Genomic DNA, 57057 nt, shown 5'->3' with positions numbered 1-57057 from the left:
TGACCACAGCGCTGCTGCTCGTCCTCGCCCTCGTCTTCGTCGCGCTGGCCGGCTTCCTCACAGCCGCCGAATCGGCCTTCTCCTTCCTCCCACGCCACGATGCCGAGGAGCGGATTGCGGAGGGCCGTTCGGCGTCCCTTGCCCGCATCCTGGAGGACCCCGTCCCGCACGCCCACGCACTGCGGTTCTGGCGGATCTGGTTCGAGACGGCCGCGGCAGTTGCCGTTGCGGTCCTCGTACACAGCTGGCTCGACAACGTGTGGCTCGCAGGCCTCGCGGCGACGGTCGTCATGGCGCTCATTGGATTCCTCCTCGTCGGTGTGTCTCCGCGCCAGCTGGGACGGCAGCACGCACTCGAGATTGCCGTGGTCGCGGCGCCTCTCGCCAACGGGCTGCGCATGGCCCTGGGGCCCGTTCCGAGCTGGCTCGTCCGGCTCGGCAGCGCCGCGACGGGCACCGATCCCAAGCACGAGGATGCGACGTACACATCCACAGAGCTTCGCGAGTTCGTCGAGCGTTCGAGTGACACCGAGGACCTCGAGGACGAACAGGCCGAGCTGCTCCAATCCGTCTTCGAGCTCGGAGAGACCCTCGTGCGGGCCGTCATGGTCCCGCGCACTGACATCATCGCCATCGAGTCGGGAGCTACGCTGCAGCAGTCGATGACGCTGTTCCTGCGTTCTGGTTGTTCCCGGGTACCGGTGTTCCGTGAGAGCCTCGATGACGTCACCGGCGTCCTGTACCTCAAGGATGTCGCCGCGCGAATCAACGAGGATCCGGAAGCCCGCAGCGAGGCCGTTGACGCGCTCGCCCGCGAGCCGAGGTTCGTTCCCGAGTCGAAGCCCGTAGACGATCTCCTCAAGGAACTCCAGCGGGAGTCGATCCATTTTGCGATCGTCGTCGACGAGTACGGCGGGACCGCTGGCCTCGTGACCCTCGAGGACCTCATCGAGGAGCTCGTGGGAGAGATTGCCGACGAGTATGACGACGACGAGGCCGAGTCGGTGGATCTGGGCGACGGCCGGTTCCGCGTCACCGCGCGCATGGGCCTCGACGACCTCGGCGAGCTGTTCGACATCGACCTCGAGGACGACGAAGTAGAGACGGTCGGAGGCCTGCTCTCGAAGGGGCTCGGGCGGGTCCCGATCGTGGGAAGCACGGCCGAGGTCCACGGTGTCAGGCTCACGGCCGAGCGCCGTGTGGGCCGCCGCAACAGGATCACCCACATCCTCGCAGAACGTGTCGAGGAGACCACCACCGATCAGAATGACCAGGCAGGGAGCACGCATGGCTGACACCTCGGCAGGGCAGGGGTCCTCGGACTACCGCGCCGGATTCGCCGTCCTCGTGGGACGCCCGAATGCGGGCAAGTCCACGCTGACCAACGCCCTCGTGGGCCAGAAGGTGGCCATCACGTCGGCGAAGCCCCAGACCACGCGCCACACGATCCGCGGGATCGTCCACCGCGACAACGGCCAGCTCATCCTCGTGGACACACCTGGTCTGCACCGCCCGCGCACGCTCCTCGGCCAGAGGCTCAACGACCTCGTGGCCGAGACCCTCTCCGAAGTCGACGCGATCGGGTTCTGCCTTCCGGCGAACGAGCGCATCGGCCCCGGCGATAAGTTCATCGCGAACCAGCTGGCAGGGGTTCCGCGGAAGCCGATTGTCGCCATCGTGACCAAGGCGGACCTCGTGGACCGCGCGCAGCTCACCGAGCAGCTCCTCGCGGTCGACGCTTTGGGCCGCGAGGCCCTCGGTGGAGAGGGCTTCACCGACATCGTTCCGGTCTCGGCCCAGGACGGCTACCAGGTCTCGACAGTCGAGGGCATCCTCATCAGCCACATGCCGCTGTCCCCACCGCTGTACCCGGACGGTGAGCTCACGGACGAGCCGGAAGCCGTCATGGTCGCGGAACTCATTCGCGAGGCAGCCCTCGAGGGCGTGCGGGACGAGCTGCCCCACTCGCTCGCAGTCGTCGTGGAGGAGATCCTGCCGCGGGAGGGCCGCAGCGAGGACAACCAGCTCCTGGACGTACGGGTCAACCTGTTCGTCGAGCGTCCGTCCCAGAAGGCCATCATCATCGGCAAGGGCGGCTCCCGCCTGCGCGAGGTCGGGTCGACGGCACGCCGCGGCATCGAGGCCCTTCTCGGCACCCGGATCTTCCTGGACCTGCACGTCAAGGTGGCAAAGGACTGGCAGCGCGATCCGAAGCAGCTGGGCCGGCTCGGATTCTGAGCCTAACGCGCCGGGATCGTGGTCTCGCACAGTGACCTCACAGACCGTGCGGTTACGATGTATTGACCCCAGTTCTTTTTCAGGAAGGCCCTCTCCTTGGCTCGACGTGCCGACGGCGCGCCCGCGGTAGCCCCTAGCACCGCCCGCGGCCCCGGCGTGCATCATGCGCGCCCCGATGGATCGACGCCCCTGCGGCACATCCGGAATGTGGGGACCAAGCACCTCGCGCTCAAGATCACCGGGGGCATCGTAGCGCTCTTGCTCGTCGGCGTCCTCGCGTTCGCCGGGTATTGGTTCATCCGCCTCGGCACGAACCTGCGCCAGGCGCCGCTGAGCGCAGGCAACGCGAAGGCGGACGCGAGCAACGATGCCACAGACGCCCTCCAGATCCTGATCATCGGCACCGATAGCCGCTCTGGTGCCAATGCGGCCTATGGCTCGCAGGCCGACAGTTCCGGATACGGCAACTCCGACGTCCTGATCCTCATGAACATCTCGGCGGATAACAAGGTCGTCTCGATGACCAGCTTCCCCCGCGATCTCATGGTTCCGATCCCGAAGTGCCACGATCCGCAGTCCAACAGGGACTTCCCAGCGCAGCCCGCGGGCCAGATCAATTCCGCCATGGCGGAGGCTGGCCCGGGCTGCGCCGTCGATACGGTCAATGCGCTCACGGGTCTGCAGATCGACCATTTCATGGTCGCCGACTTCAACGCCGTCAAGGACCTCTCGAACACGATCGGTGGGGTCCAGGTGTGCGTGAATGCGGCCATCGACGACCCGATGTCCGGCCTCAAGCTCCCCGCGGGCACGTCGACGGTTCAGGGCGAGATGGCGCTGTCGTTCCTCCGCAGCCGTCACGGTGTCGGCGACGGCAGCGACCTATCCCGCATCAAGTCCCAGCAGGAGTTCCTCGCCTCGCTGGCACGCAAGGTCAGGTCGGACGGCACCCTCACCGACGTCCCGAAGCTCCTCTCCATTGCTGACACCATCACCAAGAACCTGACCGTAGACCAAGGTCTGGCGAGCCCCCAGACCATGCTGACGATCGCCGGGCGCCTCAAGGCGGTCGATCTCGGGAAGGTCGCTTTCGTGACGGTCCCCTGGGAGCCGTACACGGGCGATCCCAACCGTGTCCAGGTCAAGCAGCCGGACGCCGGAGCGCTCTTCGAGGCGCTCCGTGACAACCGAGACCTCACGGCACCGGCACCGGCGCCCACGTCCACGGCAAGTGCCGCGGCGCCCTCGGGCGCACCATCCTCTACCGCCGCGCCGGCGTACGACAAGGCGCTCCAGCCCGTCGCGGTGGCGAACGGCTCGGGAGTCACGGGGCGGGCGGCCGAACTCGTGCAGTTCCTCGCCGGCGAGGGATTCACCAAGACAAGCCAGTTCTCAGCCGCGGCGGCCGCGTCGACGAAGGTCTACTACGGCGCGAACTTCGCCGACGTCGCCGCGGACGTCGCGTCAAGCCTCGGGATCCCGTCGTCTCAGGTGCAGCAGGTAGCCGGCGTCTACGGCGTCCAGGTCTACGTGGGGCAGGACTTCACCACCGGCACGCACTACACGCCGAAGGTGCCAGACAACATCGTCGCTCAGACAGCTGCCGAGAACACCTGCCAGTCGGCCTTCGGTCAGTAGGGGACAGCAACCGGAAGCGGTCCAGCTAGAAGTGGACAGAAGGGCCCGGGCGATCGCCCGGGCCCTTCTGCTTCGGTGCAGCGAATCTGGCCGCTACCAGATCGTGACCCGCTCCTCGGGGGCGAGCCACATCCCGTCTCCCTCAGTCACGTCGAAGGCCGAGTGGAAGGCGTCGACGTTCTTCACGATGGCATTGGTCCGGAACTCGTTGGGCGAGTGCGGGTCGATCGAGAGGCGCCGGAGCGTCTCCTCTGGGCGGCACACCTGCCGCCACACTGTGGCCCACGAGATGAAGAACCGCTGGGCGCCCGTGAGCCCGTCGATGGCCGGTGCCTCCTCGCCGTCCAAGCTGAGCTGGTACGCCTTGTAGGCGATGCCGATGCCCCCCAGATCGCCGATGTTCTCGCCGAGCGTGAGTCGGCCGTTCACTGTGTGTCCCGGTGTCTCAGCGGGAGAGAGGGCGTCGAACTGATCCACCAGGCGGCTGGTCAAGGCGACGAAGGCTGTGCGGTCCTCATCGGTCCACCAGTTCCGCAGGGCGCCGGTGCCGTCGAACTGCGACCCCTGATCATCGAAGCCGTGGCCGATCTCGTGACCGATGACGGCGGCGATGCCTCCATAGTTCACGGCGGGGTCGGCGTCCGGGTGGAAGAAGGGCTGCTGGAGGATGGCCGCCGGGAACACGATCTCGTTCATGAGGGGGTGGTAGTACGCGTTGACGGTCTGCGGAGTCATGAGCCACTTGACGCGGTCCACGGGCTTGCCGATCTCGTCGAGCAGCCTGTCGAGCTCCGCGGCGCTTGCCCGCCGGACGTTGCCAAGGAGGTCCGCGTCGTCCACGACCACCCCGGAGAAGTCGATCCACTCGTCCGGGTAGCCGATCTTGGGACGGAACGCCGCGAGCTTCTCGAGCGCACGTTGGCGCGTGTCCTCGCTCATCCAGGGCAGTCCCGAGATGCTCTCGCGGTATGCCTCGACGATGTTCGCAACAAGGGCCTCCATCGCCTCCTTGTGGCCTTCGGGGAAGTGCCGCGCCACGTAGAGCCGGCCCACGGCCATGCCCAACCCGGCCTCGACGGCCCCCACGCCGCGCTTCCACCGCTCCTTGTTCTGGGGGGTTCCCGAAAGCACGGTCCCGTAGAGCGCGAAGTGCCTGTCAACGAACACCGCGGAGAGGAACGGCGCGGAGGAACCCAGCAGATGCGCGGTCAGCCAGAGTTTCCATGACTGCAGCGGGAGTTCTTCCAGCAGACCGGTAATGCCGGGGAGGAAGTCCGGATTGCCGACGACCAGCTCCGCACGGGCCTCGGAGGTGATGCCGGTTGCCAGCGCCCACGCGGCAAAGTGCGGGAAGGCCTCGCTGGCCTGGGCCTCGGTGCGGAGGTTGTAGGTCTTCTGCGGGTCCCGCAGGGTCACGCGGTCCCAGTGGAGGCCTGCGATCCGCTTCTCCACCCCCAGGACCGCCGCGGCGTCGGCTTCGGCAGTCGCCGAGCCCAGGAGGGCGAACGCATCCCGAAGGTACCCCTCGTACGCGGTGACGACCTCGGCGAACTTCGACTCGCGGTAGTACGACTCGTCAGGAAGCCCGAGTCCGCCCTGACTGATGTACAGCACCACGCGCTCAGGGTTTCCGGCGTCCGGAGCCGCGTAGTAGCCGAAGAGGCCCTCGGTTCCCCCGCGCCCGAGGCGGCCCGACGTCGCCACGAGGGACGCGACGTCGTCCACCCCGTGGATCTCGGCGAGGAGGGGCTGCAGCGGCGCGGCTCCGAGCCGCTCGACGGCGTCGGCATCCATGAAGGAACGGTAGTACGCGCCGATCTTCGACTCATCCGACCCATCGGGATGCTCCGCGGTGGCGAGCTCCTCGATCAGGGCGCGCACGTTGGCCTCCGCCTCGTCCCGCAGCTGGACCATCGTCCCGACCAGGGCGCGGTCCGAGGGGATCTCCGTCGAGCTCAGCCACCCTCCGTTGACGTGGCGGTACAGGTCATCCTGTGCGCGCACCTTCTCGTCGAAGTACTGGCGGTCGACGCCGGATGGCGCGTGTGGGCTGGCTGGGCTCGTCATGCTGCCTCCTGGGTAGTTGGCTTCATCTTAGACATGGGCGCCGTCACGCTCACGGGCGCGCCGCCACGACCTTCTGGCGCAAGTGCTATCGTGACTCTGTGCCAACCGCGCTGCTTCTTCTTAGCTGCCGTGGCGGGGCCCTCTAGCCGCTGATCCAGCGCAGGCCGATCCCCGCCGCGGAGTGTTCACGTGCCCGGCCGCCGCGGATCACAGCAGCTAAGAAAGGCCTAAAGTAAAATCATGCGCAACGCTCAGAAGCCCTCGGGCATGCCTGTCCACCGCTACGTCCCGTTCCACGAGCAGATCACCGTCGAGCTGCCGGACCGCACGTGGCCCGAGAAGCGGATCGAGAAGGCCCCCCGCTGGTGCGCTGTCGATCTGCGGGACGGCAATCAGGCCCTTATCGATCCGATGAGCCCGGCCCGCAAGCTCAAGATGTTCCAGCTCCTCGTCGGCATGGGCTACAAGGAGATCGAGGTCGGCTTCCCGTCCGCCTCGCAGACCGACTTCGATTTCGTGCGCCAGCTCATCGACGGCGGCCACATCCCGGACGACGTCACGATCCAGGTGCTCACCCAAGCCCGTGAGCACCTCATCGAGCGCACCTACGAGGCCATTGCCGGCGCGAAGCAGGCCATCGTCCACCTCTACAACTCGACGTCGGTCCTGCAGCGCCGCGTCGTGTTCAACCAGGACCAGGACGGCATCCTCGACATCGCCGTCCAGGGCGCGCTCCTGTGCAAGAAGTACCAGGAGATGATCCCGGACACCCACATCACGTACGAGTACTCGCCCGAGTCCTTCACGGGCACCGAGCTCGAGTACGCGGCCCGCGTTTCCAACGCGGTGGCCGAGGTCTTCGAAGCCAGCGCGGACAACCAGGTGATCATCAACCTCCCGGCCACGGTCGAGATGGCGACCCCGAACGTCTATGCCGACTCGATCGAATGGATGAGCCGCAACCTGCATCCGCGCGAGGGCATCATCCTCTCGCTGCATCCCCACAACGACCGGGGCACCGGCGTGGCCGCCGCAGAGCTCGGCTACATGGCCGGCGCAGACCGCATCGAGGGCTGCCTGTTCGGCAACGGCGAACGGACCGGCAACGTCGACCTCGTCACGCTGGGCCTGAACATGTTCGTCCAGGGTGTCGACCCGATGATCGACTTCTCCAACATCGACGAGGTGCGCCGCACGGTCGAGTACTGCAACCAGCTTCCGGTCGGCGAGCGCGTGCCCTACGGCGGAGACCTGGTCTTCACGGCGTTCTCGGGATCGCACCAGGACGCCATCAAGAAGGGCTTCGAGGCACTCGAGCGCGATGCAAAGGCCGCTGGCAAAGAGGTGAACGAGTACACGTGGCAGGTCCCGTACCTGCCGGTCGATCCGAAGGACCTGGGCCGGACGTACGAGGCCGTCATCCGCGTCAACTCGCAGTCCGGCAAGGGCGGCGTGGCCTACCTGCTGAAGAACGAGCACAGCCTCGACCTCCCGCGCCGGGCGCAGATCGAGTTCTCGGGCGTCGTGCAGCGCCATACCGATACGGCGGGCGGCGAAGTCAGCCCCGCCGCACTGTGGGAGATCTTCAGCGACGAGTATCTGCCCTCGTCTTCGGTCGAGGGCGGCAAGGCCTGGGGGAAGTACGCGCTCGGCCGGGTCACCTCCGACTCCGCCGAGGACGGTTCGATGACGCTCACGGCCGCGCTGCGGATCGATGGCTCGGTGGCAGAGCGCACCGGCACGGGCAACGGCCCGATTGCTGCGCTGCTGGACATCTTCAAGAACGAGGGCGTGGACGTCCGAGTCCTCGACTACACCGAGCACGCCCTCTCCGAGGGTGGCGATGCGCGCGCAGCGGCGTATGTCGAGTGTGCCGTCGCGGACCGTGTGCTCTGGGGCATTGGCATCGATGCGAATACCTCGATCTCGGCCCTCAAGGCTGTCGTGTCCGCAGTGAACCGCGCCCTGCGGGACGCCGAGGCCGCTGCCTGAGGCCAGCTCGCGCGCCGGGCCGTCGCCGGTTCGCCAGCGGGGCATCCGGTTGGCTGGTTCGGTATTCCCTCGACGCACGACGGCGGGCGGGGCACCTCGCGTGGGTTTCCCGCCGCCGTGTGCGGTCCGCGGTGGGAGAATGGCGCCGGGTGGGAGAACTGGGCCGGGTCCGAGAACGGCGCCGGGTGGGAGAACTGGGCGACAAGCGGCGGGAGGAAGGCTGCGATGGCTGAATCGACCTTTGCATCCCGGAGCTACCGGGATGACGGAGTCGTGCTGCGCACCTACAAGCTCGGTGAAGCCGACCGCATCGTGGTGCTCCTGACGCGTGCGCACGGCCAGGTCCGTGCAGTGGCCCGCGGGGTGCGCCGTACCCGCAGCAAGTTCGGTGCGAGCCTCGAGCCCTTCATGGTCGCCGACGTCCAGCTCGTGCACGGGCGCTCGCTCGAGATCGTCGGGCAGGCCGCCGCACGCGCGAGCTACGGTGCAGCCATCGCGAGTGACTATCCGCGGTACACCGTCGCCGCCGCAATGGCCGAGACGGCCGAGCGCCTCACCACCTCCGAGACGGACGCTGCATCGGCACAGTACCTGCTCCTCGTAGGCGCCCTTGCAGCGTTGAGCCGGGGGGCCCATTCTCCGGGGCTGATCCTCGACTCCTACCTCCTGCGTTCCCTCGCCACCGGCGGCTGGGCGCCGAGTTTCACCGACTGCGCACGCTGCGGCGAACCCGGACCGCACTCGGCCTTCAATGCCGCCCTCGGCGGGATCGTGTGCAGCGCGTGCCGTCCGCCGGGATCGCCAGCACCCGCAGCGGAGACGGTGCGTCTGCTCGCCGCGCTCCTCTCGGGCGACTGGCCGACCGCGGACGCGTCGGAACCGATCCACCGGCGTGAGGCCGCGGGACTCGTCGCGGCCTACGCCCAATGGCACCTCGAACGCGCGGTAGGCTCGCTCAAGCTCGTGGAGCGGGAGCCTGCCCAGCCGTCCCGCCCAGCCCTTCCAGACCCCGGACGGTGACCACCCCGTGACACCCCTTCCCTCCCGTCGCGCCCGCACCGGACGCCCCACTCCGATTGCGCCGTACCCGCACCCGTCAGGAGCCACGGCTCCGAATATCCCTCGCGAGTTCGTACCCCGGCATGTTGCGATCGTCATGGACGGCAACGGCCGATGGGCCAACCAGCGCGGCCTGCCGCGGATCGAAGGGCACAAGGCAGGTGAACCCGCACTACTGGACGTCATGGCCGGTGCGATCGAGCTGGGAATCGAGTACGTCTCGGTCTACGCGTTCTCCACCGAGAACTGGAAGCGCTCGCCTGAGGAGGTCCGCTTCCTCATGGGCTTCAACAAGGACGTCCTGCGGCGCCAGCGGAACACGCTCGACTCGTGGGGCGTTCGCATCCGCTGGGCCGGACGGCGACCCAAGCTGTGGACCTCGGTGATCCGCGAACTCGAGGAGGCCGAGGAGTACACGCGGGACAACACCATATGCCACCTGACAATGTGCGTGAACTACGGTGGCCGGGCGGAGATCGCCGACGCCGTGGCAGCCATCGCACGGGAGGTCGAGGCCGGTCGCCTCAGCGCACGGAACGTGAACGAGAAGACGGTCCAGCGCTACCTCGACGAACCGGACCTCCCGGACGTTGACCTGTTCCTGCGCAGCTCGGGCGAACAGCGGCTGAGCAACTTCCTCCTGTGGCAGTCGGCCTATGCCGAGATGGTGTTCCTCGACACCCTCTGGCCGGACGTAGACCGCCGCACCCTCTGGGAGGCCGTGGAGATCTACGCCTCCCGCGACCGCCGCTACGGCGGTGCCGTGGACAAGGCCGACGCGGGCTAGGACTCCTGCCCGGCAGCCCGCACCTGGGCCACAGTCTGCGCCTCCACCCCCTCGAGCCAGCTGCCGAGTCTTCCATATGCCTCGTTCCGGACCGTCGGGGACGAGAGGAGCACGTCATGGAGGCCGCCCTCAACGAGCGCCTCGTCCAGATTCCGGCACAGCTCAGCCGCAGCGCGGCGCATCGGGGCGATCGCGAGGACGGCATCGCGCTCGCGCATCCTCTCCCTCCAGATGAGGCCCACATCGGAGGTGGTCGAGGCCAGGAGGAGCACCGGCAGTTCGAGGCGGGGACCGCCCCGAAGCGACCGCTGCGCCTCGAGGACCCCATGCAGCCACCCGACACGGATGGGGAAGGCATTCCGCGGGCGCATGTCCTCGCGGAGCTCCCACTCGCCGCCGGCCTCCTTGGCGACGGCGCGCCAGAAGTAGCCCCGAGAGGGCAGCAGGAGCCGCTGCCGCGGCCACCGCATGGATGCGGGGCGCAGCGCGGCCTCGAGCATCCGGCCCGCCGCAGCACCGCCGTGGGCCACGAGCCATGGACTGCTCAGCACCACCGCGGCAAGACACTCGGGGGAGCGCTGCGCGTACAGTGCAGCGGCGAGGCCGCCGGTCGAGTGCCCCATGAGGACGGGGAGCACGCCGGTCTCCCGGCGGACTGCGTCGACGGCCGCACCGACGCTCTCGAGGTAGTGCTCCGCGGAGCCAACAAATCCGGGCATCTCGCCTGAGGCCAGACTGCGGCCGTGCTCCGGGAGGTCCAGGGCGTAGAACCGGTAGCCTCGCGCCGCTGCGAAGTGGGCAAGCTCGAGGTTGAAGAAATAGTCGCTCCATCCATGGATGTAGAGCAGCGCGCGGCCGGCCGAGCCTCCGGCACCCGAGTCCGCCGAACCAGGAACCCCAGAACTGTCCACCGCACCGGCGAGCCGCTCGCCCGAGGCGGCGAGGCCGGCGTCGTGCGCAGTGGTCCGCTCCGGGCTCCTCTCCGCCCCGAAGCGGATCAGGGTGCCAAGCTCGCCGAAGTGCCCGCGCCCGAGCGGCGCCGACTCGACACCCAGACCCAGGAAGTCCGCGGACCAATCCAGCATGATGAATCCTCTCCCGCAGCGCACCGTCTCCGTGGCACCTCTACTGACGAGAGTAGGGAGCGGTGCCCATGGGAGACTAGTGCCATGCGTTTCTACCCCCTCTTCTTCCGTGCTGCGTTCTCGTGGATGGACGCCGAACGCGCCCATCGGATCGGCTTCGGCGCTATCCGCGCCGCGCACGCGTGCGGGCTGGGCCGGGTCCTCGAGCGGCTCACGGCCCCCGCCGCCGAGCTGAAGACCGAGGCCCTCGGGCTCACCTTCCCCTCGCCCTTCGGGCTGGCCGCAGGGTTCGACAAGGAGGGGCGCGGCATCGAGGCGCTGGCCGAGCTGGGATTCGGCCACATCGAGGTCGGCACGATCACTGGGCAGGCGCAGCCCGGGAACCCCCGTCCGCGGCTCTTCCGACTCGTCGAGGACCGTGCCGTCGTGAACCGCATGGGCTTCAACAATGACGGCGCGGCGGCCGTCGCCCCGCGCATTGCCGCCGCGCGGGCGGCCCTCGAGGACCGCTACGGGTCGGGCCGGCCGGTCATCGGTGTCAACATCGGCAAGACCAAGCTTGTCGAGCTCGAAGAGGCCGCGGACGACTACCGCCTGAGCGCGCGCGAGCTCGCACCTGTCGCGGACTACCTCGTGGTCAATGTCAGTTCGCCGAACACCCCTGGCCTGCGCCTGCTCCAGAGTGTCGAGAGCCTCCGCCCGCTCCTCGAGGCGGTACGGGCGGAGTCCACGGCGGCGGCCGGCCGCCGCGTGCCGCTTCTCGTGAAGATCGCGCCGGACCTCTCCGACGAGGACGTTGACGACGTTGCGCGGCTCGCCCTTGAGCTGGAACTCGACGGGATCATCGCCACGAACACGACGATCGGGCGTGAGGGGCTCACGAGCCCGGCCGAGAAAGTCGAGGCTGCTGGGACGGGCGGGCTCTCGGGTGCCCCGCTCAAGGCTCGCTCGCTCGAGGTCCTCACGAGGCTCCGCGCCTCCGTGGGGGACCGTCTGGTCCTCGTGGCGGTCGGTGGCGTCGAAACGGCCGACGACGTGCTCGAGCGCCTCGAGGCCGGCGCCTCGCTCGTGCAGGGCTACACGGCGTTCCTCTATGAGGGTCCGTTCTGGGCCTCGCGCGTCAACCGCGGCCTCGCCGCTGCCCGACTCCGACTCGCGGCTGGGGCGCGCTGACGCGAAGCACCTCACACACGACGACGGCGCGGCACCCGGGTGGGTGCCGCGCCGTCGTGCGTCACAGACAGCCTCAACAGGTCCGAGGACCGTGGGAGGGAACCTCAGGAGGGCGTCTGGCCCCGCTTGACGAGGGCTTTCGGAAGGCGCAGGGGGCGGAACTGGAGGGCGCGCATGCTCGCGTACCAGACGGTGCCGCGCTCAACGTCGCCGAACTTCGCCACGAGCCTCTTCTTGAGCTGGCGCGAGAGCCAGAACGTGTCGGCGAAGACGAGGATGAACACCACCCAGAACGCACCGAGGATGAACACCTGCATCTGGGCGTCCTGGGGCACGATGAAGGAGATCACCACGAAGGCGAGGGCCGCGAACATGAGGTACTCGCCGATGTTCAAGCGCGAGTCCACGTAGTCGCGGGCAAACCGCTTCTGCGGGCCGCGATCCTTGAAGGGCAGATTCCGCTCGTCGCCCGTCTCGAGGGCACGGCGCACGCGCTGGCGCTCCTCGACGGCGGCCTGCCGTTCGGCGGCCTTGGAAGCCTTACGGTCGGTGGGGACGAGGGGACGCCTCCGGGCGGCCTGCTGGTCCTTGCGCCTCGGGGTGGGGGAACCCTTGCCCTGCAGGGGGACATTGGGCTCGATGGGCTCTCCGGGGCTCTCGGCCGCGGGTTCGTTCTTACGTCCAAACACGCACCAAGGATACCGGCCCGCGCCCGCCCCGGGGGCACGGACCATTGATGGGGCAGTGCGGCCCTTGTACTGTGAAGGCATGCCTTCACAAAGCCCCCAGCCTGTGTCCGACGCCGACATCTCGGCGCTCCGCGCCGCCGTTGCCTCGCGCCTCTCCGCGACGATTGCCGAGCTGTCCTCCCTGGTCGCCATACCCGGCATCGCGTGGCCGTCGTTCCCGCAGGAGGAACTCGAGCGGAGCGCTAGTTCCGCCCTGGAGCTTGTGCGGTCCGCGGGCATAGCGGATGCCGAGATCCTCAGGGCGCCCCGGCCCGACGGGACTCCTGGCGGTCCCGCGGTGGTGGCCCGCAAACCAGCGGCGCCCGGCCAGCCCACCGTCCTCCTCTACGCGCACCACGACGTCCAGCCGCCCGGCGATCTGGCGCTGTGGGAGACCGAGCCGTTCGTCGCGACGGAGCGGGACGGTCGCCTGTACGGTCGGGGGAGCGCAGACGACAAGGCGGGACTCCTCGTGCACCTCGCGGCGTTCCGAGCGGCCTCCGAGGTGCTGGGGGAGCGCTTCGGTATCGGAGTCACCCTGTTCATCGAGGGCGAGGAGGAGTTCGGCTCTCCGTCCTTCCGCGCCTTCCTCGAGGAGCACCGGAAGAAGCTCGCGGCAGACGTCATCGTCGTCGCCGATTCGAGCAACTGGGCGGTCGGGCAGCCCGCCCTCACGGCGAGCCTGCGCGGCCTTGCCGACGGCACGTTCGAAGTGGCGGTGCTGGGCCACTCCGTCCACTCCGGGGTGTTCGGCGGGCCGCTCCTCGATGCGCCCACCATCCTCGCCCGCCTCATCGCAACTCTCCACGACGATCACGGCAGCGTCGCCGTGGCGGGGCTCGTTGCCCACGATGACGCCGACGTCGACTACCCGGAGGACCAGTTCCGTCGCGACGCGTCCGTACTCGACGGCGTGCAGCTCGCAGGCACGGGCAGCATCGCCTCGCGGCTGTGGCTGAAGCCTGCGCTGTCGATCATTGGGATCGACGTGCCCTCAGTCGACGTGGCATCCAACACGATCCAGGCCCGCGCTCGCGCCAAGTTCAGCCTCCGGCTCGCGCCCGGCCAGGATCCCGACGCCGCGATGGACGCCCTGCGGCACCACCTCGAGGCGCACGTGCCCTTCGGGGCCCAGCTTGTCTTCACGCCCAAGGAGAAGGGGAACGCGTACCGGGCCGACATGGACTCGGCGGCGGCCCGGACCGTCCTGTGGGCGCTGGAGGAGTCCTGGGGAACGCCGCCCGTGCATTCGGGGATGGGCGGCTCCATACCCTTCATCGCCGACCTCAAGGAGGTCTTCCCCGGGGCCGACGTGCTCATCACGGGAGTTGAGGATCCAGACTCGAGGGCACACAGCGCCAATGAGTCCCTCCACCTCGGGGACTTCGAGAAGTGCATTGTGGCCGAGGCGCTGCTGCTGGCGGGCCTCCACAGGGCTCCTGCCACCGCCGTGTGACCCTTGGATGTGAGCCTCGCCGCAAGGGGTTGGCCACCCATGACGTGTCAGTCGTAGCATTGACTAAGGCCAAGAGGCCCGTCGGGTGATCCGCCGGGCACGAGAGAAGGTATGGAATGAGCACTTCAACCAACGAGACTGCCGAGGCGCTCGCCTCGCATGAGGTCCAGCTGACCGACGTCGCCGCAGGCAAGGTGCGCAGCCTCCTGGAGCAGGAGGGCCGCACCGATCTGCGCCTGCGGGTGTCGGTCCAGCCTGGTGGCTGCTCTGGCCTCATCTACCAGCTCTACTTCGACGAGCGACTCCTCGACGGCGATGCCGTGCGCGATTTCGACGGCGTGGAAGTCGTTGTCGACAAGATGAGCGTTCCGTATCTCGCGGGCGCGTCCATCGACTTCGAGGACACGATCTCGAAGCAGGGCTTCACGATCGACAACCCCAATGCACAGGGGTCCTGTGCATGTGGTGATTCCTTCCACTGAGCCACCCAGATTCGGCCGCGGCCGCGCCCGGAACCGGACTTCAAAAGTCCCGTTCAGGGCGCGGCCGACGCGTGTCCGGGACATGTGGGATATTGGCCCGGGATAGTTGTAAGCTCTACACCGAGTAGTAAAACTATGTCGCCTGTGGCACACGCGGGGGCCCAAAATGCCTTGCTGTCATGGGAGAGAAGCACCAAGAGGAAGGGCCGTCTGTGAGGTCGCAGAACCGAACCAGCAGCCAGCGAACCCGCACCATTGTGGCCTCGGCAGTTGCCGTGGCCGGTGCACTCGCTCTGTCTGGATGTTCATCCGAGGTCCAGCGAGGCTGGCTACCTACTGATAAGAACACCACGAGCAATACCCCGATCATCATGGACCTCTGGGTGAACTCGTGGATTGCGGTCGTCATCGTCGGCATCGTGACCTGGGGCCTCATGCTGTGGTGCATCGTGGCCTACCGTCGCCGCAAGGGCACCAAGGGCTTCCCGCGCCAGTTGAGCTACAACCTGCCGATCGAGATCTTCTACACGGCAATCCCGCTCTTCCTGGTCTTCACGTTCTTCTACTTCACGGACCGCGACCAGCGCGCCATCGACAATCCCAACACGAACCCTGACCTCACGGTCAACGTGGTGGGCAAGCAGTGGTCATGGGACTTCAACTACAAGCAGGGCGGCATCGTCAAGGATGACGTGCACGAGTCCGGCGTCCAGGCCCAGCTCACGGGACAGGCGATCGACCTCAACACCCTCCCCACCCTGTACCTCCCGGTGAACAAGTCCGTCACGGTCGAGCTCACCTCCCGCGACGTCATCCACTCGTTCTGGGTCCCGGCCTTCCTCCAGAAGCGCGACATGATCCCGGGCAAGATGAACCACATGTACTTCACCCCGCAGAAGGAGGGCACGTACGACGGCAAGTGCGCCGAGCTCTGCGGTGAGTACCACTCCGAGATGCTGTTCCGCGTGAAGGTTGTTTCCGAGGCGGAGTTCCAGGCACACATGGCTGGCCTCGACAAGGGCCTGCTGGACACCAAATACGACCGCAACCCTAACCAGAACCAGAAGTAGGGGACCATGGCTACGTACACACAGTCGCCTTCAGCCGGCGCCCTGAGCGCGCCAGTGGTGCCGAAGTCCAAGGGACGCATTGTCGTCAACTGGATCACCTCCACAGACCACAAGACCATCGGGTACATGTACCTGATCGCCTCGTTCATCTTCTTCTGCGTCGGCGGCGTGATGGCACTGCTCATCCGCGCCGAGCTCTTCGAGCCCGGAATGCAGATCCTGCAGACCAAGGAGCAGTACAACCAGCTGTTCACGATGCACGGAACGATCATGCTGCTCATGTTCGCCACCCCGCTCTTCGCAGGCTTCGCGAACGTGATCATGCCGCTCCAGATTGGTGCTCCCGACGTCGCGTTCCCGCGCCTCAATGCGCTGGCCTTCTGGTTCTTCCTCTTCGGCTCGACGATCGCCACGGCTGGCTTCATCACACCGCAGGGCGCGGCCTCCTTCGGATGGTTCGCCTACGCGCCACTGTCGAACACCACGTTCACGCCTGGCGTCGGTGGTGATCTGTGGGTCTTCGGGCTCGCGCTCTCCGGTTTCGGCACGATCCTCGGTGCGGTCAACTTCATCACGACCATCGTCTGCATGCGCGCCCCCGGCATGACCATGTGGCGCATGCCGATCTTCACGTGGAACACGCTGGTCACCGCGATCCTCGTCCTGATGGCGTTCCCGCCGCTCGCCGCCGCGCTCTTCGGGCTCGGCGCAGACCGTCGCTTCGGTGCCCACATCTTCGACCCGGAGAACGGCGGTGCCGTCCTCTGGCAGCACCTGTTCTGGTTCTTCGGCCACCCTGAGGTGTACATCATCGCCCTGCCGTTCTTCGGCATCGTCTCCGAGATCTTCCCGGTCTTCAGCCGCAAGCCGATCTTCGGCTACAAGGGCCTCGTCTTCGCGACGATTGCCATCGCCGCGCTGTCCGTGAGCGTGTGGGCCCACCACATGTACGTCACCGGTGCGGTCCTCCTCCCGTTCTTCTCCTTCATGACGATGCTCATCGCCGTTCCGACGGGTGTGAAGTTCTTCAACTGGATCGGCACGCTGTGGCGTGGCTCACTCACCTTCGAGACGCCCATGCTATGGAGCATCGGGTTCCTCATCACCTTCCTGTTCGGTGGCCTGACGGGCATCATCCTCGCGTCGCCGCCGCTCGACTTCCACGTGTCGGACACTTACTTCGTCGTGGCCCACTTCCACTACGTGGTCTTCGGAACAGTTGTCTTCGCGATGTTCGCCGGCTTCTACTTCTGGTGGCCGAAGTGGACGGGCAAGATGCTCAATGAGCGCCTTGGCAAGATCCACTTCTGGCTTCTGCTCATCGGCTTCCACGGCACGTTCCTCATCCAGCACTGGCTGGGCGTCATGGGCATGCCCCGCCGCTACGCGGACTACCTGCCTCAGGACAACTTCACCTGGATGAACCAGTTCTCCACGATCTTCTCCTTCGTCCTCGGCGCCTCGATGATCCCGTTCTTCTGGAACGTGTACATCACTGCGCGTCACGGCAAGAAGGTCCTCGTGGACGACCCGTGGGGCTTTGGCGGATCGCTCGAGTGGGCCACGTCCTGCCCGCCGCCGCGGCACAACTTCACGTCGCTTCCGCGCATCCGCTCGGAGCGTCCGGCCCTTGACCTCCACCACCCCGAGCTGTCGACTGCCGGGGCCGTTCAGGCCGCCCATGCCTCTGCCTCGATCGCAGCCGACCGGAAGGAAATGCACTAGTGAAAGTCGAATCCCTGATCTTCGGGATCGTTGGCGTCTTCTTCCTGCCAGTTGCCATCGTGTACGGGTTTGTCACCGGATGGACCGAATGGGTGGGGGCGCTCGCTCTGCTCCTGTGCTTCGGCCTCGGCGTGATGATCAGCTCCTACCTCATGGTGACCGGCCGTCGAGTGGGCCTGCGCCCCGAGGACCGCGATGACGCTGAGGTCCACGAGGGCGCTGGAGAGCAGGGGCACTTCAGCCCCTGGAGCTGGTGGCCCATCGCTCTGGGCGCGGCGTGCGCCATCTCGTTCCTCGGCGTGGCCGTGGGATGGTGGATCCTCTTCATCGGTGCAGGCATCGCGATCGTGGCCCTCATCGGCTGGGTTTTCGAGTACAGCCGCGGCGACCACGCACACTGACGCACCAACGCACGAAGGCCGGTGGCCGGCATCCCATCTCGGGGTGCCGGCCACCGGCCTTCGTGCGTCGAGTACTGCGTCGGCAGGTTGGGGGAGCCCCACAGGCAGAGCGCGGCAGCATGTGTCAGGATTGAATCGCAAGCCACTGCCGCGCGGCCATCTTCAGAGGGCCACCGCAGCGCCACTCGAGGAGGACCGTGCATCACGCCGAGGCCATTGACGGCGAGCTGGATCGTGCGTCGAAGACCGCCATGTACGTCCAGCTCCGGGAGATCCTGCGGTCGCACATCACCACGAAGCTCACGCCCGGGGCGCCGTTGCCGTCCGAGCGAGACCTCTCGCTCCGGTTCGGTGTGGCCCGCATGACGGTTCGGCAGGCCATCGATGCCCTCGTCGCCGAAGGAGTCCTCGACCGCATCGTGGGCCTCGGCACTTTTGTGAGCAGGCCGAAGGTCGACCTCCAGATGAAGCTGACGTCCTACTCAGAGGAAATGCAGCGGCGGGGCATGGTCCCGGATGCTCGGGTACTGAGCTTCGAGGAGATCGGCGCCTCAGCCTACCTTGCGAGAGAGCTCCAGATTGATGAGGGTACGCCCGTGGTGCGCTTCCGGAGGCTCCTGTTGGCGGACAAGGAGCCCATGAGCGTCGATGAGAACTACATCGTTGCGCACCGCGTCCCGGGCTTCGTCGACGGCCCGCCGCCGGCATCCCTCTATCAAGTGCTCAGCGAGAAGTACGGCCTCGTGATGGAGTGGGGGGAGGACACCATCGAGGCGACCGCCGCGTCGCCGTCGACGGCTCGCCTCCTCAGCGTCGAGATGGGATCGCCCCTGCTCAAGATCCAACGGCATGCCTACGTCGCCAAGTCGGTCGTCGACTATTCGGTGTCCTATTACCGAGCCGACCGCTACAAGCTCTGGGTGCCCCTGCAACGGCCTGGGCTGCGGTCGCCCCGCAACTACTCGCCGAACCGATTTCAGGCGCCCTGAGCGCCGCCAGAAGCCGTTCAACGGCGGAAGAAAGAGGAGGACCCCCGCACCAGAGGGTGCGGGGGTCCTCCTCTTGTTTGGCTGAGCCAGCGTCAGCGACCGAGGCTCTTGGCCTCGTCGTGTGCCTCGATGGCCTCGTGGTGGCCGTGTGCGTGGGCCGCCTCCAGCTCTGCCGGAGTCGCGGGGGCAACGCGATCCTCGAAGAACCACTGCGACAGCTTGGCGCGACGGCGCTCCTTGCGGTCGACGACGCCCTTGGCGTTGGGCTGAGCGGCCAGCACCGCGGGCGACTCGAAGCCGACCAGGCGATAGCGCTTGTACTCGTCGAGCGGAGCGTGAACCTCGATGAACTCACCGTGGGGGAGGCGGACGATCCGGCCCGTCTCGCGTCCATGGAGTGCGATCTCGCGGTCCTTGCGCTGCAGCGCGAGGGCAATGCGCTTCGTGACAACGAAGGCGATGATCGGCCCGACGAAGAACAGTGCCCGGAGCCAGTAGGTCACATCGTTCAGTGCCACGTGGAAGTGCGTGGCGATCAGGTCCGACGCGGCCGCTGCCCACATCACGCAGTAGAACGTGAATCCGGCCATGCCGATCGCCGTGCGGGTCGGCGCATTGCGTGGGCGGTCGAGAACATGGTGCTCGCGCTCGTCCTTCGTGATCCAGCGCTCGATCCACGGGTACGTGAAGAGCACCGTGAACACGATGCCCGCCGGGACGAGGGCCGGGAGCAGCACATTCAGCGTGAGCGTCTGCTGCCCGAAGATCACGAACTCGAAGTGCTGACGGTACCCGTCCAGCGAACCCAGAACGCCCGGCATGAGGCGCAGCGCGCCGTCAACCCAACCGATGTACCAGTCGGGCTGGGTGCCGGCGGACACGGGGGACGGGTCATACGGCCCGTAGTTCCAGATCGGGTTGATCGTGAAGAACGCTGCCATCGCCGCGATGATGCCGAAGACGATGAAGAAGAAGCCGCCTGCCTTAGCTGCGTAGACCGGGCCCAGCGGGTACCCCACGACGTTGCCGTCGTTGCGGCCGGGGCCAGGGTACTGCGTGTGCTTGTGGACCACCACGAACACGAGGTGGAGCGCAACGAACAGCAGGATCATCGCAGGCACGAGCAGTATGTGCAGCACATACAGTCGCCCGATGATCGCGTTGCCCGGGAACTCACCTCCGAAGAGGAACATCGAGATCCACGTGCCGATGATCGGAATCGACTTGATGACGCCGTCGATAATGCGCAGGCCGTTGCCCGACAGGAGGTCATCCGGGAGCGAGTAGCCCGTGAAGCCGGCGGCCATGCCCAGGATGAGCAGGACGCCGCCGATGACCCAGTTCATCTCGCGCGGCTTGCGGAATGCTCCGGTGAAGAACACGCGCAGCATGTGCACGCTCATTGCTGCAACGAAGAGGAGCGCGGCCCAGTGGTGGACCTGGCGCATGAACAGGCCGCCACGGACCTCGAACGAGATATGCAGCGAGGACTGGTAGGCGACCGACATCTCCATGCCGCGCAGCGGCACATAGGCCCCGTCGTAGTGCGTCTCCGCCATCGATGGGTCGAAGAAGAACGTCAGGAACGTTCCCGACATCAGCAGGATGACGAAGCTGTACAGCGCAACTTCGCCGAACATGAAGGACCAATGGTCGGGGAAGACCTTGCGTCCGAATTCGCGGAGGACCGAGGACGTGCCAGTGCGCTGGTCGACGAAGTCCGCGATGCGGCCGACCTTGGTCGGCGGCTGGTAGGTGGGGGCCGTAGTGCCGCTCACGAGTACTCACGCTCCCAGTAGCTAGGTCCAACAGATTCGTGGAAGTCCGAGGTAGCCACGAGGTAGCCTTCGGCGTCGACCTCGATCGGCAGCTGGGGCAGCGGGCGGCTTGCCGGACCGAAGATGACTGCGCACTCGTGCGTGAGGTCGAAGGTCGACTGGTGGCACGGGCACAGCAGGTGGTGCGTCTGCTGCTCGTAGAGGGCCACAGGGCAGCCGACGTGGGTGCAGATCTTGGAGTAGGCAACGATGCCGTTGTAGCTCCAGGTCTCACGCCCGGCGGAGATATGGAGATCAGCCGGATTGAGGCGCATGAGGAGGACGACGGACTTCGCCTTCTCGTTGAGCTTGCCCTCGGTGAGGTCGTTGAGACCCTCGGGGATCACGTGGAACGCAGAGCCGATCGTCACGTCCGAGGCCTTGATGGGGGTGCCATCAGGGTCGCGGGTGAGGCGGATCTTCTTTCCGTCCTTCGGCGCCCACATCGTGTGGCGGAGCCTATCGCCCGCATTGGGCCCGAGGTCACCGAAGACCGCGAGCGCCGGGAGCGGGGCGAGCGCCATCGCACCGATGAGGGTGTTCCGGATGAGGGGGCGGCGCTTGATCCCCGTCTCCTCGATGATGTCGTCAACGATCTTGACGGCTGCGGCGCGGTCCTCTTCGGAACGCACCGGGTGGCGCGACTCGGACACCTCGTGGTCCGGCATGAGGGCCTTCGCCCAGTGAACGATGCCGGTGCCGATGCCCAGCATGGCGAACGCTGTACCGACGCCGAGCAGGATGTTCTGCAGGCGGATGGTCGAGATCGTCGAATCGCTGCCCAGGTCAATGGCGAAGTACGAGACGAGGAACACGACAGTGCCGATCACCGAGACGATGAACAGAATCGTGACCTGGCGCTCAGCACGCTTCGCAGCCCTGGGGTCGGTGTCGGCCAGACGGAGACGATGCGGTGGGAGTCCTGGATCCGCAAACTTCTCTGTCTGACCAGCCGTAGCTACGGCGCCGCCACTCTGGGGAGAACCGTCACTATGGTTGCCCATATTTCCCCTCATCCTTCCTGGCCCCCGGTCCGGGGACAATGTTCAAAACGTTGCCGCCACATGGACGGCCCAAACTGCGCTGCGCTGTGGCGTCAGGACGTGCGGGACGTCAGCCAGATCGTGAACGCGATGATGATTCCGAGTCCGGCCACCCACACGAACAGCCCCTCGGAGACCGGGCCGAGCGAGCCGAGATCGGCACCGCCGGGAGAGCCCTGCGACTCGATGGTCGTGAGGAACGTGATGATGTCGCGCTTGCCCTCGGGGGAGATGTTGGCGTCCGAGAACACCGGCATGTTCTGCGGGCCGGTCGCCATGGCCTCGTAGATGTGCTTCGACGTCACGCCAGCGAGTGACGGAGCGAACTTGCCCCGCGTCAGCGCGCCACCGGCAGCGGCGGCGTTGTGGCACATGGCGCAGTTGACACGGAAGAGCTCGCCACCGTGGGTTGCGTCACCCTTGCCGTCGAGCATGGCCTCGTCGGGCAGCGCCGGGCCGGGGCCGATCGATGCGACGTACGCGGCGAGCTGCTTGGTCTGGTCATCGCTGAACTGGACCGGCTTCTTCTGCGCCTGCGGGCCGTTCATCTGCATCGGCATGCGGCCGGTGCCGACCTGGAAGTCCACCGCCGCGGCGCCGACACCCACGAGCGACGGGCCGGCAGCGGTGCCTGATGCCCCCATCCCGTGGCAGGTCGCACAGTTCGCAACAAAGAGCTTCTGGCCCTCGCTGACATCTGATGCGGAGAAGCTGGTATCGGCCTTGGCCTTATTGGCCGTGCTGATCATGGCGTACATGCCGCCAGTCAGCAGCAGCCCCATGACCAGCAGTGCGATGACTGCCAGCGGATGACGCCGCTTCTGCGAGAGTGCCTTCACGAATCCGTTCCTATCCGTATCCTGCCGCCGCCGCGGGGGGCGCGGTCCGAGATCTGCTGCTGTGGTACGCGCTACTTGAGCACGTAGATGACCAGGAAGAGCCCGATCCATACGACGTCCACGAAGTGCCAGTAGTACGAGGTGACGATGGCCGCCGTGGCTTCGTAATGGCCGAAGCGCTTGGCCGCGTAGGCACGGCCGATGATGAAGAGGAACGCGATCAGGCCGCCCATCACGTGGAGCCCGTGGAAGCCGGTGGTGATGTAGAAGGCGGAGCCGTAGGCGTTGGCGTCGAGCGTGACATGCTCCGACACGAGCATCGAGTACTCGGTGGACTGGCCGGCCACGAAGAACGCCCCCATGAGGAAGGTCAGCATGAACCACTCGGTCATGCCCCAGCGGACGAATGCGAAGACGCCGCCCGATCGACGGGGCTGGAGCCGCTCCGCGGCGAAGACGCCCATCTGGCACGTGAAGGAGCTCGCCACGAGGACGATCGTGTTCACGAGGGCGAAGGGGAAGTTGAGCTTGGATGTCTCCTCGGACCAGAGGTCGCTCGAGGCGGCCCGCAGGGAGAAGTACATGGCAAAGAGCCCGGCAAAGAACATCAGCTCACTGGACAGCCACACCACGGTCCCGACCGAGACCATGTTGGGGCGATTCAGCGTGGGATGTGCCGGGGTTGTCGGGGCATGAGTCGCTGTCGTCACAAGGACATTATGTCTACAAACCCCGGGTTCGCCCAACGCGAACCGCCCCTTCTGGGAACTTTTTCTACAAACCCTCGAAAACACGCGGATCCGTTAGCATCAACGAGTGACTACCGAGGCTTCAGGCAGCGAATCTGCCGATCTGGAATCGTCTGAGCGTGAATCTGCGCACGTGCCGACGCCTACGTGGCGCTCGCTCATCGGAACGCTCGTGGAGGGACGCGACCTGAGTCAGGCCGAGACCGCGTGGGCGATGGACACCATCATGGCCGGAGACGCGACCGACGTCCAGATCGCGGGCTTCCTCGTTGGCCTCAAGGCCAAGGGTGAGACGGTAGAGGAGCTGGCGGGTCTGGTCAAGGGCATGGTCGCCCGTGCCACGCCGATCACCATCTCGGGGGAGAAGCTCGACATCGTCGGCACTGGCGGCGACCAGCAGAACACCGTCAACATCTCCAGCACCGCAGCCCTCGTGATGGCCGGGGCCGGGGCGAAGGTCGTCAAGCACGGCAACCGCGCGGCGTCGTCCTCATCAGGCTCCGCTGACGTCCTCGAGGCACTCGGCGTCCGTCTGGACATGGGCGTCGATCGAGTCGCGGAAGCCGCCGAGGAGTGCGGCATCACGTTCTGCTTCGCCCAGGTCTTCCACCCGTCGTTCCGCTACACGGCGGTTCCCCGCAAGCAGCTCGCGATCCCTACAGCCTTCAATATCCTCGGCCCGCTCACGAACCCGGCGAACGTGCAGGCCTCCGCAGTCGGTGCCGCCGATGCACGGATGGCCCCCCTCATCGCGGGCGTCTTGGCCGAGCGCGGCAGCCGAGGGCTCGTCTTCCGCGGTGACGACGGGCTGGACGAACTCACCATCACGACGACGTCACACGTCTGGGAGGTCAGGGACGGCGCCGTCGCGGAGTCAGTGCTCGACCCAGAGGACCTCGGCATTCCGCGCGCAACCCTCGATGACCTCCGGGGCGGCGACGCCGCACACAACGCAGAAGTCGTGCGGCGCACCCTCGCCGGCGAACGCGGCCCGGTGCGCGACGCTGTCGTGCTCAACGCTGCGGCCGGCCTCGTTGCGTACGACATCAACGCCGAGGGCCCCCTTCTCAGCCGCCTCGCCGCCGCGAAGCAGCGCGCCGAGGAGTCGATCGACTCGGGAGCAGCCGCCCGTGCACTCGAGGCTTGGGTCGCCTTCACGCGCGGCTGACGGGATGCTCGACGCCACACCGAAGGGGGCCGGACCGCTGCACAGCGGTCCGGCACCCTTCGTCGGTGAGCTCAGGTGAGGCCGAGGGAGAACGCAGCGTCGAGGTCGTGCCGGGAATAGGCGCGGAACGCGATGTGAGTGGTCGTCTCGACGACGCCCTCCACCTTTGAGAGACGGTCAGCGACGACGTCGGCGAGGTCCTCGTGCTGGCGGACCCGCGCGACGGCGATGAGGTCCCACTCGCCGGTGACGGAGTAGACCTCGCTGATCCCAGGAATGGCGGAGATCTCCTCAGCCGCCTCGGGAATCCTCTTCGAGTCCGTCTTGATGAAGACGAATGCCGTGATCATGGTCCTCCATTCGACAAGGGGGCGTTCCCTTCCACCAGCCTAGCGGTCGGCGCTCGTGCGGCGGGCCGCACGGATCCCGAGGACCGCGGCGCGCCATCCCACGAGGAACACACCAAGGGTGCCGAGCGCAACGAGGAGGAACGGCGTCGCCATACCACCGCCCGTCGCCCAGCGCAGGAGCATGCCGATCAGGTAGCTGCCGAGCCACGCCGAGATACCCGCGGGCCACACGCTCAGCGGTCGGCGCCAGAGGCGCACGGCGGCCCATGCCGCGGCGAGGCCGACGACGAACGGCCATGCCGTGGCCAGGACGCCCAGCACAGGGCTGTCAAGGTTGTGGGTCGCTCGGCCGGTGGCGGCGAACGCGAGGACGACGATGAGGTCGGCGACGGCTGCAATGGCAGCCGTGCGCGGGAGATCGGGTTCCGAGGACTGCATTCCTCCACCCTACGGTGCTACGATCTACGCTCGCGTCCCCAGGACTCGAGGGGCGGGCTGTCGAAGAACCCGGGCTCTGTTCGTCCAGTAGGCGAGGGGCCACTGGGGCCCCCAAGTCACAGGAGGCGAGAACCATGCCGCAGTACCTGATCAGCATGTACCAGCCCGACGGCGTCGTGCCACCGCCAGAATTCCTCGCGCCCGTCATGGCGAAGCTCGGCGAGCTCACCGAGGATCTCAAGGCCGCCGGTGCTTTCGTCTTCGGCAATGGGCTCGCGGACGCTGGCGGGTCCACCGTGCTGCGCGCCGAAGGGGGAGAGGTCCTCATCACCGACGGACCCTACCTTGAAGGCAAGGAGCATCTGGGCGGATTCGACATCATCGACGCGCCGGATCTCGACGCGGCGCTCGTGTGGGCCCGCCGATTCGCCGAAATCACGGGTCTCCCGATCGAGGTCCGGGCCTTCGCTGGCCTCCCTGGATGATCGGCTGCCCGTGATGCGTGACGCCGTCGCGGCCGTATTCCGGGAGGAATACGGCCGTGCGGTGTCGATTCTCCTGCGGACCACGGGCGATCTCGGCCTCGCCGAGGACGCCGTTCAGGAAGCGTTCGCCGTTGCGGCCGAGCGTTGGCCCGCTGATGGCCTGCCCGAGCAGCCCGGCGCGTGGATCATCACGACGGCGCGCCGCCGCGCCGTCGACCGATTCCGGCGCGAAGCCGCGCGCGGCCCGAAAGAGGCCGAGGCGTCACTGCTGCGCGCCGGCGGCACGCCAGAGGCGGGGTCCGACGACGACGTCTTCGGCGACGACCGCCTCAAGCTGCTGTTCGCGTGCTGTCATCCCGCCCTCGGGATGCCAGCCCGGGTGGCCCTTGCGCTGAGGGTGCTGGGCGGGCTCACGACGGCGCAGATCGCCGCTGCCTTCCTCGTCGCCGAGCCGACCATGGGCCAGCGGATTTCCCGTGCCAAGGCCAAGATCCGGGACGCCGGGATCCCGTTCCGCATTCCCGGAGCGGCCGAGCTGCCCGAGCGGCTCGCGGGAGTGCTCGCCGTCGTCTACCTCATCTACAACGAGGGCTACTCGGCGGGACTGGGCGACCCCGCGGAGCGCACAGGCCTGTGCGCTGAGGCGCTGCGGCTCGCGCGGACGATGGTGCTCCTCGCGCCCGAGGAGCCCGAGGCGGAGGGACTGCTCGCCCTCATCCTGTTCTCCGAGTCTCGCCGCGCCGCTCGGGCCGCCGCGGGCGGGATCCTGGTCCCGCTGGCCGAGCAGGACCGCAGCGCGTGGGACCGCGAGTTCATGGCCGAGGCACAGGTCCTCGTACGGCGATGCCTCGTCCGCGGCCGTCTGGGACCATATCAGCTCCAGGCAGCGATCCAGGCGGTGCATAGCGGAGCGCGCCACCCCGAGGAGACCGACTGGCGCCGCATCGTCAGGCTCTACGGGCTGTTGGCCGAGGTGGCGCCCGGGCCCGTCGTCGAGCTCAACCGGGCCGTAGCCGTCGCGGAGGTCGAGGGCCCGTTGCCCGCTCTCGCGATCGTCGATGGTCTTGCTTTGGGCGGCTACCACGTCTTCCACGCGGTGCGCGCGGATCTCCTGCGCCGGCTCGGCCGCGCGGACGACGCCGCGCAGGAGTACCGCTCGGCGCTCCGGCTCGCGCCGGGGGCAGGGGAGCGAGCCCTGCTCTCGCAGAGGCTGGAGCAGCTGGGCCGGGCGGAGTACTGACCGACGGGCGAAGCGCCGGCCCGTCGCCGCCACCAGCACCGAGCCGGGCTGCAGGACAAGGAGCTAGTGCTCGAATCCGATGAGCCAGTGCAGCCCGTACTTGTCGACCACTTGACCGTCGGAGGCACCCCAGGGACGCGAACGGAGGTCGTCAACGACGCGTCCGCCTTCGGCGAGCCGTGCAAACCAGCCCGTGAGCGTCTCCGCGTCCGACGCCCCTAGCAGACTGAACATGATGCCCTCGCAGTGCGGGCTTGGCGCAGGGCCGTCGGCATCGGCGCCGAACAGTTGCACCGGGCCGCTCAGGATGCCGTGGGCGATGGCCTCGAGCGGTTCATCAGCGGATCCGAAGTCCGCGCGCGTATGGAGCGTGAGGTCGCCGCCGAACACGTCCCTGTAGAACTCGAGTGCTTCGCGGGCCGTGCCGGGAAAGGAGACATAGGGTGTGGGCCACATCGGCATGCGGCTCAGCCTATCGAACCGTCTTCCCAGGCGCCGCGGGCGGTCTCTGCGCGGCGGACTCGGGCCAGGCGCCCGACGTAGGTGAGGTCGAACGCCGAGCACAGCAAGCCCGATGCAGAGGATGAATTGCGAGGGGGAGAGGGTCCCGAATTGGCCGGTGGGCGCCAGGGTGCCGAGCCACTTGGCGACCGCGATGCCGAGCGGCTGCCCGCGGGCGCCGCGCGCCGACAGACAGGCCCGGACGCGTCGAGGTGCAGCAGAGCGGTCGGAATCGAACAGGTTCTCACACCGGCCGGGGACCGCCTAGTTGACATAACTGACCAGGGCCGAGGCCATCTGGGCATACCGAGAGCCCGAAAAAGGCGAGAGGTTCCTCTGGAGAAATGTGCCGCCTCTCGCGCGGTGGCGCCGGGAGCTCTTGGCGCTCTCGCCTGGCCGGGGATATGCCGGGCAAAGGCAGGGGAGCCCCCTCTCCGGGTTACTTGACATAATGTCGATTATCGGCGGTTAACCAACGGGGGTTCCGTCTGATGCGAGAGCTCCCTTCCCGGCGCGATTCCAGCGTCTTCGCAGGTCACCGGCCGATGGTGCAGGTGTCTCGACCCGTGCGAGGCGTCTGGGTTTGGGGAGCTTGCCCAGTCGGCTGTAGGAGGTGCGGTAGCCTTCGGGAAGTCGGAATGAGGGGCCGTCTCTGTGCCGCCATGCCGCCTCAGAGACCTGTACGGACTCAATCCCCTAGGCGTCCAGACTGGCCCAGCAGAAACTGGGTGCGTGTTACGAGCCACGGATCTGCTGGGTGCGGTGGTCGCCGTCACGTTCTATGCATCCGCCATCGCGGTGTTCGTGACGAGGCTGTTGGGCGCTTCGCGCATCGGTCATTGGATCGGGTACTTCGAGTTCGTCCTCGCGATCCCGCTCCTGTATCTGCTTGCCTCGGCCCCGGTCCTGAATCGGCCTTGGCTGTACTATTTCCAGATCGCGCTCATGCTGGCCTGGCTCCTGGTCGAGGCGCTGCTTGACTACGTCCTCAAGATTGACTTCCGTAAGACGCGGTGGATGGTCATCGGCTACGTCACCCTCTTCTTCGCCGCCACGGGAGGGATGCTCGGCCTAGCAAGGAACGCCGGCCTCGGCTGGATCATCGCGGCCGGCATCCTCTTCCTCACGATGGCAGTCCTGGCGTTCGTGCAGCGCGCGGTGACGGGCCGATAGGTCCTGGGGTCTATCGCCTCTGCCAGCAGTACGGGAAGGGGACGCCCGGCACCCCCGCAAGGCGAATGGCGCCTGCGCCCTGCGGGACTGCTTCGGGAGTACGCCCCTCTGGAGCCGGCTCCGGACTACCTGTCGCAGGCAGGCCGCCGCGCCGGCTCTTCCGCACCGATCACGCGCGGACGTACTTCGCGAGGTGCTCCCCCGTCAGCGTCGAGCGGTTCGCCACGAGGTCGGCTGGCGTGCCTTCGAAGACGACCCGACCGCCGTCGTGCCCGGCCCCTGGCCCGAGGTCGATGATCCAGTCCGCGTGCGCCATGACGGCCTGGTGGTGCTCAATGACAATGACGGACTTGCCCGAGTCCACGAGCCGATCGAGGAGGCCCAGAAGTTGCTCGACATCGGTCAGATGGAGACCAGTGGTGGGCTCGTCGAGGACATAGATGCCGCCCGTCTCCCCCATCTGCGTCGCGAGCTTGAGGCGCTGCCGCTCTCCGCCCGACAGAGTCGTGAGGGGCTGGCCGAGCGCGAGGTAGCCGAGGCCGACGTCGGCCATTCTCGCAAGGATCCGGTGCGCCCCGGGGATCGCCGACTCCTCCTCGGCGAAGAAGGCCTCGGCCTCGGTGACCGGCATCGCGAGGACCTCTGCAATGTCGCGCCCATTGAGCCGGTACTCGAGGACCGCTGGTTGGTAGCGCTTGCCCTCGCACTCCTCGCACGGGGTGGACACCGTGTCCATGAACCCAAGCTCGGTGTAGATCACGCCTGCGCCGTTGCACACCGGACACGCGCCCTCGGAGTTCGCGCTGAACAGCGCGGCCTTGACGCCGTTCGCCTTCGCGAACGCCTTGCGGACCGGTTCGAGGAGCCCGGAGTACGTCGCCGGGTTGCTGCGGCGCGAGCCCTTGATGGCGCCCTGGTCGATCACGACGACGTCCTGCCGCGGCGCCACCGACCCGTGGATCAGGGAGCTCTTCCCCGAGCCAGCCACGCCCGTGACGACCGTCAGGACGCCGAGCGGGATATCGACGTCGACCTCCTTGAGGTTGTTCGCCGACGCGCCGCGCACCTCGAGGGAGCCCTTCGGGCTGCGCACGCTGCCCTTGAGACGGGCCCGGTCGTCGAGGTGCCGTCCTGTGAGGGTGCCGCTCCCCCGCAGTGCCTCCACCGTGCCCTCAAAGCAGATCATCCCGCCTCCCGTGCCGGCCCCGGGGCCGAGGTCGACGACGTGGTCAGCGATCGCGATCGCCTCCGGCTTGTGCTCGACGACGAGGACCGTGTTCCCTTTGTCCCGCAGCCGGAGGAGCAACTCGTTCATGCGCTGGATGTCGTGCGGGTGGAGGCCGATCGTCGGCTCGTCGAAGACGTACGTGACATCCGTGAGGGACGAGCCGAGGTGCCGGATCATCTTGGTCCGCTGCGCCTCGCCGCCCGAGAGCGTGCCGGACGCGCGATCGAGGGACAGGTATCCGAGTCCGATGCCCACGAACGAATCGAGTAGATGCTGGAGCCCGCCCACGAGCGGGCCAACGGAGGGCTCGTCGAGGCCGCGGACCCACCCCGCGAGGTCGCTGATCTGCATCGCGCACACGTCGGCGATGCTCACTCCCCTGATCTTCGACGAGCGGGCGGGCGCGGCGAGCCGTGTCCCACCGCACTCGGGACACGACTGGAACGTGATCGCTCGCTCCACGAAGGCGCGGATGTGGGGCTGCATCGCCTCCTTGTCCTTGGACAGCATCGACTTCTGGATCTTCGGGATGAGGCCCTCGTAGGTGAGGTTGATGCCCTCGACCTTGATCTTGGTCGGCTCCCTGAACAGGAGGTCGTTCAGCTCCCTCTCCGTGAACTCGCCGATCGGCTTGTCCATGTCGAAGTATCCCGAGCCGGCGAAGATCCGCCCATACCAGCCGTCCATGCTGTAGCCGGGGACCAGAAGCGCACCCCCGGCGAGGGACTTGGTGGCGTCATACAGTGCCGTGAAGTCGAAGTCGTTGACCGAGCCTGTGCCCTCGCACCGGGGACACATGCCGCCCGTGATACTGAAGGAGCGCTTCTCGGTCTTGCCGGACGCGGTCCTGATCGACCCGGCGCCGCTGACGGACGGCACATTGAACGAAAAAGCCTGGGGCGAGCCGATGTGCGGCTGGCCCAGGCGGCTGAAGAGCATCCGCAGCATCGCGTTCGCGTCCGTGACGGTGCCGACCGTCGAGCGCACGTTCGCTCCCATGCGCTCTTGGTCCACGATGATCGCCGTCGTGAGCCCCTCGAGCAGGTCGACGTCGGGGCGGGCCATGGTCGGCATGAAGCCCTGGACGAACGTCGAGTAGGTCTCATTGATCATCCGCTGCGACTCGGCCGCGATGGTGGCGAACACGAGCGAGCTCTTGCCCGAGCCGGAGACCCCGGTGAAGACGGTCAGGCGCCTCTTCGGGAGCTCAAGGCTCACGTCCTTGAGGTTGTTCTCGCGAGCACCCTGGATGCGGATCACATCATGGCTGTCGGCAGCATGCATGGCGCCCAGTCTAGGCGGGGTCGACTATCCGAGCCCGTGGGCTGCCGCGTACCCGCCGAGGTCGTCTCGGGCCAACGCCGCTGCGACCTCGGCGATCCCCGCGTCGTCCGGCACTACAATCGACTGCCCGTCCGCCGAGGTGCCAGTCCCCGCCGTCGGCAGCGTGAAGAAGACGTCCGCTGCCGGATCGATCCCGCGCAGGCCGTAGCCGAGTGCCGCGATCCCGGTGGCATCGAGGCCTTGATCCGTGATCACGTACGGCGAAGCGAGGGCGACGGCGCCCATCGCCTCGGCCGGTCCGCGCACCCGGCCGGTGGTCAGCAGCTGTGCCACGAGCGAACGGACGAACGCCTGCTGGTCGCGTACACGCTGGTAGTCGCCGTCGGCGAAGGCGTAGCGCTCGCGCACGAATTCGAGCGCGGCCTGTCCATCCAGATGATTCAAGCCCTGGGCGAAGGCGTGGTGCGTGTCGAACGTGGCCGTGAACGCGAGCGGGACGTTGACGTCAACGCCGCCGAGCGCGTCGGTGATGGCCTTGAACCCGTCGAAGTCGAGCATCGCGTAATGGTCGATCCTGGTCGAAAGCATTGCGGCGACCGTATCCGCTGCGAGCCTCGGGCCGCCCAGAGCCAGCGCGGCATTGATCTTCGCCTGGCCGTGCCCGGCGATCGTGACCCATGTGTCGCGCATGATCGAGATGCCGAAGACCCGGGAGCGGTCGGCGGGGACGTGGATCAGCATGATCATGTCCGAGCGCTGGTCGACGACCCCGCCACCGGCTTCCTGGCGGGCCACGGCATCGCGGGCGTTCCCTCGGATGTCACTGCCCAGGACGAGGATGTTCATGGCCCCGGACGCCAGTGGGGGAAGTGTCGCCGACGGGCTGGAGGAAACCGTCTCGCTGGCCGACGCCGTTGGCGTGGGACTCGGGCTTCCCGCGGGCGGCGTGGCCCGCGGTGACATGAGCAGGAAGGCTGCCACTACGGCCCCGACCACCACCACGAGAACGACGGCGGCGAGCAGCACGCGCGAGCGGACCCTGCGCCGTCGTGCGCCGCCATCCCCCGCTGGACCGGCCATGGGGCAACCCTGCGCCCACTCGCCAGCCCAAGGGAAGTGCCTTTGGACCCGCCCCTCACAGGAACGGGCGCAAAGACAGAGGGCGCCGCCCCAGCAAAGCTGGAGCGGCGCCCTGGAAAGCTGTTGGTGCGTCCGGTCAGGCGAGGTCGCCGACGTGGACCGTGAAGACGTCGGGGCCGCTGCGGGTCACCTTGACATGGTCGCGGTGGGCGCCGGCCTTGGCCGACACGTGGGAGATGGCCTCTTCGAGAGCGTGGTCCACGGTGGCGGGATCCCAGATCTTGAGGGACACGGAGTGGGAGTCAACGGTCATGAGTCACATGCTTTCTCTGATGTCAGGATCGTCGCCCTGGCAGTCTCGTCCTTGAGCCTGCCCGACTATCGTACCTAGACCGGTACGGATATTGCCTCTTTTGTGACGGAGTCCACAGCTCGGCAGGGTGAAACGGCACGGGGCCTGAATCGGGCGCCGACTGGACCGGTCTAGAACCTAGCGGTGACGCCCCGTCCAGTCGAGCAGCCGCTCCAGCGGCCACGTCGTGACGATCCGCTCGGCAGGCACGCCATTCGCCTCGGCCCGTGCGGCGCCGTAGCGGAGGAAGTCGAGCTGGCCCGGCGCGTGGGCGTCGCTGTCGATGCTGAAGAGACAGCCGGCGTCGAGCGCGATCTGGATGAGCCGGTCGGGCGGGTCTTGCCGCTCAGGCCGGGAGTTGATCTCCACCGCGACTCCCGCCTCAGCGCAGGCCGCGAAGACCTGTGCTGCGTCGAACTGTGATTCGGGCCGCGTGCCCCGTGAACCCTGCACGAGGCGACCGGTGCAGTGACCGAGCACGTCCGTGTGCGGGTCGTCGACGGCGGAGAGCATGCGCCGCGTCATCGGTCCCGACTCCGCCCGCAGCTTCGAGTGGACGCTGGCAACCACGACGTCGAGCCGCCCGAGCATCTCGCGCGTCTGGTCCAGGCTCCCGTCTTCGAGGATGTCGACCTCGATGCCCGTCAGCAGCCTGAAGCCGTCACCGAGCGCCTCGTTCGCCTCGGCTACGGCGTCGAGCTGGAGTGCGAGCCGCTCGGCGTCGAGCCCGTGCGCGATCGTGAGGCTCGGCGAATGGTCGGTCAGGGCCTGGTAGTCGCGACCCAGCCATCGCGCGGCCTGGGCCATCTCGTCCAGCGGTGCGCCGCCGTCGGACCAGTCGCTGTGCGCGTGCAGGTCACCCTTCAAGAGCGCATGGAGCTCCCCGCCTCCGTCGGCGAGCGGCGCTTCGGCACGGGCCCGCAGCTCGCGCAGGTACTCGGGCACCACGCCGTCGACCGCCTCGCGCACCACAGCGAAGGTGCGGTCGCCGATTCCCTTGACCCGCTTGAGACGGCCGTCGCGGGCGCGTGCCGCGACGTCGTCGGGCGCCATCCCCGCCACGATCCCGGCGGCGGTGCGGAAGGCTCGCACACGGTACCCCTCCGCTTGCTCGCGCTCGAGCCAGAACGCGATCTCGCGGAGCGCCTCGGCCGGGTCCATCGCTAGCCTTCGGGGGCGACAACGGCAACGGCGGCGTCGGCGGTCCCGGTGGTGACCGCGTCCCGGGGCGCACGACGTCGCGGCCTCATCCAGGAGGGCATCGGCACCGTCAGGACGGCGAGGCACCCGACGATGAGCGCCATCCCGGCCCAACCCGCGGGTGGAAGCCTCTCCCCCACCACGAGGACGGCGAGCACGGCGGCAACGACCGGTTCCGCCAGCGACACCGTTGTCGCAGTGCTCGCAGACACGCGGCTGAGGCCCCAGCCGAACAGGACATAGCCGAGGAACATGGGGACGAGGGCGAGGTAGGCGCCCACACCGATATGGGTCCATGAAGTGAGGAAGGCGCCTCCGGTCAGGGCGAGCACCACGAGGAGTCCTACGGCGGCGACGCCGAACGTCGCCCCCACCGCCGCGCGGGACGTCACCCCGGCGCGCATGATCCGGTGGCTCGTGAAGGAGTAGAGCGCGTAGGAGGCGGCGGCCACGGCCCCGAGTGCCACGCCGGCAACCGTCTGCTCTGGGGCGGCCGCTCCGGACTCCGCTCCTCCCGGCACGGCGCCGCGCGCTAGACAGAGCACGGCTGCGCCCGCGATGCCCAGGAGGGCGCCGCCGACCCAGCGCGCCGAAAGCCGCCGCCCGTCGACAATGCGCTCGAGCAGAGCGGCCGCTATGGGCGCGCCGCCGATGGACACGGCGGTGCCCACGGCGACTCCGGCGAGCCGCATGGACGTGTAGAAGGCAAGCGCGTACACGAGCACCGCGACGCCCCCGAGAGCGACGAGCGGCCAAGAACGCACGAGCGAATCGCGCTGCCGCACGATCTGCCGGCCCGCCGTGGCTGCCAGCAGGAGGCCGCCGAAGCCCATGGACGCGGCGCCGATCGCGAGCGGAGTCACCGCGGGCGCGAGCGCGGACGCGGTTCCGGTGGTTCCCCAGAGCACCGAGGCTCCCAGCACGCACGCGACGCCGAGGCCGTGGTCGCGGCGAGGGTCGGTCATGGCATCCTCCAGTCCTTCACCGGACCTTGCCCCGCGGCAGGCCTTGGGAACGTCGGTCCGGGGGCACCAGCCTACGCTGCGATGACGGCGGACGTCGCGAGGACGTTGCCTTTCACGTCGAGCGCCTGGACGGCCACGTGGCCGGCCGCTGCGACGGCCGCCGTGGTCTCGAAACCGCGCTTCTTGACGACGGCCGCCTCGGCGAGCGCCTCGGCGTCGTCGCCCGCGAGGAATCTCCAGCTCGCCACCTCGGTGGCGCCGTTCCAGCTCGCAAAGGCCTGCATGGTCGAACCGTTGCCCTGCACGACGGCGACGTCCGGCGGAGTCGTCGGCGTTGCGCTCCAGGCATGCCGGTAGGCGCGGTAGCAGCCGCCGCCGATCCCGGTGGCTTCGGAGACCGCGGTCCCGTCCGCGGCGAACTCGGTCGCGGCCGGATCGGATCCCCATCCGACCATGTAGTGGCCGTTGTCGAGGAACTGGACATTGCCCATGGCGTTCCCGCGGTGGCCGCCCCGCTCGAGGGCCAGCTTGAGGGTGACCGTCCGGGCGGCCTCGTCGACGTTGAGGATGAGCCCGCGGGAGGTTCCCGTGGTGCCGTCCTTGTAGTGGTTGTCGAACATGCTGACGACCCCGCCGGACCGCTGGCGCACGTCATGCTGCCAGGCGAATGCCGCGTCCGCTGGAATCGTGAAGTCGCTCCTGGACCCCCCAAGCCGCCACATGATGTCCCCGCCCTGCCCGACGAGATAGGCGGTGTGGGTGTGGCGCGCCGAGACGAGGTAACCGTCGGGCCGGCGGTCCACGGAGTTGATGTGGAAGGGATCGAACGCCTTGTCTGAGGTCGTGCCGTTCGCGGCGGCGTCGTCCGAGGGCTTGACGAACGATTCCGAGAGGGGGATGTGGGCCGACGCGGTCCAGTCGAACAGGAGCGCACCCGTGGCGATGTCTACCTCTTGGACGTGGCAGTCGTACATGTAGCCCGAGGCGGGGCCGCCCACCGAGGACAGGTCCGCCTTGACCGTCGGATACGAGGTCATGAGTGCGGTGCCGGCCTGAGTGAGGGTGAACTCGTGGAGGTCGGCCTTGAGGCCGGCGCCCGCGGAGAGCTGGGCGACGGTCCTGTACGCGGTGTCCTTGATGACGCCAACGCCTTCTCCGTGGCCGCCGATCCCCTTGCCGCTCCAGTAGGTCAGGACGGGCTGTCCCCGATAGGTCTGCACGCGCAGGTCGGTGACTCCCACGCCCGTCGGCTCCATCCACACAGGGGCGCCCGTGTTGTCCATGATGAGGCCGTTGGTCCCGTGCCCCATGGGCCCCGTGAACAGGAGGCCTGCTGCGGTGGAGGCGTCGGTCCAGACACTCACGTGCGGCGCAGTGAGCTTGGTGCTCGTGAACGTCCGATCCGGAATCCCGGCCGTGCCTGCCGACGCGGAGGCCGACGGCGTGGGGGTCGAAGCAGCGGCCGCGCTCGGCGGCAGCGGGAAGATGCTCGAACGTGCAACTCCTGCCCCGGCGACGGCGCCGACGACGGCGAGTCCAGCACCCTGGATGAAGTGGCGACGGCTGACCTTGATCATGCCTCCCACGGTAGGAACAGCATCTATGCCCTTGAGCGCGCCCAGCTGTGATCCAGCTGAGGATGCGGTCACCCTCAGCCTGTTTCCAGACTTGGTTCCGAGCGATCAGGCCACCACGAGCGCTCCGGCGAGACCCACCGCAGCCACCGCGAGGGTTGAGCCGGCGGCGAGCGCGAACGTCCGTCCACCACGGGCAACGAGTGAACGGATCCGCACGCCCGCCCCCAGCCCGAGCATCGCCGTCGTGAGCAGGAAGGTCTGCAGGCCCGAGGCCGCTCCGAGCACCGCGGGGGGCACAGGAACAAGGGTGCGGACAACCACGAGCGCGATGAACCCGAGCACGAAGATCGGCACGAGGGGTGGCCGCTTGCCGCTTTCCGTGCCTCTTTTCCGCATCTGCCACGACAGGGCGGCGGCGACGGGCGCGAGCATGAGCACCCGCGCGAGCTTGACGGTCACCGCGATGGCCAGCGCTCCCCCGCCGAGCAGCCCACCTGTGGCGACGACCTGGGCAACCTCGTGCACGCTCGCACCGGCCCACACCGCCCCGGTGCGGACGTCGAGCCCGAGGAGCCCTGCGAGGAGGGGGACGGTGGGGATCATGAGCGTTCCGAAGAGGACCACAAGGGCGACGGCGGTGACCGTCTCCTCCTCATCGGCCTCGACGACCGATTCGACACCCGCAACGGCCGCCGCCCCGCAGATCGAGAAGCCGCAGGCCACGAGCAGCGCCTGGCGGCGCGGCACCCGCAGGAGCCGTCCGAGCAGCAGCGTCACGGCGATGCCCGTTACCACCACAAGGACAGCGAGCGCCGGGATTCCCCACCCGAGCTCCGCGAGGTCCCGCAGCGAGAGCTGCAGGCCGAGCACCACGATGCCGAGTCGGAGCGGGACCCGTCCCGCGACGGCGAGGCCTGCGCCGAGGCTCGCCGGCAGGAGCCCCAGATTGCGCGCTGCGATGCCGAGGACGATCGCGACGAGCAGCGGGCTCAGCCCAGGGACGGCTGTGCCTGCGGCAACGGCGGCGCCGGCCCCCACTACGGCGACTGCGAGGCCCGGCAGGACTCGGCCGGTGCGGGACGTCCCGCGCGTTTCGGGAGGGGTCACGGGACGTACGGATGCCATGGTTCCATGGTCTCGGCGCACACGCGGGGCCAGTAGACGGCAATCGGGCATGTACCCCATATGCTGACGATATGACCGTACGTGACTGGGACCTTCGGCATTACCGCTTCCTTGCTGCCCTCGCGGCCGAGGGGAGCATTGGCGGGGCGGCCCGGACCACGGGTATGGCCCAGCCGAACGCGTCGCGGCTGCTCGATCAGATGGAGCGATCCGCAGGATTCCCCCTCGCACGGCGCACGCCGAGGGGCACCATGCTCACGGACCGCGGTCGGGTTGTAGCGGGACTCGCGGCCGAGGTGGCCGAGGCCGCGGAGAGCGTGGCCCGTTCGGTGCAGGCCCTCGAGGGAGGGCGCGGGGCGCTCCACCTCTGTGCCTCCCTCACGGTCGCTGAGCACCTCATGCCCGGGTGGCTCGCCACCGCGCAGCAGCGCCTTGCCGGCGTCACCACGACCCTCGACGTCGGCAACTCCGACGAGGTCTTCGACCGCCTGCGCACGGGCGCCGCGGACCTGGGCTTCGTCGAGGGCCCCACCATCCAGACGGGCTTCCGGTACCTCGAGGTGGGGCGCGACGAGCTCGTCGTCGTCGTGCGCCCCGACCACGCCTGGGCGCGCGACGGCGGGGTCTCGCCACAGGCGGTCGCCGCGGCCGGGCTCGTGGTGCGGGCGCCGGGTTCCGGCACGCGGCAAACCGCCGACCTCGCCCTCGCGCCGTTCGGCGCCGGCGACCGGTTCGAGGTGGGCAGCAATGCGGCCCTCGCGGCCAGCGTCGCCGCCGGGCTCGGCCCCGGCGTCGTGAGCCGCCTCGCAGTCCAGATGGCCATCCGCGCCGGCCGCCTCGTCGAGGTGCCGACTCCGGGCCTTCGGCTCGGACGCGTGCTGCGCGCGGTGTGGCGCGCGGGGAGCCCCCTCGAGCCTGCCGCGCAGGAGTTCCTCGGCATCGCGGTGGCCGTACCCTAAGGGCATGTCCCCTGCCACGACCCCTGCACGCACGCTCGGCGTGCTTGCACTGGCTGGCGCCCTCTGCCTCGGAGGATGCTCTGTCACTGCGGCCCCGAAGCAGGCGTCGAACCCGCCAGCGTCCACATCCCCGTCCTCGGCTTCTCTCCCCCTCGCCGCCGCTGTGGACCAGTTCCGGGACGGCTACGCGAGCGGGACCATCGTCCTCCAGCTCACGGACACGGGCGGCGCGCCCTTCACCGTGGTCCGTGCCGAGCTCGACGATCCGCGCTTCGCCGGCGGAACCGTCTGGACCGGTTCCACGGACTTCACCACGGGCCAGACGACGAGCCTTCCCGCCGTTGCCGCGGCGCCGCGGTGCTCGGGGCCTGCCGGAACAGCATCGGCTGGGACCGCGGACCGGTCGCCCGACGGCGCACCCTCCGTCGTCGTGCGCCTCGCCGACGGCACGGAGACCCGTGTGGCGGCCACCGATCCGCACGGCGTGCTGGCCCGGATCCACACTGAAGGGTGTTTCGCCGCAGCGGTGGCCTCCGTCGCGGCCCTGCGCCTCGACGATGCGCTCACACCGGGGCCGACGAACGGAACGGCCGTCCTGACGCTCCGCGTGGAGCCGATCCCGGTCGCGACCCCTCCCCTGTCCGTCAGCGCGCTCACGCTCTCGTCGGTCGGCGGGACCACGCTGCTGGACGAGGATCCGGCCCAGCCGTGGCCACGCGGCGTCGTGCTCGCGCCGGGGAAGACGGTCCGTCTCGCAGTGCGTCCCGCCCGCTGCGATCCGCACGCAGTCGCCGAGGACAAGGTGGGCACCTTAGTTCCGCTCACCGTTGCGATGGGCGGCGCCTCCGGCGTCGTCAAGGTGGCGGCCCCGACGGCACTGCGCGCGGCGATCTACGCGTTCGTCGCCTCGGCGTGCGGCTGGTCTGCCGGCTGAGGCCCGACCGGTCAGACGGCGAGACCGGGAAAACCACGCAGACCGCGCGGGGCACCCTAGGCTTGGCCTATGAGTTCCGCATCCTCATCGTCCGTATCTGCGGCGGCACCCGCGAGCGACTGGTCTGCCGCGCGCATCGCCGAAGCCGCCGCCGAGATCGTTGCCGGGGAGCAGTTGCCCGCGATCGTCCAGGCCGGACACCCCGTCCTGCGGACCCGTGCCGTGGCGTTCGATGGCCAGCTCGACGCCGAACTGCTGGGTGCGCTCCTGACCATCATGCGCCGCACAATGCACGAGGCACCGGGCGTCGGCCTCGCAGCGCCCCAGATCGGCCTGCCGCTGCGGCTCGCGGTACTCGAGGACACGTGGGCCGCAGACGAGGAGATCGCGCACACGCGCAGCCGGGAGCCGCTGCCGTTCGTCGCGATGGTCAACCCGGCCTACATCCCGGTCGGAGACGGGCGAGCAGAGTTCTTCGAGGGCTGCCTCTCGGTGCGCGGCTACACCGCCGTGGTGCGCAGGCCCGACCGGGTGGAGGCACGCTGGACCGCCCCGGACGGAGAGGCCAGGGCCGCGGAGTTCCGCGGCTGGCAGGCCCGGATCGTCCAGCACGAGACCGACCACCTCGGCGGAACCCTGTACCTCGACAAGGCCGAGGCGCGCTCCCTGTGCGCGAACGAGGAGTACTCGGCGCGGTGGGCCCAGCCCACACCCGAACATGCCGCCCGCGCCCTGGGCTTCTGAGCCGAGGCGCCCTAGCGGAGGTACTGCCCGAACCACCGGAGGATGTGCTCGAAGCGTGCCTTGCGATGGTGCGGCGTGCCGGAGCGGGACATCTCATGGTTCTCGCCCGGGAAGACGAGCAGTTCGGCGTCGACGCCACCGAGTCTGAGAGCCGTGTAGTACCGCTGCGCCTGCTCGATCGGGCAGCGCCAGTCCTCCTCGGAGTGGACCACGAGCGTTGGCGTGCGCACGTCGTCGACGTGCGCCATGGGGCTCTGCCGCTCTATCGCCGCCGGGTCCCAGCCGGTGTACTCGCCGGGGAAGAACCACCCGATATCGCTCGAGCCCACGAAGCTGCGCGGATCCAGGAACCCGCGCTCGACAATCGCCGCCTTGAACCGGTGGTCGTGGGCGATCGTCCAGGCCGTGAGGTATCCGCCGTACGAGCCGCCGAGGATCCCGAGCCGGCTGGCATCGAGCAGCGGGAACGCGGCAAGTGCGGAGTCGAGGAAGCCGAGCACATCCTCGAGGTCCACGGTGCCCATGCGGCCCTTGATGGCACGGGCGTGGTCCTCGCCGTAGCCTGCTGCGCCGCGCGGGTTGCACATGAGAACGCCGTACCCGGCGCCCGCGTAGACCTGCGCCTCGTCGAACCACGCGCCCGTGTACTGGGCGAAGGGTCCGCCGTGGATCATGAGGAGCGCAGGATGCGGCCCCTCCCCTGCGGGCAGCACCACCCAGCCGTGCACGTCGCTGCCGTCGGCACTCGTGCCGGTGAACTCCCTGGGCGCGAGCGGGGCGGTGGCGCTGCGCAGCGGCGCGTTGAGATCGGTGATCTTCACGGGGCCTCGGCCTTCGGCGAGCCGATAGAGCTCGCCCGGCCCCGCGGCGTCGCCCGCTGAGAGCACGACGGCGCCCCCGGCCTCGCCGATGCCGGTCACCACGAGCGGGGCCCCAGTCAGTTCCTCGCGGCGTCCCTCGGCGTTGAAGGCCAGCAGCTGCACGGAACCGCGTGTGCGGCTCAGGACGAGCGCCCGGCCGTCGGACACGACGCGCAGGGCACCCGGGGCCTCGCCCAGGTCGTCGCCGTCGGGCGTGAGCCGCACCGTCGCGCCGTCGTGCGGGGTGTGCCAGAAGAGGTGCGAGGGCCGCCCGATGAAGTCGGTGCCCGAGTCCCCGAGGGAGGAGGCGACCACGAAGACGCCGGAGCCGTCGGCCGCCTCGGCGACCGACAGCACTGAGTCGGCCGCGGCGGATGGGAGATCCAGCGCCTCGCTCGGGCCTCCACCCACCGGGGTGCGGACGGCCCGCCGGACCAGGGTGTCGACGGCCGAGGGGTCGAAGCCCGAGACCGTGTAGATCCAGGCCCCGTCGGCGCTGAACCCCGGTTCCGCGTGGTCCACGGTGCCGTCCGTGAGCTCGCGCGACTCGGGCAGACCTGTCTCCGGCGCGGGACTTTCGGACTTCCCGGCGCCGGCGGTCTCGGCCGCGGCGGCCCGCCCTCGCGCGGCCACGAACGGCTCGGCGTCCAACCGCGGCACCTCGAGGACGAACAGCCGCGTGCGCTGGTCGCCCGTGTACCCGACTCCGTTCATCCGGTAGTTCAGGTCTCGGATGAGACGGGGGTCCTCGGCACCGGGACGGACGCCCTCGGTGGATCCGTACCGCCCGGGCTCGGGCACGCGCGCGGTGTAGGCGATCAGCGCGCCGTCGTGCGAGAAGGCGAACTGCGAGACGCCGAGCGGGGCGTCTGTGAGGAGGCGAGGCTCGCCCCCGCGGGCATCGACAATCGCGAGCTGCGCCCGGCCCTCCGGCTCGGCACGCAGGAACGCGAGGACACGGCCGTCGGGCGAGTACGCCGGAGCGGTGTCCCGGAATCCGCGCGTCAGCAGGCGGCCCTCGCCGCCGTCGAGCGGCACTTCCCAGACCTGGCCAACGGCACTGTCGGCTCGGAAGTCAGGGCGCGTCACGGCTACTGCGCAGCGGTCCGCGGCGGGATGCACGGCGGGGGTAGACAGGGAACGGATGAGGTCCACGTGTGCGGGAAGCATGAAAGGGATCCTATGCATTCGCACGCCGATACGATGGGAGCCGTGCTCACCGACGCCCTGGACCTCCTGATCTGCCCCCATTGCGGCACCGACTGGGACCCTGAGGCGAGCGGGCCGCGGACGCTCGTGTGTGCCGAGGGGCACCGGTACGACGCCGCGCGGCAGGGCTACGTCAGCTTCCTCACGGGCCGCGGGACCGGGTTTACCCCCGATACCGCCGAGATGGTCGCGGCGCGGGATCGGTTCCTCACGGCTGGCCACTACGCGCCCATCGCGGAGGCCCTCGCCGAGGCATGCGGTCCTCTCCGCGAGGACGCCGCCCTCCTCGACGCGGGCGCGGGAACGGGCTATTACCTGGCGGCCGTGCTGGGCCTACGGGGCACGGCGGCGGTCGGCACCGCGGCAGTCGGGGCCGCGGCAGTCGGCAGCGCGGACGCACGACGGCGCCGCGCCGTTGCGCTCGACCTCTCGCCACACGCGCTGCGCCGGGCCGCCAGGCTGCCGGGTGTCGCCGCCATCGTGTGGGATCTGTGGCGTCCCCTCCCGCTCGCGGCTGCAAGCGTGGACGGCGTTCTGGACGTCTTCTCTCCGCGGAACCTGCCTGAGTTCGCGCGGGTCACCAGACGCGGTGGGCTCCTGTGCGTGGTCACGCCGCTGCCCGGGCACCTCGCCGAGCTCCGAGAGAGGCTGCCTCTCCTCAGCGTCCCGGAGGGGAAGGCCGAGGCCCTCGAGCACGCGGCGTCGAACGACTACGAGCCGGTCTCCCGCGTGCCCCTTGAATTCCCCCTCGCCCTGTCCCCCGGCGCCGCGGCAGACCTCGTCCAGATGGGCCCGGCAGGCCACCACACGGACCGCGGGGAGCTCGAGCGGCTCGTCGGCGGCGAGACGCTCAATGCCACGGCCGCGGTCGAGCTCAGCGTTCTCCGACGACGCTGATCCCCGCCTGCTCGGAAACGCCCGCGGCAGGGCGGGACAGCGCCGGGGCTGGACGGGTGTCGACGGCGAGCTCGACGCACAGCACCCGCATGGCGACCTGGATGAGCGGGCCGATCCCGAACGCGAAGACGGCAGTGCCGATCCCCACCGTGCCGCCGAGCAGCCAGCCGACGAGCACCACCGTGAGCTCGATTGCCGATCGCACCACCCAGACGGGCTGGCCTGTGCGGGCGACGAGCCCCGTCATGAGCCCATCCCTCGGACCCGGGCCGAGTCCCGCCCCGATGTACAGGGCGGACGCCACCGCGAGGAGCGCGAGGCCGCCGCCTAGCGCGGTGGCCTGCCATGCAAGGTCATGGGCCGCGGGGGTCCAAACGAGCCCCAGATCCGCGAAGACGCCGATCAGCAGCGTGTTCGAGAGGGTGCCCCAACCGGGTCGCTGCCGGATCGGGATCCAGAAGAGGAGCACGACGACGCTGACCACCACCGTCGTGGTGCCGAAGCTCAGCCCGCTCACCCGGGCCACACCCTGGGAGAGCACATCCCAGGGGGACGCTCCGAGGCCCGAGCGCAGCAGCAGCGCGATCGCCAGGCCGTAGAGGAACAGGCCGGCGTAAAGACGGACGAGCCGGACGGATAGGCGGCGGCTGACGAGGAAGGACTTCATGCGGTCCATCCTGACGTCAATTGGCCTCGTTCAATAGAGCCAATTCGGATACGGTGGCCTCATGGCCAGCATCACATCCCAGCGCCTCGACGCAATCCTCGGCTCCTGGGCCGGACGGGGACCCGCCTACTCCGAACTGGCCGAACGGCTTCGGCTCCTCGCCCTCGATGGCCGCCTTCCCGACGGGACGCGCCTCCCCGCCGAACGCGATCTTGCCCGTACGCTCGGGCTGTCCCGAACCACAGTTGCGGCCGCCTATGCCCGCCTGCGCGAGCTCGGATGCCTCGACAGCGTGCGGGGATCCGGCAGTTACATCGCCCTCCCGGCTCCTCCGCCCGTCGCGGCCCCGGACGAGACAGGGATCCTCGACCTTACGAAGGCAGCCATGCCCGCGGCGAGCATCGTGGGTGAATGCATCGGCCGTGCGGTCGAGTCGCTGGGCCCCGAACTCGCGCGATCCGGCTACGAGATCCTCGGCCTTCCGCGCCTCCGGATCGCCGTCGCAGAGCACTTCACCCGCCGCGGCCTGCCCACCGAACCGGATCAGATCATGATCACGAACGGGGTCCAGCACGCGATCGCCCTCCTCGTGCGGGCGGTCGTGTCCCCGGGCGACCGGGCCGCCGTCGAACAACCCACGTATCCCCACGCCATGGATGCCCTGCTCGCGGCGAAGGCCCGGCTCGTCCCGCTCCCCGTGAGCCCCGAGGGCTGGGACCTCGACGCCGCCGCAGCTGCCTTCCGCGCGGCCTCGCCCGTCCTGGCCTACGTCATGCCGGACTTCCACAACCCCACCGGCGCGAGCCTCGACACGGCGGGGCGCGAGCGCCTTGCCCGGCTCGCCGCGCAGCACCGGATGCTCCTCGTCGCGGACGAGACCACGGCGCTACTGGACATCGCCAGAGGCCCGCGCCCGCCGCTCGCCGCCTTCGCAGGATCGGCCGTGACGCTGGGGGGCCTATCCAAGCTCGCGTGGGGCGGACTCCGGGTTGGCTGGATCCGGGCGCCCCGTACACTCGTGGGCAGGCTCGCACAGGCGCGCACCGGGCTCGATCTCGGCACACCCGTACTCGAGCAGCTCATCGGCGCCGAGCTGCTCGCACAGGAGGACCTCCTTGTCGCCGAGCGCCGGGCATGGCTGGGCGAAGGCCTCGCCGCGCTCGCCACCGCACTCTCCACGCACCTCCCGGAGTGGACGGTGCCGGTGCCCGACGGGGGCATGGCAGTCTGGGCGGACTGCTCGCCGCACTCGTCCTCACGCCTCGTCATGGCGTCGAGGGCCCACGGTGTCGCACTGACCGCGGGTCCGCGCTTCGGCGTCGACGGCGCCTTCGAGCACCGGCTGCGACTGCCGTTCACTGCCCGCCCCGACGAGCTTCGCGCCGCCGTCGAAGCGCTCGCCCAAGCAGCGGGCGATACCTCCACCGGGCCCGCGGCGGCACCCCTCGTGGCCGTCTGAGGTTTCGCCAGGAGGGGTGCCGCCACCGGCGTCATGGAGGGGTGCCCCCTCCCGCGGCAGCGGTTGCACAACCGCAACCGCCGTGACAGGTACGGGCGGCGTGAGCTGGGCTACTGTGGGAGCAGGAGTCCGCTGCGTCAGGAGGGACGGGATGGACTGGTTCGAACACAACGCCTGGATGGTATGGCTCGTGCTGGCACTCGTGCTGGGCGGGATCGAGATGCTCAGCCTCAGCCTCGTCTTCGTCATGCTCTCCGGCGGCGCGCTCGCGGCTCTCGTGACGGCGCTCCTCGGGGGACCTGCATGGCTCCAGGGGCTCGTCTTCGCCCTCGTATCGGTCGCGATGATCGCCTTCGTCCGTCCGGTCGCGGTCAAGCACATGCGCCCCGGCATCGAGGACGCCCGCACGAATGTCGACCGTCTTCTGGGTGCGTCGGCCACCGTCGTCGAACCCGTCGACGCTGGACGCGGCCTCGTCAAGATCGGCGGGGACGTGTGGACCGCGCGCGCCGAAAGCGGCGAGTTCCTTCCCGGCGACGTGGTGAAGGTCGTCGCGATCGACGGCGCAACCGCAGTCGTAGCCCCCAGCGGCACCATCTCGCCGTACAGAAGCTAGCCCACCTGCAGCAAGCACTCCACCCACAACAAGCACTAGGGGGAAGTCCATGGACGCCGGAAGCATCCTTCTGTTCGTCGTCGTCATCGTCATCGTCCTGTTCGTCGCCACCGTCCTCGTCCGCTCGGTGAGGATCATCCCGCAGGCGCGCGCCGGCGTCGTCGAACGGCTCGGCAAGTACCAGCGGACGCTCAACCCGGGCCTGACCATCCTCATCCCGTTCGTGGACCGGCTCCTGCCGCTCCTCGATCTCCGCGAGCAGGTCGTGTCCTTCCCGCCGCAGCCCGTCATCACCTCGGACAACCTCGTCGTCTCCATCGACACAGTCGTGTACTTCCAGGTCACGGACGCGCGCGCGGCCACGTATGAGATCGCCAACTACATCCAGGCGGTCGAGCAGCTCACCATCACGACGCTCCGCAACGTCGTCGGCGGCCTCAACCTCGAAGAGGCGCTGACCTCGCGCGACCAGATCAACGGCCAGCTCCGGGGCGTCCTCGACGAGGCAACCGGCCGCTGGGGACTGCGTGTCTCGCGCGTCGAGCTCAAGGCCATTGAGCCGCCTCACTCGATCCAGGACTCGATGGAGAAGCAGATGCGGGCTGAGCGTGACCGACGCGCCCTGATCCTGACCGCGGAGGGCACCAAGCAGTCGGCCATCCTCACCGCCGAGGGCGAGCGGCAGGCCCAGATCCTCAAGGCCGAGGGGCAGGCGAAGGCCGCCGTCCTGAGGGCTGATGGCGAGTCGCAGGCCATCCAGAAGGTCTTCGAGGCCATCCACCGAGGCGACCCGGACCCGAAGCTGCTCGCGTACCAGTACCTCCAGACGCTCCCCAAGATCGCCGAAGGCACCTCGAACAAGCTCTGGATCATCCCGAGCGAGGTGGGCGAGGCCCTCAAGGGCATCGGCGGCGTGATCGGCAACGTCGGGCAGGGCGGCGCGGGACAGGGCCAGACGGTCAGCGCTTCGGCAGAGCGCGCCGAGGCGGGCGCCACGGTCGCCCTCACCGGTTCTGAGCCCAACAGCCTCGAGGCAGACGCGCGCGCCTTCGAGGAGGAGGCGGCGCGCCGCTCGGAGCTCGACGCCGAGGCGGAACGCATCCTGCAGCACCATGCCGGGGTCACGAATCTGGGCGGAGCCGCCGACATCCCCGACGTCGACGTGCCGGATCTCGAGATCCCACCGCTGCAGGACCCCCCGAGGGACCAGGGTCCCGCCTGACGAGCGCGGCGCGGCCGGGGCCGCCTATAATGGAAGGTCGGTTGACCGGACATCCGTGACGCGGCCGCGGGAACACCGCGTCCGGGGCACGCGTTGGCATATGCGTCGGACTCGTGTCCGCGTCCGGCAGAACGTGAGGGAGTAAAGATGAGCGACCGCAGCCTGCGCGGCATGCGCCTTGGTGCACAGTCCATGGAGACGGAGGCGGGTGTCGAGCCTGCACCCCGCCAGCGCGTCGAGTACCGGACCGAGGACGGCGAGCAGGTGTTCGTAATGTTCTCCTCCGAGGCCGAGATCCCGCCGGTCTGGAGTTCGAAGACCGGCAAGGAGGCGTTCCTCGTCGACGGCGAGAAGCCCACGGACTCCAACGAGAAGGCCGTCCGCACCCACTGGGACATGCTCCTGGAGCGCCGCTCGATCCCCGAGCTCGAGCAGATCCTCGCCGACCGCCTCGAGGTCCTGCGCAGCAAGCGCGGCGAGCGCACCAGCTGAGACCAGCGCACTGACAGACGCGAAGGGCGGGAACCATTGAGGTTCCCGCCCTTCGCGTCTGTCGAGCGCGCTGTGCCTAGCGCTGTGTCTAGCGCTGTGCGCGGTGCGTCAGCTGGCGCCAGCGATCTTCGAGCCCCCACCTCGTCACGTTGACCATGGCCTCGACCACGATGTTGCCGCTCATCTTGGAGGTGCCGAGCTCACGCTCGACGAAGGTCACGGGCACCTCGACGACCTTGAGCCCCATCTTGGCCACGCGCCATGCCAGATCCACCTGGAAGCCGTAGCCCTTGGACTCGATCGAGTCGAAGTCGAGCTTCTCGAGCGTCGTGCGGCGGAACGCCCGGTAGCCTGCAGTGATGTCGCGCAGCTTCAGCCCCAGCATGAGCCGGGCGTAGGTGCTGCCCGTTCGGGAGATGAGCTGGCGGTAGAACGGCCAGTTGACCACCGAACCGCCCTTGACCCAGCGCGAGCCGATCACAAGGTCCGCACCGTCCTCGACGGCCGCGAGGAGGCCGGGGAGCTGCTCCGGACGGTGGGAGCCGTCGGCATCCATTTCAACGACCACGTCGTAGTCGCGCTCGAGGGCCCACCGGAAGCCCGCGATGTACGCGGCGCCGAGGCCTTCCTTGCCCTTGCGGTGCATCACGTGGACCTGGGGGTCCTCCGCAGCGATCCGGTCCGCGAGGGCGCCGGTCCCGTCGGGGCTGTTGTCATCCGCCACGAGCACGTCCGACGCCGGCACGGCAGACCGCAGGCGGCCGAGGGTCTTGGGCAGCGAATCGAGCTCGTTGTACGTCGGGATGATCGTGAGGATGCGCACGAAGGGCCTTTCGGGGCTTTGGTCAAAGCGCGCCTCAGAGGCGCGAATGCCCATTATAGCCAGCCAAGGAGTAGACCCGCCGCGCCGGGATATGAAGGCCGGCGGGCCCGTACGCCTTCGGGCCAGTCACGCGAGGCCGGCAGCTGGTCGGTCCCCCGGACTGTTTTCTACTGACGCACGGGCCTGCCCTGATGCCTTGATCCCCCAAGGTGCTGGGCGAACCGGGCTTCCCGCGGGCTCTCACAGCCCGATGTCCACGATCCTACGGCGTCAGACACAGGTGTCAACCACTCGTTCATCTGGGGTTTCTCCAGTCTGCCCAGATGGGAGCGCGAGCGGCGGGCGGCGACCAAAAAAACCCTATTCCACGGGGAATTGTTCGCTGCGGAAGAGCAAACGCCCCTCATGGACGGTCTCGAGGCACTCGGGAAGGCTCTCCGTGTCGAGGGCGGGCAGGAGGGGCGTCCGTGCCCGGGGATCGGTGCTCCAGGCCTGGACGCGCTCGTCGGCCACCTGCACCATGAGCTCGTCCGCGCGCCACACCGCGAAGCTGGCCGGCGCCCCGGGCACGAGCTGCCCCATGAGCGGGTTCGGATGCTTGACGGCCCTCCAGCCAGCCCGTGTGTGCCCGAGGAACGCCGCGCGGGCCGATATGCGCTGGGCGGGATCCGAATGCGTCAGGCACGCCCGCACGCTCGCCCACGGGGACTGCGCGCAGACGGGTGAGTCCGATCCGAAGGCGAGCGGCACTCCGGCCGAGGAGAAGCGGAGGAACGGGTTCATGCCGGCATGCCGCGCCCCGAGGCGCTTCTCGTACAGTCCTCCGGGTCCGCCCCACGTCGCGTCGAAGAGAGGCTGGGCGCTGACCGTCACCCCGTACTCTGCCAACGCAGCCGCGTCGGCATCGCTGGCCATCTCGACGTGCTCGAGTCGATGCCCCGCCGCACGCACGGCGGCCGTGCCGACCTGGTCGGCGGCCCGCCGGAGTCCTTCGAGCGCGAGCTGCAGGCCGGCGTCGCCAATCACGTGGAAGCCGCCCTGCACCCCGATCTCGGACACCGCCGCAAGGTGCGCGGCGATCTCGGACGCACCCAGGAACTCGCGGCCGCGACTTCCGGGAGCGTCCGCGTAGTCCTCGCTGAGCAGCGCCGTGCGGCTCCCGATCGAGCCGTCGATGTTGAGATCGCCTGCGAGGCCACGGACCGGAACGCCGAGGCCGTCGAGAACGGAGAGGGCTTCCTCGGCCGTCCCGACCGCCTGCCCCCAATATGCGAAGACCTCGGGGCCGTCCGCTGGGTCGCGTCCGAGAAGGAGCTGGAGGTCCCTCAGGCCCGCCAGCCGGGGGCTCGCCTGCTCAACGAGCGCCACGTACCCGCGCGACGCCGCGTGGGCCAGGGCCCGGGAGTGGGCGGCCACGATCTCGTCGTCGTCCACGGGCCGAGTTGCCTCCAGCGCCGCGTACAGCGCATCGCCCACCACCCGCGCACCGTCGGTGCCCGCGGCGGCGCCGATGCCGGCGGCCTCGAGGACGGCGGGCGAGACGAGGGCCGAGTGGGCGTCCACTCGCTCGAGGATCGCCCTACGACCGCCGGCCGCCCGGCCGACCTCCGCGGCGTCTGGGAGCGCAGGATCGTTCCACGTCGCCTCGTCCCACCCGAAGCCGCGGAGCACGGCATCGGGCGGAAGATCGCGTGACCCGCGCTTGACGCCGTCGAGCAGCTCCGCGGCCGATCGCACCCTAGTCAGGTCGACCGACGCGAGTGCCGTCCCCGTGTCCCCCACGTGCACGTGCGAGTCGACGAAGCCCGGGGCGACGAGGGCGCCGTCGAGGTCGACGATTGTCATCCGGTCGTCGGCAATCGATGTCGCGGCCTGCTCCGAGCCGATCCACGCGACGGTACCGCCGTCCACGAGCATCGCGGACGCGAAGGGATCGGCGGCGGAGTAGACCGAGCCGTTGCGGTAGAGGGTGAGCTTGCGCTCATCGGACATGGAGGTATCCCCGATCTTCTGGTCTTGGTTTCTAGTCCGACACGGCCGAGTACGCGACCACACCACGGCGGAGCAGGCCGATGGACTCGTGGCAGAGCCTCGACAGCCTCGGCTCGAGGCCGGGCACGTCGGCGAGCTGGTCGAGCAGGTCGATGACCTGGCGCACCCAGCGCACAAAGTCGCCGGCGGCGAGCTCGGTGCCCGACAGGACATTCTGCAGGTCACGGCCCCGGGCCCACTTGTAGATCGGCCAGACGAGGCCGAAGTCCGGCTCGGACGTGCGCGGGAGGCGGTGCTGCTCCTCGGCGTCCTCGAGCTGGGACCACTCGCGCAGCACGACGTCCACGGCGACGTCGAGCGAGATGCTCGGCATCTTGGGGGTGAGGCCTCTCTCCTCGCGCTTCGCGTGGTAGACGAGCGTGCTCACGAGGGCCGCGATCTCCGCGGCATCGACGTCGTCGAACGCGCCACCGCGCAGGGAGAGCGCCGTCAGCATGTCCTTGTCCCCGTAGATCCGACGCAGCTGCTGCCCCGCCGGCGTGACCGCGAGGCCGTCCGCGCCCCTTGCGAGACAGCCGTAGGACTCGAGGACCTCGCACACGCGGTCGAACGTCTTCGCGATGGTGTTGGTGCGGCCCTGGATCTGCTCGACGAGGCGGTCGGTCTCGCGCCGGAGCTTGATCCAGCGTTCTGCCCAGCGGGCGTGCTCCTCGCGGTCGGCGCACCCGTTGCACGGGTGAGCGCGCAGCTGGCGACGGAGGTCGGTGATGCGCTGCTCGGAATCCTGGTACCCGCCGGCGAAGGCGAAGTCGCGCCGTGAGCGCCGGGCGCGTGCACCCTGTTCCGGGCCCTCGAGCCGCACGCGTTCGACGGCGTGGTGCAGCGATGCGGCGAGGTCACGACGGTCCTTCGGGCGCTTCGCGTCGAAGTGCTTGGGAATCCGGATCCGTGTGAGCGGCTCAACCGGGCCCGCGACGTCGTGCAGGCCGATGCGCCTCAGATTCCTGTCGAACGTGAGCACCTGGGGGCGCGGTTCCCTCGCGTTGGTGTCCGCGTTGAGCACGACGGCGCTGCCAGCAAGCCGCCCCTCGCCGATCTCAACGACGTCCCCAGGGACGAGGCGTGAGAGCGAATCCACGGTCATGGCCCGCCGTGCCCGGCCGGCCTCGCGGGAGGCGGATTTCTCGGCGTCATTGAGCTCCTGCCGGATCCGGGAGTACTCGGTGAAGTCCCCGAGATGGCACGTCATCGCCTTCTCGTAGCCGGCGAGGGACTCCTCCCTGCTGCGGACCTGCCGCGCGAGGCCAACAACGGACCGGTCGGCCTGGAACTGCGCGAACGAGCTCTCGAGGATGTCGCGGGCCCGCTCGCGGCCGAACTGCGCCACGAGGTTGATGCTCATGTTGTAGGTGGGGCGGAAGCTCGAGTTCAGAGGATAGGTGCGGCGCGATGCGAGCCCCGCCAGGGCGGCTGGGTCGAGCCCGGGGCGCCACTGGACCACTGCATGGCCCTCGATGTCGATCCCGCGCCTCCCGGCCCGGCCCGTGAGCTGGGTGTACTCGCCCGCAGTGATGTCCACATGGGCCTCGCCGTTGAACTTCTCGAGCTTCTCGATCAGCACGCTCTTCGCCGGCATGTTGATGCCGAGAGCGAGCGTCTCAGTGGCGAAGACGACCTTGACGAGGCCCGCGGCGAAGAGCTTCTCGACCGTCTCCTTGAACGTGGGGAGCAGGCCCGCGTGGTGGGCGGCCAGTCCGCGCTGGAGACCGTCACGCCAGGCCCAGAAGCCCAGGATAGGCAGGTCTGCGGGGGGAATGTCCGCGGCCGCCGCCTCGACGGCGGCGCTGATCTCCGCCTTCTCTGCCGGCGTCGTGAGGTCGAGGCTCGCGTCGAGGCATTGCTGGACCGCGGCCTCGCAACCCGCGCGGGAGAAGATGAAGTCAATGGCTGGCAGGAGGCCGCGGCGCTCGAGTGCCTGCACCGTCTGCGGCCGGCTCGCGCGGGTGCCCGGGAGCGGTGGAGCATCACCGGGCCGGCCTGTCCGTGGCGACTGCTTCTCGCCGCGTTGGCGCTCCTCGCGCCGCCGGGAACGACCGCCATGGCCGAACCGGCCCCGGTACAGCTGCTGGGACTCGCGGCGCGCGAGCTCGGCGAGTTCGGGGTTGACGGCCGTGAGCTCGGAGACGGTCGCCTCGCTGCGGGGCGCCGGTGGCCTCGCCGCGGGCACGGACGACGCCGCAACGCCCCCTTCGCGGGGGGCGTCCCCGTCAGGCGAGCCGACCCCCCCGGGTGACACGCCGCCGTCGTGGTCGTGGACGTCGGCCAGATCCTCGAAGGACTGCCGGGTTGCGAAGAGGTCGACGAGCTGGCGTCCGACGAGCACGTGCTGCCACAGCGGAACGGGGCGGTGCTCGGAGACGATGATGGCGGTCTCGCCCCGGACCGTGTCGAGCCACGCGCCGAATTCCTCGGCGTTGGAGACCGTCGCGCTCAGGGAGACGACCCGGACCGCGCGCGGGAGGTGGATGATGACCTCCTCCCACACCGCGCCGCGGAAGCGGTCGGCGAGGTAGTGGACCTCGTCCATGACCACGTAGCCGAGATCAGTGAGCGTGTCGGAGTCTGCGTAGAGCATGTTCCGCAGGACCTCGGTGGTCATGACCACGACAGGGGCCTCGCCGTTGATACTCGTGTCCCCCGTGAGGAGCCCCACTCGGTCCACGCCGTGGACAGCGCACAGCTCGGAGTACTTCTGGTTCGAGAGCGCCTTGATGGGGGTCGTGTAGAACGCCTTGAGTCCCTGGCTCAGGGCCAGATGGACGGCGAACTCGCCGACGATGGTCTTGCCGGCCCCGGTGGGCGCAGCCACGAGCACGCCGCGCCCTGCCTCGAGTGCCTTGCAGGCCTCGACTTGGAAGTCGTCGAGCGCAAACTCAACCGTCGCGGCGAAGGCGCCCAGCTCGGTCTTGGCGAAGGCCCTCCGCCTGGCATCCGCCGCATAGCGTTCGGCGGGCGACATACTCTCGGCGGGGGTGGACATGCGACCAGCCTAGTCCCCTGCCCTGAGTCAGAGGTTCTCGAGGTCTGCCCGCGAGGTCGGGGTGTCGGCACTCGCTTCCGTCTCGGCCGTGACAGCGGCCAGACGGCGCGCCCGGCGCCGGTCATTGAGGAGACAGACACCGATGGCCGCGAAGAACAGCGCGAGGAGTGGCACCGCCAGCATGAACATCGAGATCGCGTCGGCGCCCGGCGCAGCGACAGCTGCGAGGACGAACACGAGGAAGACCGTGATGCGCCACGCCTTGAGGATCACCTTGCCGGGAAGCACACCTGCCATGTTCACGCCCACGAGGATGACCGGCACGAGGAACGCGAACCCGAGGAACAGGAGCATGTGCGTGACGAAGTCCACGTACTCCCGACCGTCGATGATGTTCGAGAACCCGGCTGGCGTGAACTGGGTCAGGGCACGGACCACCTGGGGTGTCACGAGCCACCCGACCCACACGCCCGCAAGGAACAGCGGCACGGCAGCGACCATATAGCCGAGCGTGTACCGCTTCTCCTTGAGGGTGAGGCCGGGCATGATGAAAGCCCACACCTGGTAGATCCACACGGGGCTCGAGATCACGAGCCCGATCTGGATGGCGAGCTGGAGTTTGAAGTCGAAAGGCGACGCGATCGTGGAGAAGTTGACCGCCGAGGTCCCACCCGTCAGGAGGGAGATGTTCTCGACCGGCCGCTGGAGTTCCCTGAGGATGGGGTCATAGAGGAACCACCCTCCGATGGTCCCGACGGCCACCCCGATCGCCGACTTGATGAGCCGGTTCTTGAGCTCCCTCAGGTGCTCCATGAGGGGCATGCGCCCCTCGGGGTTGGCCTTCCTCCCCTTGATTGCGGCCACCTCAGGCGCGCGAGGAGGGACCAGCGTTGCCGTCGGCCGGGTTAGCGCCGCCCTTCGGCGGGATGACCTTGCCTTCGACGGGCTGCTCGGCGTCCGCGGCGGAAGGCTGCGAGGACGACGGCGTGTCCTTGCCGTCGCCCTTCATCTCCTTGACCTCCGACTTGAGGATGCGCATCGACTGGCCGAGGGCACGGGCCATGCCCGGGAGCTTGGGTGCGGCGAACAGGAGAAGCGCCACAATGATGATGATGACGATGGGCCACGGGCCATCGAAGAGTCGTCCCACGAAGAATCCTTTCGTTGCTACAAGTCTAGTTGAGGCCGAGGTCACTCAGGGACTGCATCTGGCCCCGTTCACGGCGGCGGGCCACGCGGCGGTCGCGTCGCGCCAACCGGCGCCGTTCGCGGCCTTCCTCGTACTCGCGGCGCATCTGCGCCGGATCCGCGAACACGGCGCTGCCCGGAGCCCAAGGGCCAGCCAGGGCGGGCGCGAGAGCGGCCAGCGCGGCGTCGTCCGCCGTTGCGGTACGGGCCGGACGCGCGGCCACCTGATCGAGCGCCTCACCCGCCCCGCGCATGACGGCGACGCCCTTGCGGAACAGGTAGATCCCCCCAAGCAGGAGGACAAGCAGGGTGCAGGCGCCCAGCGCCACCCAGATGAGGATCCACGACCACCACGGCACGGGTGCCAGCCTATCGGGTCTTGAGGCCTGCCACGTACGGGGTCAAGGCCCGCTCGATCCACGCACGGCTGGCCTCGACGGCCTCGGCGGGGCCCTCGAGCGCGATCGCACCGCCGAACTGGGCGAGGAACGAGGGCAGCCATGTGAGGTCGGAGACGCGCAGGCCCACCCGGCGGCTGCCGTCGGCGAGGTCTCGGCCGTCATGTGCGTCGAAGCTCGCCTCGGCCCAGAGCGCCTCGGGTGCAAGGCGCACGGTCACTTCCAGATCGCCCGCGGCGTGCATGAAGAGCGCGTCGTCGCCGGCGTCGAACCCGTCGGGCAACGGGTGGGGCTCCGCCGGCTCCGCCGAGACGATCCGGTCAATGCGGAAGACGCGTCGGCCGCCCGCCCGATGGCAGTAGCTGTTGACATACCACCGGTTCCCGTCCGCTGCTATCGAGATGGGATTGATGAGCCTCTCGGTGCGCTCGTCCTTGGTCGCGTTGAGGTAGGTGAGACGTACTGTTCTGCCTTCCCGGGCAGCGTCGGCGAGGGCGGGAATCAGCGCGGCATTCCGCAGGGGCTCGTTGAGCACGTCGATCTCCGGCAGTCCCCGCAGTCCCTCGATCGCGGCGGCGGCCACCTTGTCCGAGAGCCGGTCCAGGACGGGGCGCTGCGGTTCCGGCATGAGTGGGCCGAGCGCTTGGAGTCCGAGTTGGAGTGTGACTGCCTCGGCGGGGCTGAGGCGGCGCGGGCGCGACAGCTCGTCGGCGTTGGCGATCGAGACGATCCCGCGATCCTCGATGATCTCGATGTAGCTCTGGAAGCCCCCGGCGTCGATCGGTCCCGACTCCTGGAGGAGATCCAGCTCGCTGCGCACCTGCCGCACCGTGAGGCCGAAGCGGTCTGCGACCTCCTCTATCGGCAGGGGACCTGCCAAGAGGTAGGGCACGAGGTCCATGAGCCGACCGAGCCGCTCCTCGCCGGTCGTGATCCTCCGGCGGGGCTTCGCAGCGGGGGCCTCGGACGCGCCCTCAGTGCCGAGGACGCGCAAGGCTCCCTCGAACCGGGAGACGACGGCGGTGACGAGGTCTTCGGGCTCCTCCACCACGACCGCGTCGCCGAAGCCCACGATCCGCTCCGCGGCGACGGAGACGTCGCGGAACGGGAACGTTCCGAGGTCCCAGCCCTGCGGGCCCGGGCCCACGGGAGTCCATTCGCGGCGCAGGTCAAGGGCGCGGTCCTCCGCCACCCGGAGTCTGGCACTGCGTGTCGGCAGGTCCTCGAGGCCCGAGAGTGCCTTGCGCAGCGCACCGGGCTCGGGCGCAGGGAAGGCGTCAGGGCCGCCTGCAGTCACGGCGCCTCGGATGCGCGAGAGGCGGAAGACGCGCACGGCGTCGCGGTCAAGGTCGTGTCCCGCGACATACCACTGCCCGTATCGCTGGCCGAGCCCCCAGGGTTCAAGCCGACGGCGGCGCTGCTCGCCCGTGCTCGCGGCGAAGTAGTCGAATTCGACGGCGGATCCGCGGTGGGCGGCCTCCGTCAGGACGTCCCAGTGCGGCTCGTCGAGGCTCAGGCGCGGCTGGACCTGCGACGGCGGGGTCTCGGGCAGTGCGCCGGCCGCCTCGAGGCGTCGCAGGGCGCGCTGGGCCTCCGAGCCGGCCACGGCGCCGTCGCACACGAGCGCCGCGAGGGCGAGCCACGCTGATTCCTCTGCCGTGAAGGTCTGCGGCGGAAGGCGGAACCCCTTCTCGTCGATCCAATACAGCGACGTCGTGTCGTCGTCCGAGGCGCGTGCGTACCCCACCCGCTCTCGGATGTCCGCCCCCATCCCCCGCAGCGACGCCTTGTCCCGTTCGAACATCCTCAGGACAGGCTCACGGTCGGCGTCCTTCTGTGCCGTGCCGGGCCCGGCGGCGTGCTCGGTGTCGAAGCCGTAGATGTCCCGCAGGATCCGCTCCCTGGAGAGACCGCGCTCAGTGTGCAGGAGCGCGATGAGGAGGTTCAGCAGGCGGGAGGTGTTGGCTTCGGACACACTCAGCACAATAGCGAAACGGGGGGCCTGGCGCAGACCCAGCCACCCGCCCCGCGCACCAAGGCCCGGCCGTGGCCG

General features: G+C 68.9%; 52 protein-coding genes (2 of these 52 only partly in view). 26 read left to right on the top strand and 26 right to left on the bottom strand.

Annotation, left to right across the window (positions count from 1 at the left end):
• Window positions 1-3 carry the final stretch of an rRNA maturation RNase YbeY gene (gene ybeY, locus RBS60_RS14615; protein ID WP_307958306.1) on the top strand. It extends 471 nt beyond the left edge of the window, so the window shows 3 of its 474 coding nt (coding positions 472-474); the start codon falls outside the window, past its left edge; its stop codon occupies window positions 1-3.
• Window positions 1-1295: the 3' portion of a hemolysin family protein gene (locus RBS60_RS14610; RefSeq protein WP_307958305.1), read on the top strand. Its footprint begins 1 nt before the window's first position; only the last 1295 of its 1296 coding nucleotides appear in the window; only part of the start codon is in view: it crosses the left edge, with 2 bases visible at window positions 1-2; it ends in the stop codon at window positions 1293-1295. Before ybeY ends, RBS60_RS14610 begins: the two co-directional genes overlap by 4 nt.
• On the top strand, window positions 1288-2238 hold the full coding sequence (gene era / locus RBS60_RS14605) for a GTPase Era (protein WP_307958304.1): 951 nt from the start codon (window positions 1288-1290) through the stop codon (window positions 2236-2238). The genes RBS60_RS14610 and era overlap by 8 nt, the downstream gene beginning before the upstream one ends.
• A gap of 207 nt (window positions 2239-2445) precedes the next feature.
• A complete protein-coding gene (locus tag RBS60_RS14600) occupies window positions 2446-3876 on the top strand; it encodes an LCP family protein (RefSeq protein WP_307958303.1) in 1431 nt (476 codons plus the stop codon).
• A 93-nt stretch (window positions 3877-3969) separates the two neighbouring features.
• Here the strand turns inward: RBS60_RS14600 and RBS60_RS14595 are convergent, their stop codons facing one another.
• On the bottom strand, window positions 3970-5943 hold the full coding sequence (locus tag RBS60_RS14595; protein ID WP_307958302.1) for a M13-type metalloendopeptidase: 1974 nt from the start codon (window positions 5941-5943) through the stop codon (window positions 3970-3972).
• A gap of 240 nt (window positions 5944-6183) precedes the next feature.
• On the opposite strand from RBS60_RS14595, the gene leuA reads away from it, so the two are divergent.
• From leuA to RBS60_RS14580, 3 genes are all read left to right on the top strand, one after another.
• Complete coding sequence (leuA, locus tag RBS60_RS14590) at window positions 6184-7935, top strand: 2-isopropylmalate synthase (protein ID WP_307958301.1); 1752 nt, start codon at window positions 6184-6186, stop codon at window positions 7933-7935.
• Window positions 7936-8160: 225 nt separating this feature from the next.
• Entirely contained in the window at window positions 8161-8955 is a 795-nt protein-coding gene (gene recO / locus RBS60_RS14585) for a DNA repair protein RecO (protein ID WP_307958300.1), read from the top strand.
• Window positions 8956-8962: 7 nt separating this feature from the next.
• Window positions 8963-9781: an isoprenyl transferase gene (locus tag RBS60_RS14580; RefSeq protein WP_307958299.1), complete on the top strand. Its 819-nt coding sequence runs from the start codon at window positions 8963-8965 to the stop codon at window positions 9779-9781.
• On the opposite strand, the gene RBS60_RS14575 is transcribed toward RBS60_RS14580, so the two are convergent.
• On the bottom strand, window positions 9778-10866 hold the full coding sequence (locus RBS60_RS14575; RefSeq protein WP_307958298.1) for an alpha/beta fold hydrolase: 1089 nt from the start codon (window positions 10864-10866) through the stop codon (window positions 9778-9780). The genes RBS60_RS14580 and RBS60_RS14575 overlap by 4 nt on opposite strands.
• A gap of 84 nt (window positions 10867-10950) precedes the next feature.
• On the opposite strand from RBS60_RS14575, the gene RBS60_RS14570 reads away from it, so the two are divergent.
• The gene (locus RBS60_RS14570; protein ID WP_307958297.1) at window positions 10951-12039 is read left to right on the top strand and encodes a quinone-dependent dihydroorotate dehydrogenase; all 1089 of its coding nucleotides are present in this window, start codon (window positions 10951-10953) and stop codon (window positions 12037-12039) included.
• 104 nt (window positions 12040-12143) lie between these two features.
• Here the strand turns inward: RBS60_RS14570 and RBS60_RS14565 are convergent, their stop codons facing one another.
• Complete coding sequence (locus RBS60_RS14565; RefSeq protein ID WP_307958296.1) at window positions 12144-12728, bottom strand: DUF3043 domain-containing protein; 585 nt, start codon at window positions 12726-12728, stop codon at window positions 12144-12146.
• 79 nt (window positions 12729-12807) lie between these two features.
• Between RBS60_RS14565 and RBS60_RS14560 the strand changes: the two genes are divergently transcribed.
• The 6 genes from RBS60_RS14560 to RBS60_RS14535 all read left to right on the top strand — a co-directional run bounded on the left by RBS60_RS14560 (window position 12808) and on the right by RBS60_RS14535 (window position 18890).
• Complete coding sequence (locus RBS60_RS14560) at window positions 12808-14223, top strand: dipeptidase (RefSeq protein ID WP_307958295.1); 1416 nt, start codon at window positions 12808-12810, stop codon at window positions 14221-14223.
• A 116-nt stretch (window positions 14224-14339) separates the two neighbouring features.
• Window positions 14340-14705 (top strand): iron-sulfur cluster insertion protein ErpA, encoded by a 366-nt coding sequence (gene erpA, locus RBS60_RS14555; RefSeq protein ID WP_307958294.1) that lies wholly within the window; start codon window positions 14340-14342, stop codon window positions 14703-14705.
• A 212-nt stretch (window positions 14706-14917) separates the two neighbouring features.
• Window positions 14918-15775 carry a cytochrome c oxidase subunit II gene (gene coxB, locus RBS60_RS14550; protein ID WP_307958293.1) on the top strand — a complete coding sequence of 286 codons (858 nt, stop codon included), beginning with the start codon at window positions 14918-14920 and terminating at the stop codon, window positions 15773-15775.
• Between the two features lie 6 nt (window positions 15776-15781).
• On the top strand, window positions 15782-17500 hold the full coding sequence (ctaD, locus tag RBS60_RS14545; protein ID WP_307958292.1) for a cytochrome c oxidase subunit I: 1719 nt from the start codon (window positions 15782-15784) through the stop codon (window positions 17498-17500).
• Entirely contained in the window at window positions 17500-17901 is a 402-nt protein-coding gene (locus RBS60_RS14540) for a cytochrome c oxidase subunit 4 (protein ID WP_307958291.1), read from the top strand. The genes ctaD and RBS60_RS14540 overlap by 1 nt, the downstream gene beginning before the upstream one ends.
• Before the next feature lie 251 nt (window positions 17902-18152).
• On the top strand, window positions 18153-18890 hold the full coding sequence (locus RBS60_RS14535) for a GntR family transcriptional regulator (RefSeq protein ID WP_307958411.1): 738 nt from the start codon (window positions 18153-18155) through the stop codon (window positions 18888-18890).
• A 92-nt stretch (window positions 18891-18982) separates the two neighbouring features.
• On the opposite strand, the gene RBS60_RS14530 is transcribed toward RBS60_RS14535, so the two are convergent.
• From RBS60_RS14530 to RBS60_RS14515, 4 genes are all read right to left on the bottom strand, one after another.
• Window positions 18983-20668, bottom strand: coding sequence for a cytochrome bc complex cytochrome b subunit (locus RBS60_RS14530; protein WP_307958290.1), 1686 nt, complete (start codon window positions 20666-20668; stop codon window positions 18983-18985).
• Window positions 20665-21711 (bottom strand): Rieske 2Fe-2S domain-containing protein, encoded by a 1047-nt coding sequence (locus RBS60_RS14525; protein ID WP_307958289.1) that lies wholly within the window; start codon window positions 21709-21711, stop codon window positions 20665-20667. The genes RBS60_RS14530 and RBS60_RS14525 overlap by 4 nt, the downstream gene beginning before the upstream one ends.
• Before the next feature lie 92 nt (window positions 21712-21803).
• Complete coding sequence (locus RBS60_RS14520) at window positions 21804-22589, bottom strand: cytochrome c (protein WP_307958288.1); 786 nt, start codon at window positions 22587-22589, stop codon at window positions 21804-21806.
• Between the two features lie 71 nt (window positions 22590-22660).
• Window positions 22661-23299 carry a heme-copper oxidase subunit III gene (locus tag RBS60_RS14515; RefSeq protein ID WP_307958287.1) on the bottom strand — a complete coding sequence of 213 codons (639 nt, stop codon included), beginning with the start codon at window positions 23297-23299 and terminating at the stop codon, window positions 22661-22663.
• Between the two features lie 142 nt (window positions 23300-23441).
• Between RBS60_RS14515 and trpD the strand changes: the two genes are divergently transcribed.
• Window positions 23442-24506, top strand: a complete 1065-nt coding sequence (gene trpD / locus RBS60_RS14510) for an anthranilate phosphoribosyltransferase (protein WP_374049293.1) — start codon at window positions 23442-23444, stop codon at window positions 24504-24506.
• Window positions 24507-24577: 71 nt separating this feature from the next.
• On the opposite strand, the gene RBS60_RS14505 is transcribed toward trpD, so the two are convergent.
• Both RBS60_RS14505 and RBS60_RS14500 read right to left on the bottom strand, forming a co-directional pair.
• Complete coding sequence (locus tag RBS60_RS14505; RefSeq protein WP_307958286.1) at window positions 24578-24856, bottom strand: Lrp/AsnC ligand binding domain-containing protein; 279 nt, start codon at window positions 24854-24856, stop codon at window positions 24578-24580.
• Between the two features lie 39 nt (window positions 24857-24895).
• Window positions 24896-25294, bottom strand: a complete 399-nt coding sequence (locus RBS60_RS14500) for a DUF3054 domain-containing protein (RefSeq protein ID WP_307958285.1) — start codon at window positions 25292-25294, stop codon at window positions 24896-24898.
• A 134-nt stretch (window positions 25295-25428) separates the two neighbouring features.
• Here RBS60_RS14500 and RBS60_RS14495 point away from each other — a divergent pair, with 134 nt between their 5' ends.
• Window positions 25429-25779, top strand: a complete 351-nt coding sequence (locus RBS60_RS14495; RefSeq protein ID WP_307958284.1) for a YciI family protein — start codon at window positions 25429-25431, stop codon at window positions 25777-25779.
• A gap of 13 nt (window positions 25780-25792) precedes the next feature.
• The gene (locus RBS60_RS14490) at window positions 25793-27019 is read left to right on the top strand and encodes a DUF6596 domain-containing protein (protein WP_307958283.1); all 1227 of its coding nucleotides are present in this window, start codon (window positions 25793-25795) and stop codon (window positions 27017-27019) included.
• A gap of 63 nt (window positions 27020-27082) precedes the next feature.
• Here the strand turns inward: RBS60_RS14490 and RBS60_RS14485 are convergent, their stop codons facing one another.
• Window positions 27083-27481, bottom strand: coding sequence for a VOC family protein (locus RBS60_RS14485; RefSeq protein ID WP_307958282.1), 399 nt, complete (start codon window positions 27479-27481; stop codon window positions 27083-27085).
• Between the two features lie 771 nt (window positions 27482-28252).
• Here RBS60_RS14485 and RBS60_RS14480 point away from each other — a divergent pair.
• A complete protein-coding gene (locus tag RBS60_RS14480) occupies window positions 28253-28693 on the top strand; it encodes a hypothetical protein (protein WP_307958281.1) in 441 nt (146 codons plus the stop codon).
• 169 nt (window positions 28694-28862) lie between these two features.
• Here RBS60_RS14480 and RBS60_RS14475 read toward each other — a convergent pair whose 3' ends face one another.
• From RBS60_RS14475 to RBS60_RS14445, 7 genes are all read right to left on the bottom strand, one after another.
• A complete protein-coding gene (locus RBS60_RS14475) occupies window positions 28863-31205 on the bottom strand; it encodes an excinuclease ABC subunit UvrA (protein WP_307958280.1) in 2343 nt (780 codons plus the stop codon).
• A 24-nt stretch (window positions 31206-31229) separates the two neighbouring features.
• A complete protein-coding gene (locus RBS60_RS14470) occupies window positions 31230-32285 on the bottom strand; it encodes an LCP family protein (RefSeq protein ID WP_307958279.1) in 1056 nt (351 codons plus the stop codon).
• Between the two features lie 136 nt (window positions 32286-32421).
• Window positions 32422-32598: a hypothetical protein gene (locus tag RBS60_RS14465; protein WP_307958278.1), complete on the bottom strand. Its 177-nt coding sequence runs from the start codon at window positions 32596-32598 to the stop codon at window positions 32422-32424.
• Window positions 32599-32775: 177 nt separating this feature from the next.
• Window positions 32776-33798 carry a PHP domain-containing protein gene (locus RBS60_RS14460; protein WP_307958277.1) on the bottom strand — a complete coding sequence of 341 codons (1023 nt, stop codon included), beginning with the start codon at window positions 33796-33798 and terminating at the stop codon, window positions 32776-32778.
• A 2-nt stretch (window positions 33799-33800) separates the two neighbouring features.
• Window positions 33801-34802, bottom strand: coding sequence for an EamA family transporter (locus RBS60_RS14455; RefSeq protein WP_307958276.1), 1002 nt, complete (start codon window positions 34800-34802; stop codon window positions 33801-33803).
• A gap of 71 nt (window positions 34803-34873) precedes the next feature.
• Window positions 34874-36379 (bottom strand): arylsulfotransferase family protein, encoded by a 1506-nt coding sequence (locus RBS60_RS14450; protein WP_307958275.1) that lies wholly within the window; start codon window positions 36377-36379, stop codon window positions 34874-34876.
• A gap of 105 nt (window positions 36380-36484) precedes the next feature.
• The gene (locus tag RBS60_RS14445) at window positions 36485-37504 is read right to left on the bottom strand and encodes a putative sulfate exporter family transporter (RefSeq protein ID WP_307958274.1); all 1020 of its coding nucleotides are present in this window, start codon (window positions 37502-37504) and stop codon (window positions 36485-36487) included.
• Window positions 37505-37575: 71 nt separating this feature from the next.
• On the opposite strand from RBS60_RS14445, the gene RBS60_RS14440 reads away from it, so the two are divergent.
• The 3 genes from RBS60_RS14440 to RBS60_RS14430 all read left to right on the top strand — a co-directional run bounded on the left by RBS60_RS14440 (window position 37576) and on the right by RBS60_RS14430 (window position 40141).
• Window positions 37576-38463 (top strand): LysR family transcriptional regulator, encoded by an 888-nt coding sequence (locus RBS60_RS14440; protein WP_307958273.1) that lies wholly within the window; start codon window positions 37576-37578, stop codon window positions 38461-38463.
• A gap of 4 nt (window positions 38464-38467) precedes the next feature.
• On the top strand, window positions 38468-39397 hold the full coding sequence (locus tag RBS60_RS14435) for a hypothetical protein (protein ID WP_307958272.1): 930 nt from the start codon (window positions 38468-38470) through the stop codon (window positions 39395-39397).
• Window positions 39398-39466: 69 nt separating this feature from the next.
• Window positions 39467-40141, top strand: coding sequence for a peptide deformylase (locus tag RBS60_RS14430; protein WP_307958271.1), 675 nt, complete (start codon window positions 39467-39469; stop codon window positions 40139-40141).
• 11 nt (window positions 40142-40152) lie between these two features.
• Here the strand turns inward: RBS60_RS14430 and RBS60_RS14425 are convergent, their stop codons facing one another.
• Window positions 40153-42171: a S9 family peptidase gene (locus tag RBS60_RS14425; protein WP_307958270.1), complete on the bottom strand. Its 2019-nt coding sequence runs from the start codon at window positions 42169-42171 to the stop codon at window positions 40153-40155.
• Window positions 42172-42213: 42 nt separating this feature from the next.
• Between RBS60_RS14425 and RBS60_RS14420 the strand changes: the two genes are divergently transcribed.
• Window positions 42214-43107: an SAM-dependent methyltransferase gene (locus RBS60_RS14420; protein WP_307958269.1), complete on the top strand. Its 894-nt coding sequence runs from the start codon at window positions 42214-42216 to the stop codon at window positions 43105-43107.
• Here RBS60_RS14420 and RBS60_RS14415 read toward each other — a convergent pair.
• Window positions 43085-43774 carry a hypothetical protein gene (locus RBS60_RS14415; protein WP_307958268.1) on the bottom strand — a complete coding sequence of 230 codons (690 nt, stop codon included), beginning with the start codon at window positions 43772-43774 and terminating at the stop codon, window positions 43085-43087. The two genes, RBS60_RS14420 and RBS60_RS14415, sit on opposite strands and share 23 nt — an antisense overlap.
• A gap of 61 nt (window positions 43775-43835) precedes the next feature.
• Between RBS60_RS14415 and RBS60_RS14410 the strand changes: the two genes are divergently transcribed.
• The 4 genes from RBS60_RS14410 (at window position 43836) to RBS60_RS14395 (ending at window position 47563) form a co-directional block, all read left to right on the top strand.
• On the top strand, window positions 43836-45233 hold the full coding sequence (locus RBS60_RS14410; RefSeq protein ID WP_307958267.1) for a PLP-dependent aminotransferase family protein: 1398 nt from the start codon (window positions 43836-43838) through the stop codon (window positions 45231-45233).
• A gap of 151 nt (window positions 45234-45384) precedes the next feature.
• A complete protein-coding gene (locus RBS60_RS14405) occupies window positions 45385-45849 on the top strand; it encodes an NfeD family protein (protein ID WP_307958266.1) in 465 nt (154 codons plus the stop codon).
• A 49-nt stretch (window positions 45850-45898) separates the two neighbouring features.
• Window positions 45899-47071 carry an SPFH domain-containing protein gene (locus tag RBS60_RS14400; RefSeq protein ID WP_307958265.1) on the top strand — a complete coding sequence of 391 codons (1173 nt, stop codon included), beginning with the start codon at window positions 45899-45901 and terminating at the stop codon, window positions 47069-47071.
• 147 nt (window positions 47072-47218) lie between these two features.
• Window positions 47219-47563 (top strand): RNA polymerase-binding protein RbpA, encoded by a 345-nt coding sequence (locus RBS60_RS14395; protein ID WP_307958264.1) that lies wholly within the window; start codon window positions 47219-47221, stop codon window positions 47561-47563.
• 88 nt (window positions 47564-47651) lie between these two features.
• On the opposite strand, the gene RBS60_RS14390 is transcribed toward RBS60_RS14395, so the two are convergent.
• From RBS60_RS14390 to RBS60_RS14360, 7 genes are all read right to left on the bottom strand, one after another.
• On the bottom strand, window positions 47652-48386 hold the full coding sequence (locus RBS60_RS14390; protein ID WP_307958263.1) for a polyprenol monophosphomannose synthase: 735 nt from the start codon (window positions 48384-48386) through the stop codon (window positions 47652-47654).
• 360 nt (window positions 48387-48746) lie between these two features.
• The gene (locus RBS60_RS14385; protein WP_307958262.1) at window positions 48747-50378 is read right to left on the bottom strand and encodes an amidohydrolase family protein; all 1632 of its coding nucleotides are present in this window, start codon (window positions 50376-50378) and stop codon (window positions 48747-48749) included.
• A gap of 31 nt (window positions 50379-50409) precedes the next feature.
• Window positions 50410-53418, bottom strand: a complete 3009-nt coding sequence (locus RBS60_RS14380) for a DEAD/DEAH box helicase (protein WP_307958261.1) — start codon at window positions 53416-53418, stop codon at window positions 50410-50412.
• Between the two features lie 27 nt (window positions 53419-53445).
• On the bottom strand, window positions 53446-54240 hold the full coding sequence (gene tatC, locus RBS60_RS14375) for a twin-arginine translocase subunit TatC (protein ID WP_307958409.1): 795 nt from the start codon (window positions 54238-54240) through the stop codon (window positions 53446-53448).
• Window positions 54241-54283: 43 nt separating this feature from the next.
• A complete protein-coding gene (gene tatA / locus RBS60_RS14370; protein ID WP_307958260.1) occupies window positions 54284-54568 on the bottom strand; it encodes a Sec-independent protein translocase subunit TatA in 285 nt (94 codons plus the stop codon).
• A 25-nt stretch (window positions 54569-54593) separates the two neighbouring features.
• Window positions 54594-54965 carry a hypothetical protein gene (locus RBS60_RS14365; protein ID WP_307958259.1) on the bottom strand — a complete coding sequence of 124 codons (372 nt, stop codon included), beginning with the start codon at window positions 54963-54965 and terminating at the stop codon, window positions 54594-54596.
• A gap of 10 nt (window positions 54966-54975) precedes the next feature.
• The gene (locus RBS60_RS14360; RefSeq protein WP_307958258.1) at window positions 54976-56979 is read right to left on the bottom strand and encodes a WYL domain-containing protein; all 2004 of its coding nucleotides are present in this window, start codon (window positions 56977-56979) and stop codon (window positions 54976-54978) included.
• Window positions 56980-57057: the final 78 nt, after the last annotated feature.

The organism is Sinomonas sp. ASV486, assembly GCF_030908215.1.
Taxonomy (GTDB): domain Bacteria; phylum Actinomycetota; class Actinomycetes; order Actinomycetales; family Micrococcaceae; genus Sinomonas; species Sinomonas puerhi.
Note: the sequence above shows the minus strand (reverse complement) of the source record. Positions and strands in the feature narration are given on the sequence as shown.

Bases quoted from the DNA above. Each gene is read 5' to 3' on its own strand.
- erpA (WP_307958294.1), top strand. From the start codon at position 14,340: ATGAGCACTTCAACCAACGAGACTGCCGAGGCGCTCGCCTCGCATGAG.
- RBS60_RS14470 (WP_307958279.1), bottom strand. From the start codon at position 32,285: ATGGCCGGTCCAGCGGGGGATGGCGGCGCACGACGGCGCAGGGTCCGC.
- recO (WP_307958300.1), top strand. From the start codon at position 8,161: ATGGCTGAATCGACCTTTGCATCCCGGAGCTACCGGGATGACGGAGTC.
- RBS60_RS14425 (WP_307958270.1), bottom strand. From the start codon at position 42,171: ATGCTTCCCGCACACGTGGACCTCATCCGTTCCCTGTCTACCCCCGCC.
- RBS60_RS14570 (WP_307958297.1), top strand. From the start codon at position 10,951: ATGCGTTTCTACCCCCTCTTCTTCCGTGCTGCGTTCTCGTGGATGGAC.
- RBS60_RS14475 (WP_307958280.1), bottom strand. From the start codon at position 31,205: ATGCATGCTGCCGACAGCCATGATGTGATCCGCATCCAGGGTGCTCGC.
- RBS60_RS14405 (WP_307958266.1), top strand. From the start codon at position 45,385: ATGGACTGGTTCGAACACAACGCCTGGATGGTATGGCTCGTGCTGGCA.
- RBS60_RS14465 (WP_307958278.1), bottom strand. From the start codon at position 32,598: ATGACCGTTGACTCCCACTCCGTGTCCCTCAAGATCTGGGATCCCGCC.
- leuA (WP_307958301.1), top strand. From the start codon at position 6,184: ATGCGCAACGCTCAGAAGCCCTCGGGCATGCCTGTCCACCGCTACGTC.
- ctaD (WP_307958292.1), top strand. From the start codon at position 15,782: ATGGCTACGTACACACAGTCGCCTTCAGCCGGCGCCCTGAGCGCGCCA.
- RBS60_RS14400 (WP_307958265.1), top strand. From the start codon at position 45,899: ATGGACGCCGGAAGCATCCTTCTGTTCGTCGTCGTCATCGTCATCGTC.
- RBS60_RS14560 (WP_307958295.1), top strand. From the start codon at position 12,808: ATGCCTTCACAAAGCCCCCAGCCTGTGTCCGACGCCGACATCTCGGCG.
- RBS60_RS14430 (WP_307958271.1), top strand. From the start codon at position 39,467: ATGAGTTCCGCATCCTCATCGTCCGTATCTGCGGCGGCACCCGCGAGC.
- RBS60_RS14575 (WP_307958298.1), bottom strand. From the start codon at position 10,866: ATGCTGGATTGGTCCGCGGACTTCCTGGGTCTGGGTGTCGAGTCGGCG.
- RBS60_RS14440 (WP_307958273.1), top strand. From the start codon at position 37,576: ATGACCGTACGTGACTGGGACCTTCGGCATTACCGCTTCCTTGCTGCC.
- RBS60_RS14490 (WP_307958283.1), top strand. From the start codon at position 25,793: ATGCGTGACGCCGTCGCGGCCGTATTCCGGGAGGAATACGGCCGTGCG.
- RBS60_RS14525 (WP_307958289.1), bottom strand. From the start codon at position 21,711: ATGGGCAACCATAGTGACGGTTCTCCCCAGAGTGGCGGCGCCGTAGCT.
- RBS60_RS14415 (WP_307958268.1), bottom strand. From the start codon at position 43,774: ATGAAGTCCTTCCTCGTCAGCCGCCGCCTATCCGTCCGGCTCGTCCGT.
- RBS60_RS14410 (WP_307958267.1), top strand. From the start codon at position 43,836: ATGGCCAGCATCACATCCCAGCGCCTCGACGCAATCCTCGGCTCCTGG.
- RBS60_RS14395 (WP_307958264.1), top strand. From the start codon at position 47,219: ATGAGCGACCGCAGCCTGCGCGGCATGCGCCTTGGTGCACAGTCCATG.
- RBS60_RS14535 (WP_307958411.1), top strand. From the start codon at position 18,153: ATGTACGTCCAGCTCCGGGAGATCCTGCGGTCGCACATCACCACGAAG.
- RBS60_RS14385 (WP_307958262.1), bottom strand. From the start codon at position 50,378: ATGTCCGATGAGCGCAAGCTCACCCTCTACCGCAACGGCTCGGTCTAC.
- RBS60_RS14500 (WP_307958285.1), bottom strand. From the start codon at position 25,294: ATGCAGTCCTCGGAACCCGATCTCCCGCGCACGGCTGCCATTGCAGCC.
- RBS60_RS14485 (WP_307958282.1), bottom strand. From the start codon at position 27,481: ATGCCGATGTGGCCCACACCCTATGTCTCCTTTCCCGGCACGGCCCGC.
- tatC (WP_307958409.1), bottom strand. From the start codon at position 54,240: ATGCCCCTCATGGAGCACCTGAGGGAGCTCAAGAACCGGCTCATCAAG.
- RBS60_RS14445 (WP_307958274.1), bottom strand. From the start codon at position 37,504: ATGGCATCCGTACGTCCCGTGACCCCTCCCGAAACGCGCGGGACGTCC.
- RBS60_RS14495 (WP_307958284.1), top strand. From the start codon at position 25,429: ATGCCGCAGTACCTGATCAGCATGTACCAGCCCGACGGCGTCGTGCCA.
- RBS60_RS14455 (WP_307958276.1), bottom strand. From the start codon at position 34,802: ATGACCGACCCTCGCCGCGACCACGGCCTCGGCGTCGCGTGCGTGCTG.
- RBS60_RS14460 (WP_307958277.1), bottom strand. From the start codon at position 33,798: ATGGACCCGGCCGAGGCGCTCCGCGAGATCGCGTTCTGGCTCGAGCGC.
- RBS60_RS14450 (WP_307958275.1), bottom strand. From the start codon at position 36,379: ATGATCAAGGTCAGCCGTCGCCACTTCATCCAGGGTGCTGGACTCGCC.
- era (WP_307958304.1), top strand. From the start codon at position 1,288: ATGGCTGACACCTCGGCAGGGCAGGGGTCCTCGGACTACCGCGCCGGA.
- RBS60_RS14595 (WP_307958302.1), bottom strand. From the start codon at position 5,943: ATGACGAGCCCAGCCAGCCCACACGCGCCATCCGGCGTCGACCGCCAG.
- RBS60_RS14380 (WP_307958261.1), bottom strand. From the start codon at position 53,418: ATGTCCACCCCCGCCGAGAGTATGTCGCCCGCCGAACGCTATGCGGCG.
- RBS60_RS14505 (WP_307958286.1), bottom strand. From the start codon at position 24,856: ATGATCACGGCATTCGTCTTCATCAAGACGGACTCGAAGAGGATTCCC.
- RBS60_RS14435 (WP_307958272.1), top strand. From the start codon at position 38,468: ATGTCCCCTGCCACGACCCCTGCACGCACGCTCGGCGTGCTTGCACTG.